48 protein-coding genes and 2 riboswitches (1 of these 50 only partly in view) are annotated in these 46044 nt (G+C 66.9%); of the genes, 36 read left to right on the top strand and 12 right to left on the bottom strand.

What is annotated here, in order from left to right:
* Together MY55_RS09185 and MY55_RS09190 are read right to left on the bottom strand one after the other, a co-directional pair.
* Nucleotides 1-64, bottom strand: the 5' portion of a protein-coding gene (locus tag MY55_RS09185; protein WP_065202286.1) for a dihydrolipoyl dehydrogenase. Its footprint begins 1340 nt before the window's first position; only the first 64 of its 1404 coding nucleotides appear in the window; the start codon lies at nt 62-64; its stop codon lies off the left edge, out of view.
* A gap of 141 nt (nt 65-205) precedes the next feature.
* A complete protein-coding gene (locus tag MY55_RS09190) occupies nt 206-937 on the bottom strand; it encodes a redoxin family protein (protein ID WP_047237117.1) in 732 nt (243 codons plus the stop codon).
* Between the two features lie 189 nt (nt 938-1126).
* Between MY55_RS09190 and gloA2 the strand changes: the two genes are divergently transcribed.
* From gloA2 to MY55_RS09310, 24 genes are all read left to right on the top strand, one after another.
* The gene (gloA2, locus tag MY55_RS09195) at nt 1127-1534 is read left to right on the top strand and encodes an SMU1112c/YaeR family gloxylase I-like metalloprotein (protein WP_047237116.1); all 408 of its coding nucleotides are present in this window, start codon (nt 1127-1129) and stop codon (nt 1532-1534) included.
* Nucleotides 1535-1648: 114 nt separating this feature from the next.
* Complete coding sequence (locus MY55_RS09200) at nt 1649-3538, top strand: lytic transglycosylase domain-containing protein (RefSeq protein ID WP_043572417.1); 1890 nt, start codon at nt 1649-1651, stop codon at nt 3536-3538.
* A 16-nt stretch (nt 3539-3554) separates the two neighbouring features.
* Nucleotides 3555-4514 carry a complex I NDUFA9 subunit family protein gene (locus tag MY55_RS09205; protein WP_047237115.1) on the top strand — a complete coding sequence of 320 codons (960 nt, stop codon included), beginning with the start codon at nt 3555-3557 and terminating at the stop codon, nt 4512-4514.
* A 1-nt stretch (nt 4515) separates the two neighbouring features.
* Nucleotides 4516-5739 (top strand): multifunctional CCA addition/repair protein, encoded by a 1224-nt coding sequence (locus MY55_RS09210; RefSeq protein ID WP_043572422.1) that lies wholly within the window; start codon nt 4516-4518, stop codon nt 5737-5739.
* A complete protein-coding gene (locus tag MY55_RS09215) occupies nt 5739-6851 on the top strand; it encodes a PrpF domain-containing protein (protein WP_043572424.1) in 1113 nt (370 codons plus the stop codon). Before MY55_RS09210 ends, MY55_RS09215 begins: the two co-directional genes overlap by 1 nt.
* A 229-nt stretch (nt 6852-7080) precedes the next feature.
* Nucleotides 7081-7758 carry a beta-ketoacyl synthase chain length factor gene (locus MY55_RS09220; RefSeq protein ID WP_052257916.1) on the top strand — a complete coding sequence of 226 codons (678 nt, stop codon included), beginning with the start codon at nt 7081-7083 and terminating at the stop codon, nt 7756-7758.
* Entirely contained in the window at nt 7751-8533 is a 783-nt protein-coding gene (locus MY55_RS09225; protein ID WP_043572426.1) for a lysophospholipid acyltransferase family protein, read from the top strand. Before MY55_RS09220 ends, MY55_RS09225 begins: the two co-directional genes overlap by 8 nt.
* The gene (locus MY55_RS09230; RefSeq protein WP_043572429.1) at nt 8514-8774 is read left to right on the top strand and encodes a phosphopantetheine-binding protein; all 261 of its coding nucleotides are present in this window, start codon (nt 8514-8516) and stop codon (nt 8772-8774) included. The genes MY55_RS09225 and MY55_RS09230 overlap by 20 nt, the downstream gene beginning before the upstream one ends.
* A gap of 20 nt (nt 8775-8794) precedes the next feature.
* Nucleotides 8795-9046: an acyl carrier protein gene (locus tag MY55_RS09235; protein ID WP_043572432.1), complete on the top strand. Its 252-nt coding sequence runs from the start codon at nt 8795-8797 to the stop codon at nt 9044-9046.
* A gap of 3 nt (nt 9047-9049) precedes the next feature.
* Nucleotides 9050-9598 (top strand): COG4648 family protein, encoded by a 549-nt coding sequence (locus MY55_RS09240; protein WP_043572434.1) that lies wholly within the window; start codon nt 9050-9052, stop codon nt 9596-9598.
* Nucleotides 9591-11258, top strand: coding sequence for an ApeI family dehydratase (locus MY55_RS09245; protein ID WP_065202287.1), 1668 nt, complete (start codon nt 9591-9593; stop codon nt 11256-11258). Before MY55_RS09240 ends, MY55_RS09245 begins: the two co-directional genes overlap by 8 nt.
* Complete coding sequence (locus MY55_RS09250; protein WP_047237111.1) at nt 11252-11986, top strand: glycosyltransferase family 2 protein; 735 nt, start codon at nt 11252-11254, stop codon at nt 11984-11986. Before MY55_RS09245 ends, MY55_RS09250 begins: the two co-directional genes overlap by 7 nt.
* Nucleotides 11983-12915: an LpxL/LpxP family acyltransferase gene (locus MY55_RS09255; RefSeq protein ID WP_065202288.1), complete on the top strand. Its 933-nt coding sequence runs from the start codon at nt 11983-11985 to the stop codon at nt 12913-12915. The genes MY55_RS09250 and MY55_RS09255 overlap by 4 nt, the downstream gene beginning before the upstream one ends.
* On the top strand, nt 12912-14453 hold the full coding sequence (locus tag MY55_RS09260; protein ID WP_047237109.1) for an HAL/PAL/TAL family ammonia-lyase: 1542 nt from the start codon (nt 12912-12914) through the stop codon (nt 14451-14453). Before MY55_RS09255 ends, MY55_RS09260 begins: the two co-directional genes overlap by 4 nt.
* Nucleotides 14446-14862 carry an acyl-CoA thioesterase gene (locus MY55_RS09265; protein WP_043572443.1) on the top strand — a complete coding sequence of 139 codons (417 nt, stop codon included), beginning with the start codon at nt 14446-14448 and terminating at the stop codon, nt 14860-14862. Before MY55_RS09260 ends, MY55_RS09265 begins: the two co-directional genes overlap by 8 nt.
* Nucleotides 14859-15464: an outer membrane lipoprotein carrier protein LolA gene (locus MY55_RS09270; RefSeq protein ID WP_052877927.1), complete on the top strand. Its 606-nt coding sequence runs from the start codon at nt 14859-14861 to the stop codon at nt 15462-15464. Before MY55_RS09265 ends, MY55_RS09270 begins: the two co-directional genes overlap by 4 nt.
* Nucleotides 15457-17790 carry an MMPL family transporter gene (locus tag MY55_RS09275; RefSeq protein ID WP_065202289.1) on the top strand — a complete coding sequence of 778 codons (2334 nt, stop codon included), beginning with the start codon at nt 15457-15459 and terminating at the stop codon, nt 17788-17790. The genes MY55_RS09270 and MY55_RS09275 overlap by 8 nt, the downstream gene beginning before the upstream one ends.
* 18 nt (nt 17791-17808) lie before the next feature.
* On the top strand, nt 17809-18903 hold the full coding sequence (locus MY55_RS09280) for a class I SAM-dependent methyltransferase (RefSeq protein WP_043572449.1): 1095 nt from the start codon (nt 17809-17811) through the stop codon (nt 18901-18903).
* Nucleotides 18900-19469: a DUF3261 domain-containing protein gene (locus MY55_RS09285; protein ID WP_047237254.1), complete on the top strand. Its 570-nt coding sequence runs from the start codon at nt 18900-18902 to the stop codon at nt 19467-19469. The genes MY55_RS09280 and MY55_RS09285 overlap by 4 nt, the downstream gene beginning before the upstream one ends.
* A 10-nt stretch (nt 19470-19479) precedes the next feature.
* Nucleotides 19480-20667: a beta-ketoacyl-ACP synthase gene (locus tag MY55_RS09290; RefSeq protein WP_065202290.1), complete on the top strand. Its 1188-nt coding sequence runs from the start codon at nt 19480-19482 to the stop codon at nt 20665-20667.
* Entirely contained in the window at nt 20664-21122 is a 459-nt protein-coding gene (locus MY55_RS09295; RefSeq protein WP_043572453.1) for a hotdog family protein, read from the top strand. Before MY55_RS09290 ends, MY55_RS09295 begins: the two co-directional genes overlap by 4 nt.
* Nucleotides 21119-21850 carry a 3-oxoacyl-ACP reductase FabG gene (gene fabG / locus MY55_RS09300; RefSeq protein WP_043572455.1) on the top strand — a complete coding sequence of 244 codons (732 nt, stop codon included), beginning with the start codon at nt 21119-21121 and terminating at the stop codon, nt 21848-21850. The genes MY55_RS09295 and fabG overlap by 4 nt, the downstream gene beginning before the upstream one ends.
* Nucleotides 21847-23079 carry a beta-ketoacyl-ACP synthase gene (locus MY55_RS09305; RefSeq protein WP_043572457.1) on the top strand — a complete coding sequence of 411 codons (1233 nt, stop codon included), beginning with the start codon at nt 21847-21849 and terminating at the stop codon, nt 23077-23079. The genes fabG and MY55_RS09305 overlap by 4 nt, the downstream gene beginning before the upstream one ends.
* A 56-nt stretch (nt 23080-23135) precedes the next feature.
* Entirely contained in the window at nt 23136-23570 is a 435-nt protein-coding gene (locus tag MY55_RS09310; protein WP_043572460.1) for a hypothetical protein, read from the top strand.
* A gap of 58 nt (nt 23571-23628) precedes the next feature.
* On the opposite strand, the gene MY55_RS09315 is transcribed toward MY55_RS09310, so the two are convergent.
* The 9 genes from MY55_RS09315 to ald all read right to left on the bottom strand — a co-directional run bounded on the left by MY55_RS09315 (nt 23629) and on the right by ald (nt 33366).
* A complete protein-coding gene (locus MY55_RS09315; protein WP_043572463.1) occupies nt 23629-24420 on the bottom strand; it encodes a TrmH family RNA methyltransferase in 792 nt (263 codons plus the stop codon).
* 65 nt (nt 24421-24485) lie between these two features.
* A complete protein-coding gene (locus tag MY55_RS09320) occupies nt 24486-25811 on the bottom strand; it encodes an HDOD domain-containing protein (protein ID WP_043572467.1) in 1326 nt (441 codons plus the stop codon).
* Entirely contained in the window at nt 25798-26538 is a 741-nt protein-coding gene (locus MY55_RS09325; RefSeq protein ID WP_047243212.1) for a class I SAM-dependent methyltransferase, read from the bottom strand. Before MY55_RS09325 ends, MY55_RS09320 begins: the two co-directional genes overlap by 14 nt.
* A gap of 13 nt (nt 26539-26551) precedes the next feature.
* Nucleotides 26552-27466, bottom strand: a complete 915-nt coding sequence (motB, locus tag MY55_RS09330; RefSeq protein ID WP_043572471.1) for a flagellar motor protein MotB — start codon at nt 27464-27466, stop codon at nt 26552-26554.
* Between the two features lie 18 nt (nt 27467-27484).
* Nucleotides 27485-28342, bottom strand: a complete 858-nt coding sequence (gene motA, locus MY55_RS09335; RefSeq protein WP_043572474.1) for a flagellar motor stator protein MotA — start codon at nt 28340-28342, stop codon at nt 27485-27487.
* Between the two features lie 174 nt (nt 28343-28516).
* The gene (locus MY55_RS09340) at nt 28517-29896 is read right to left on the bottom strand and encodes an aspartate aminotransferase family protein (RefSeq protein WP_043572477.1); all 1380 of its coding nucleotides are present in this window, start codon (nt 29894-29896) and stop codon (nt 28517-28519) included.
* 124 nt (nt 29897-30020) lie between these two features.
* Nucleotides 30021-31355, bottom strand: a complete 1335-nt coding sequence (locus tag MY55_RS09345; RefSeq protein ID WP_043572479.1) for a glutamine synthetase family protein — start codon at nt 31353-31355, stop codon at nt 30021-30023.
* A 114-nt stretch (nt 31356-31469) separates the two neighbouring features.
* A complete protein-coding gene (locus MY55_RS09350; RefSeq protein WP_047249453.1) occupies nt 31470-32222 on the bottom strand; it encodes a gamma-glutamyl-gamma-aminobutyrate hydrolase family protein in 753 nt (250 codons plus the stop codon).
* Between the two features lie 19 nt (nt 32223-32241).
* Nucleotides 32242-33366, bottom strand: coding sequence for an alanine dehydrogenase (gene ald / locus MY55_RS09355; protein WP_043572483.1), 1125 nt, complete (start codon nt 33364-33366; stop codon nt 32242-32244).
* Between the two features lie 212 nt (nt 33367-33578).
* Between ald and MY55_RS09360 the strand changes: the two genes are divergently transcribed.
* From MY55_RS09360 to MY55_RS09385, 6 genes are all read left to right on the top strand, one after another.
* Nucleotides 33579-34124: a cupin domain-containing protein gene (locus MY55_RS09360; RefSeq protein ID WP_043572485.1), complete on the top strand. Its 546-nt coding sequence runs from the start codon at nt 33579-33581 to the stop codon at nt 34122-34124.
* Between the two features lie 25 nt (nt 34125-34149).
* Nucleotides 34150-34542: a VOC family protein gene (locus tag MY55_RS09365; protein ID WP_065202291.1), complete on the top strand. Its 393-nt coding sequence runs from the start codon at nt 34150-34152 to the stop codon at nt 34540-34542.
* Between the two features lie 47 nt (nt 34543-34589).
* Nucleotides 34590-36080 (top strand): aldehyde dehydrogenase, encoded by a 1491-nt coding sequence (locus MY55_RS09370; protein WP_065202292.1) that lies wholly within the window; start codon nt 34590-34592, stop codon nt 36078-36080.
* 203 nt (nt 36081-36283) lie between these two features.
* The gene (locus tag MY55_RS09375; protein WP_157889282.1) at nt 36284-37090 is read left to right on the top strand and encodes a substrate-binding periplasmic protein; all 807 of its coding nucleotides are present in this window, start codon (nt 36284-36286) and stop codon (nt 37088-37090) included.
* Nucleotides 37091-37198: 108 nt separating this feature from the next.
* On the top strand, nt 37199-37996 hold the full coding sequence (locus tag MY55_RS09380; protein WP_043572498.1) for a substrate-binding periplasmic protein: 798 nt from the start codon (nt 37199-37201) through the stop codon (nt 37994-37996).
* Between the two features lie 40 nt (nt 37997-38036).
* A complete protein-coding gene (locus MY55_RS09385; RefSeq protein ID WP_080509638.1) occupies nt 38037-38831 on the top strand; it encodes a substrate-binding periplasmic protein in 795 nt (264 codons plus the stop codon).
* A 70-nt stretch (nt 38832-38901) separates the two neighbouring features.
* Here the strand turns inward: MY55_RS09385 and MY55_RS09390 are convergent, their stop codons facing one another.
* The gene (locus MY55_RS09390) at nt 38902-39510 is read right to left on the bottom strand and encodes an FMN-dependent NADH-azoreductase (RefSeq protein ID WP_043572505.1); all 609 of its coding nucleotides are present in this window, start codon (nt 39508-39510) and stop codon (nt 38902-38904) included.
* 108 nt (nt 39511-39618) lie between these two features.
* On the opposite strand from MY55_RS09390, the gene MY55_RS09395 reads away from it, so the two are divergent.
* The 6 genes from MY55_RS09395 to MY55_RS09420 form a co-directional block, all read left to right on the top strand.
* A complete protein-coding gene (locus MY55_RS09395) occupies nt 39619-40560 on the top strand; it encodes a LysR substrate-binding domain-containing protein (RefSeq protein ID WP_047237259.1) in 942 nt (313 codons plus the stop codon).
* A 43-nt stretch (nt 40561-40603) separates the two neighbouring features.
* Nucleotides 40604-41149 carry a GNAT family N-acetyltransferase gene (locus MY55_RS09400; protein ID WP_099049628.1) on the top strand — a complete coding sequence of 182 codons (546 nt, stop codon included), beginning with the start codon at nt 40604-40606 and terminating at the stop codon, nt 41147-41149.
* A 135-nt stretch (nt 41150-41284) separates the two neighbouring features.
* Entirely contained in the window at nt 41285-43756 is a 2472-nt protein-coding gene (locus MY55_RS09405) for a DUF3141 domain-containing protein (protein WP_065202295.1), read from the top strand.
* Nucleotides 43757-43825: 69 nt separating this feature from the next.
* Nucleotides 43826-43912, top strand: a riboswitch (glycine riboswitch).
* Nucleotides 43913-43916: 4 nt separating this feature from the next.
* Nucleotides 43917-44014: riboswitch (glycine riboswitch) on the top strand.
* Nucleotides 44015-44171: 157 nt separating this feature from the next.
* Nucleotides 44172-44786, top strand: coding sequence for a trimeric intracellular cation channel family protein (locus tag MY55_RS09410; protein ID WP_047243218.1), 615 nt, complete (start codon nt 44172-44174; stop codon nt 44784-44786).
* 152 nt (nt 44787-44938) lie between these two features.
* Nucleotides 44939-45619 carry a TIGR02117 family protein gene (locus MY55_RS09415; RefSeq protein ID WP_065202296.1) on the top strand — a complete coding sequence of 227 codons (681 nt, stop codon included), beginning with the start codon at nt 44939-44941 and terminating at the stop codon, nt 45617-45619.
* Nucleotides 45620-45792: 173 nt separating this feature from the next.
* The coding region (locus MY55_RS09420) for a hypothetical protein (protein ID WP_157889283.1) at nt 45793-46044 on the top strand (252 nt) is incomplete at its 3' end.

The raw sequence follows: 46044 nt of genomic DNA on the forward strand, positions 1-46044 counted from the left end.
GGTAGGCGGCGAGGCCGGCGGTGCCGGCGCCGATGACGGCTACGTCGATATGGATGGTTTTCATGGTTTTATCCTTGTATCTGGCAGGGATGCGGCACGCCACGCACGCATGGCGTCCCGCATCCCGGCAAAAAAGGCGGCCGGCAGGAGTACCGGCCCAAAAGAACCGGCGGCGTCAGGGCCCGAGCCGCCGGAAACGAACACCTTACTTGGCGAAGCGCTTTTCCACTTCGTCTGCCGAGCCGATCAGTTCGCCGTTGATGAACACTTGCGGAGCGGTCATCTTGCCGGACACCGCGCCCAGCGCCTTGCCGCGGATCTTGTTGTCCAGCGGCACTTCGACGAAGTCGTAGCCGTTTTCGGCCAACACGGCCTTGGCGCGGGCGCAGTGCGGGCAGCCCACCTTGGTGAACACCACGACCTGGTCGGGCTTCTTGGCGTTGGGGTTGATGTAATTCAGCATGGTGTCGGCGTCGGACACCTTGAACGGATCGCCCGGCTCTTGCGGCTCGATGAACATCTTCTGCACCACGCCGTCCTTCACCAGCATCGCGTAGCGCCAGCTGCGCTTGCCGAAGCCCAGATCGGCCTTGTCCACCAGCATGCCCATGCCTTCGGTGAAATCGCCGTTGCCATCGGGTATCATCACGATGTTGGCGGCTTCCTGATCCTTGGCCCACTCGTTCATCACGAAGGTGTCGTTGACCGACACGCACAGGATGGCGTCGACGCCGTTGGCGTAGAATGCCGGCGCCAGTTCGTTGAAGCGCGGCAGGTGGGTGGACGAGCAAGTCGGGGTGAAAGCGCCCGGCAGCGAGAACAGGGCGATGGTCTTGCCGTCGAACAGTTCGGCGGTGCTCACGTTTTTCCACTCGTTGTTTTCGCGGATGCGGAAAGTGACGTTCGGTACGCGTTGGCCTTCACGATTTTGCAGCATGGTCAGCTCCTTGTGGGGTGTTGGTTGTTTGCTATCGATGAATGCATTCTGATAGCCAGCACCAAAAAGGTCTAATTGATTGTTGCAAGATTTTTGATTGTCTTTTTCAATGACTCCGCCCCGCGCTGGGCAGCCCGCCGCCCGCGACGTTAAAATGCCGGCATCCGGCAACTGCCTCGTTCAACGACCATGCATATCAGCGGCCTGCATCATCTCGCCATCATCGCCTCCGACTATGCGCGCTCGCGCGACTTCTACCACCGCGTTCTCGCCCTGCCCATCGTGGCGGAGAACTGGCGCGCCGACCGGCAGTCGTGGAAACTGGACCTGGCCCTGCCCGACGGCAGCCAGATCGAACTGTTCAGCTTCCCGCAAACGCCGGCGCGCCCCACCCGGCCCGAGGCCTGCGGGCTGCGCCACCTGGCTTTCGCCTGCCCGGACATAGACGCGGCCCGCGCGCACTTGCTGGCCCAGGGGGTAGAGGCGGAAGCGATCCGCCTGGACGAATACACCGGCTCGCGTTTCTTCTTTTGCGCCGACCCGGACCGCTTGCCGATAGAGTTTTACCAGGCGGCGCATGCCGACCGCCCGACATGACCAACATGCCGGGCGCGCCCGCCTTCATATTTCGCCATTGGCTGTCATAGTGAATTATCGAACCGCCGGCGCCAGCGCCGCGCCGGCGGCAATCCACCCGAAAACGGAATGCTTATGAATATCTCTAACACGCCTGCCCTCCTGGCAGGCTTGCTGGTCGCCCTCGGCACCGCGGCCTCCGCGCACGCGGGCGCCGACGACACCCTGCTGGCGGCCCGCGACGCCTTCCGCGCCAATGAACTGGGCAGGCTGGCCAGCCTGGGCGGCAGCCTGCCGGACAGCTATCCGCTGAAGGATTACCCTTCCTACTGGCTGGCCTGGAAGGCGCTGGAAAAAAACGACGACGCCCAGGTGACGCGCTTTCTCGAACAGGTGCCGGAAGGCCTGATGCCGGAGCGGATACGCAACGAATGGGTGAAGAAGCTGGGGATGCGCGAAAACTGGACCGCTTTCGCCGCCGAATGGAAAAAGCTGCCGGAGGAAGGCCGCGACGAGGAGTCCAGCTGTTATGGCCAACTGATGGGGCTGTACCAGGGGCAGAAGCCCGACAACCTCGACCGCTTCCTGGAGGGCAAGCCGGTCCCGGACGGCTGCAACCGCCTGATCGAAGGCGCGTACGCCCGCGGACTGATCAACCAGGACTGGCTGTGGCGCCGCGCCCGCCTGCTGCTGGCCGGCAACTTCGTCAGCCAGGCGCGCCAGTTGGCCGCCGACACCCAGCTGCCGCTGGACAACGCCGCGCTCAACAAGCCGGCCAACGCCAATTTGTCCACTCCGGGCGGCCAGGAAGCCGCGCTGCTGGAAATCGAGCGCAAAGCGAAAACCGACTTGGACGGCGCCGCCGCCAGCCTGTCCCGTCTGGAAGGCAATATCGACGCCGACCGCAGCGGCTTCGGCTGGGGGCAGTTGGCGCTGCTGTCGGCGCGCAAGCAGCTGTCCGCCCAGGCGCTGCAATGGTTCGACAAGGCCGATCCGCGCCAGCTCACCGCCGACCAATGGGAATGGTGGGCGCGCTCGGCGCTGCGCCTGGAGCAATGGACGCAGCTGGACGGCATCATCCGCCGGATGCCGGCGGCGGTCGCGGCGCGCCCGGCATGGCGCTACTGGCTGGGACGCTCGCTGCAGCAGCAGGGCAAGCCGGCGCTGGCCGCGCCGCTGTTCAGCCAGGCCAGCGTCGGCCATAACTACTACGCGCTGCTGTCGCTGGAGGAACTGGGCAATTCGCTGTCCGCCTCCACCAATAAAACCATGCCCAGCGCCGACGATGTCGCGCGGATGAAGCAGGACCCCGCCATTCGCCGCTCGCTGGCCTTGCTGTCGGTGGCCGAAATCTACACCAAGCCCGAATTCCGCACCGACGCGCAGCGCGAATGGCGCTGGGCAATGCGCGGCCGCAACGATATGGAACTGCTGGCCGCGGCGGAAATCGCCCGCAAGGAAGGCTTTTACGACATGGCCATCTACAGCGCCGAGCGCACCAAGGAAGAGCATGACTTCTCGCTGCGCTACCTGACGCCCTACCGCGACATCACCCAGAAGTACGCGCGCCAGCTCGACATCGACGACGCCTGGGTCTACGGCCTGATCCGCCAGGAAAGCCGCTTCATCACCATGGCGCGCTCCGGCGTCGGCGCCTCCGGCCTGATGCAGCTGATGCCGGCCACCGCCAAGTGGGCGGCCAAGAAAATCGGCCTCACCCATTTCGCCGTCAACGACATCGACACAAATGTCCAGCTGGGCACCTGGTATCTGCGCTACGTGCTGGACAACCTGTCCGGCAATCAGGTGATGGCCACCGCCGCCTACAACGCTGGCCCCAGCCGCGCCCGCAACTGGCAGACCAACCGCGCGCTGGACGGCACCATCTATGCCGAAACCATACCGTTCAGCGAAACCCGCGATTACGTGCAAAAAGTGATGGCCAGCGCCGCCTACTACTCCAGCACCTTCGGCCACGCCAATATCTCGCTGAAAAACCGCATGGGCATGATCCCTCCGCGCTGAACCGGAACCAACCGTGATGAACCAGACAATTGCCCCACTCCCGCAAAAGATCTGCCTGATAGGCGGCAGCGGATTCATTGGCCGCCATCTGGCGGCGCGGCTGGCCGGGGACGGCCACCGCATCACCGTGGCCAGCCGCAAAACCGCGCTGCCTGAATTCCTGGTGCTGCCGTCGGCGCGGCTGGTGAACGCCGACATTCACGACCCCGCGCAGCTGGAGGCGCTGATCTCCGGCCACGACGCGGTAGTCAGCATGGTCGGCATCCTGCACGGCAGCCGCGCCCAGTTCGAAAAAAACCACGCGCGCCTGCCCGAAGCCATAGTCGAAGCCTGCCGCCGCCAGCGCGTGCCGCGCCTGGTGCATGTCAGCGCGCTGGGCGCGGCCCAGGACGCTCCAAGCGATTACCTGCAGACCAAGGCATTGGGCGAGCTGGCGGTGGAAGGCAGCGGGCTGGACTGGACCATTCTGCGCCCCTCGGTAGTGTTCGGCCGCGACGACGCCTTCCTCAATCTGTTCGCCGCGCTGCAGAAACGGTTGCCCTTGCTGCCGCTGGCCGGCGCCGCCAGCAAGATGGCGCCAGTATGGGTGGAAGACGTGGCGCGGGCGGTGTGCGCCAGCCTCGGCCGGCCGCAAACCCTGCGCCGCAAGCTGGACCTGGCCGGACCCGAGATTTACACGCTGGCAGAGCTGGCCAGACTGGCCGGCCGCTGCAGCGGCCATTCCCGTCCGGTCATCGGGCTGCCTGACAGCCTGGCCATGCTGCAGGCCGGCCTGATGGAACGGCTGCCCGGCCCCACGCTGATGAGCCGCGACAATGTCCGTTCGCTGCGTTGGGACAATATCAGCGAGCATCCCTTTCCGTCCGGGCCGCTGGGCTTCGCGCCCACCCCGCTGTCGGCGCTGGCGCCCGCCTGGCTATCAGGCCGCGACGGCAATCATATCGTCTCCCGCTACCGGGAAAAGGCTGCGCGTTAAGATGGACATTTATATCGTCGGCGGCGCGGTCCGCGACCGCCTGCTGGGCCTGCCGGTCAAGGACCGCGACTGGGTGGTGGTGGGCGCCACGCCGCAGCAGATGCTGGACCAGGGTTTCCGCCCGGTCGGCAAGGACTTTCCGGTATTCCTGCACCCGCAAACGCAGGAGGAGTACGCGCTGGCCCGCACCGAGCGCAAGATAGCCAAGGGCTACCACGGCTTCGTATTTCACACCGATAGCGGCGTGACGCTGGAGCAAGACCTGGCGCGGCGCGACCTCACCATCAACGCCATCGCCGAAGCCGGCGACGGCAGCCTGATCGATCCCTATGACGGCCAGGCCGATCTGAAGGCCGGCATTCTGCGCCACGTCAGCGACGCCTTCGCCGAGGACCCGGTGCGCATTTTGCGGCTGGCGCGCTTCGCCGCCCGCTTCGATTTCGCCGTCGCGCCGGAAACCATGGCGCTGATGCGGCAAATGGTGGACAGCGGCGAAGCCGATGCCCTGGTGGCCGAGCGGGTATGGCAGGAACTGGCCAAGGGCTTGATGGAAGACAAGCCTTCGCGGATGCTGCTGACGCTGCGAGAATGCGGCGCGCTCGCGCGCGTGCTGCCGGAAGTGGATGCCCTGTTCGGCGTGCCGCAGCGCGCCGACTACCACCCGGAAATCGATTGCGGCGACCACACCATGCGGGTGCTCGATTACGCGGCCGCCGCCGGCTACCCGCTGGCGGTGCGCTTCGCCGCGCTCGGCCACGACCTGGGCAAGGCGCTGACGCCGCCCGAGGTGCTGCCGCGGCATATCGGCCACGAGATCAACGGCACCCGGCCGCTGGCCGAACTGTGCCGCCGCCTGCGCGTGCCCAGCGACTGCCGCGACCTCGCCCACATCACCATGGTCAACCACACCAAGGTGCATCAGGCGCAGGAGTTGCGGCCCGCCACCGTGCTGCGGCTGTTCAAGGACAGCGACGCCCTGCGCCGGCCCGACCGCTTCCGCCAGATGCTGGACGCCTGCCTCGCCGACGCGCGCGGCAGGCTGCATTTCGAAACCGCGGCCTACCCGCAAAAGGACTACCTCGAGAGACTGCTGGCTGCTACGCTGCAAATTGATGCCGGCGCCATAGCCGCCGGCTGCAGCGACAAGGCCGCGATTCCCGCCACGCTGGATGCGGCCCGCACCGCCGTCATCGCCGACTGCAAGGAGCAATGGGAGGACCGCTGATGGATGCGCTTTACCGCCTGCCGGCCATGCTGATGCGCGGCGGCACCAGCAAGGGGCTGTTCATCCGCGCCGACTCGCTGCCGGAAGACACCGAGCAATGGGAAGCCATGCTGCTGCGCGCCCTCGGCAGCCCCGATCCCTACGGCCTGCAGATGGATGGGCTGGGCACCGGGCTGGCCAGCAGCAGCAAGGTGATGATACTCAGCCCCTCGCGCCGCGACGATTGCGACATCGACTGCCTGTTCGGCCACGCCTCCATCGCCGACGCGCGCATCGACTGGTCCGGCAACTGCGGCAACCTCAGCGCCGCCGCGCCGCTGTTCGCCATGCTGGAAAACATGGCGCGTCCCGCGGACGGCGTCGCCACCATCGCCATCTGGCAAGCCAATGTCGGCAAGCGCATCCTGGCCGAGCTGGAAGTCTTCGACGGCCAGCCGGTGTGGCAGGGCGACTTCTTCATCGACGGCGTGTCCTTCCCCGGCGCGCCGATCCGGCTGCGCTTCCTCGACCCCTGCGGCGTCAGCTCGGGCGAGCTGTTCCCGTCCGGCCGGCTGATGGACGAGCTCAAACTGCCCGACGGCAGCCACATCGAGGCCACGCTGGTGGACGCCGGCAACCCTACCGTGTTCGTGCGGGCGCGCGACTTCGGCCTGAGCGGGCGCGAGCCGGCCGGACCGATGCCGCTGGCCACGCTGCGCCGGCTGGAGCTGGCCCGCGCCACCGCCGCAGTGGCGATGGGGCTGGCCGAAGACATCTTCGCCGCCGAACGCGAGCGGCCGGCCTTTCCCAGAATCAGCTTCCTGTCCGCCGCCGCCGATGCCGAATGCCAGCTCAACGCGCGGCTATTGTCGATGGACAGGGTGCATCATGCCTATTCCGGCACCGGCGCCATCGCGCTGGCCTGCGCCTGCGCGGTCGACGGCACCCTGCCGGCGGAGCTGGCCGGCGGCGCGGTGCGAGGCATGCCGCTCACTTTCAGCCACGCCAGCGGCAAGCAGACGCTGGAAGCGGTGCTGGGCCGCGCGGAGTTGGGGTGGTCGGTCAGCGAGGTGGTGATGACGCGCACCGCCAGGCCGCTGATGCGCGGCGAGGTCTACATCCCGCCAGCCTGAGTCCATGCCATTGACGTGAATTGACCATTTCCGCCACGCCAGGCGGGATGCTCTCTTGCCTGAAAGCCCCCGAAAATCAAGCCCCCTCCCCCGCCGCCCGGCGGGACAAAGAAATAAGCCCGCAGTTCCTGTTCATTTTTTTATTTAAAATTGTAAAATTTCGGCCCTAACTATCATCTATGCAACAAAATCGGCTGCCGCGCAGTCCGAATGGAAAACCGAACGCCCGATGTCATCCGCTTTGCATTTCACAATCGACAGCCTGATCAGCTGGCCTCCGGCCCCGGATGTCGACGGCCAGACCAGCCACCCGCCGCTGGAGCCGGTCCCCGCCATGCAGCGGCGGCGCATGAGCCCGCTGTGCAAGGCTGCCATGCATGGCGCGTTCGGCCTGGGCGACGGCGGCGACGACATTCCCTTGGTATTCGCATCGCGCTTCGGCGACATGTCCCGCTCCATCGAACTGTTGCAGCAACTCAGCCAGGGCGAGTCGCTCTCCCCCACCCAGTTCAGCCTGTCGGTGCACAACGCCATCGGCGCGCTGCACGGCATATTGTCCGGCCATGCCGGACAGTACACGGCGATCGCCGCCGCCGAAGAAACCGTGGAGGCGGCCTGCTGCGAAGCATTGGCCATGCTGGTCGACGGCGCGCCGGCTGTGCGGCTGGTGGTTTACGACGCCCCGCTTCCCGCGCCATACCAAGACGCCGCGCCGGCTCAGCCGCCGCTCATCGCCTGGGCATGCCGGCTGCGCCTGGCCGACAGCGGCCCGCGCTTCAGCCTGGAAAGCGCGCCTGCCAGCGGCGACGCCGACAGCCAAGGGCTGTGGCCGTTCCTGAACAGCGCTGCCCGGCAGCATACCCACCATTGCGGCCAACGCGACTGGCATTGGGCCCGACATGGCTGAACGCTGCAATTATTTGTGGCGCCTGATGGCCACCGCCATCGCCTTCTCCGTGTTCGGACTGGGCGGCGTGCTGTTCTCGCTGATCGTCTTTCCGCTGCTGATGCTGCTGGTGCGCCGCCCGGCGCGCCGCATCGCCTTGTCGCGGCGCGTGGTCCAGATAAGCTTCGCGGCCTTCATTCAATTGATGCGCGCGCTGGGCATTCTCCGCTACCGCATCGTCGGCGCCGAAAAACTGCGGCGCCCCGGCCTGCTGATCCTGGCCAACCACCCCACGCTGATAGACGTGGTATTCCTCATTTCGCTGCTACCAAATGCCGACTGCATCGTCAAGTCGTCGCTGGCGCGCAATCCGTTCACCCGCGGCCCGGTGCGCGCCTCCGGCTACATTTGCAACGATTCCAGCGAAGGGCTGATCGAGGACTGCATTCACTCCGTCCACGACGGCAACAATCTGGTGATCTTCCCGGAAGGCACCCGCACGCCGCTGGACGGCCGCTTCACATTGCAGCGCGGCGCCGCCAATATCGCCGTCCGCGGCCGCCGCGCCATCACCCCCGTGTCCATCCGCTGCGAACCGCGCAGCCTGGCCAAGGGCGTGCCCTGGTGGCGGATTCCGCCGCGGCCGATGCATTTCACCATCGAGGTGCTGGACGACCTGCCGGTCGCGCCGTTTCTCGAGGGGCAGAGCGAAGCCATGGCTGCCCGCAAACTGACCCGTTTCCTGCACGACTTTTACCTTACGACATCGAGCCTTCATGCAAACCCTGGAACTTGAGATCAAAAACCTGTTGATCACCTCCTTGAATCTGGAAGACATCACCCCCGACGACATCGTCGCCGACGCCCCGCTGTTCGGCGACGGCCTGGGCCTGGACTCCATCGACGCGCTGGAGCTGGGCCTCGCGCTGCAGAAGCGCTACGGCATCACCCTGTCCCCGGACGGCGAGGAAACCCGCCGCCATTTCGCCAGCATCGCCAGCCTGGCCGGCTTCGTCGCCAGCGCGCGCAAGCTGTAACCCCACTTCCGGAGACCGCCATGACCAAAGACGAACTCTTCGCGCGCCTGAGCGCTGTGCTGCAGGACACTTTTGAAATCGAAGCCGACGCCATCCACCCGGAAGCGCGCCTGCGCGAAGACCTGGACATCGACAGCATCGACGCCGTGGACCTGATCGTCCAGTTCCGTCCGCTGGTGGGCAAACGCCTGCAGCCGGACGTGTTCAAGTCGGTGCGCACGCTGCAAGACGTAGTGGACGCCCTCCACGGCCTGATGCAGGAAAACGACTGAGCGATGCCCGCCACCGCGCTGGCCAGCCTGCTGACCCTGAGCTACCCCTTCCTGATCTATTTCGGCCAGGGACGGGTGGAGCCGCGCCTGCTGGCGGGCGTGCTGGTCGGCATCGCCCTGCTGCGCGCGCTCAGCACGCGCCAGGCGGTCTGGTACTGGGCCGCCGCCGCCACGCTGCTGCTGGCGGCGTTCAGCATGCTGGGCAACGGTTTGCTGCCGCTGAAGCTCTACCCCTTGCTGGTCAATGCCGTCCTGCTGGCGATGTTCGCCGGCAGCCTGCGCTTCGGCCCGCCGCTGATCGAACGGCTGGCGCGGCTGACCGAGCCGGAGCTGGACGCGCGCGCCATACGCTACACCCGCGCCGTCACCCAGGTCTGGTGCGGCTTTTTCATCGTCAACGGCAGCCTGTCGCTGGCTACCGCGCTCTGGGCCGACAACGCCGTCTGGACCGCCTACAACGGTTGCATTTCCTATCTGCTGATGGGCGCGCTGTTCGGCGGCGAATGGCTGGTGCGCCAGCGCGTCAAATCCCGCAATACCACTCATGGCTGATTTCATTCCCCTTTCGCGACTGCTGGCCGTCGGCCGCGGCGCAGGCCACCCCGTCGCCCGCGACGGCCAGCGGCATTACAGCTTCGCCGATTTCCGCCAACGCGCCGCGCGCTGGCGCGCCGGCCTGCTGCGCACGCGCCAGCACGTAGTGGCCATCCATCTGGACGACAGCTTCGAGTTCGCCGCCGCCCTGTTTGGCGCCTGGCACGCGGGCAAAACCGTCTGCCTGCCCGCCGACGACCTGCCGGCCACCCGCGCCGCGCTGGCCGAACGCGGCATGCTGCTGGATGCGCAGCCGGCCGACGCGGACGACTACGCCGATTTCGGCGAGCTGTCCGAAGACGGCTGCCGGCTGCAGCTGTTCACCTCCGGCTCCACCGGCGAGCCGCAGGCGATAGACAAAGGCCTGCGCCAGCTGGCGGCGGAAACCGCCATCTTGTCGCGGCTGTGGGACGACGCGCTGCCCGCCGGCTGCCTGGTGGAAGCCACCGTTTCCCATCAGCACATCTACGGCCTGCTGTTCCGCGTGCTGTGGCCGCTGGCCGTCGGCCGCCCCTTCGCCTGCCGGCGCCAGACCTTCCCGGAAAACCTGCTGCAGGCGCTGGCAAACGAGCCCTGCCTGCTGGTCAGCAGCCCGGCCCACCTGAAACGCCTGCCGGCCAGCCTCGACTGGACAAGCGCAGCCGGCAAGCTGGCCGCCGCGTTTTCCTCCGGCGGGCCGCTGGACGACGCCGCGCTGGCCAACAGCCTGGCGACGCTGGGACAGGCGCCGTGCGAAATCTTCGGCAGCACCGAGACCGGCGGCATCGCCTGGCGCCGCCGCCAGACCGACGCCGCCCAGCCGTGGCAGCCGCTGCCCGGCGTGCAAGTGCGCCTGGACGACGGCCTGCTGGCCATCCGCTCGCCCCATCTGGACGATGACGGCTGGCATCAGACCCGCGACAAGGCGGCGCCGCAGGGCGAGGGCTTTGTCCTGCTCGGCCGCGCCGACCGCATCATCAAGCTGGAAGAGAAGCGCGTGTCGCTGGACAGCGTGGAGGCCGCTCTGTTGGCCAGCGGCCTGTTCGACGCCGTGCGCCTGGTGCTGCTGCCCGGCTCCCGCGACACGCTGGGCGTGGCCGCGGTACCCAACGCCGCGGGCTGGGAGCGACTGGCCGCGCTCGGCCGGCGCGAATTCGCCGCCCGCCTGATCACCGAACTGAAGCGCAGCGTGATCCCGGAAGGCCTGCCGCGGCGCTGGCGCTACGGCTTCCGCCTGCCGGTCAACGCGCAGGGCAAGACCACCCAGGCGCAGCTGTTGTCTTGGTTCGAGGCCCGCCGCCCCCACATCACGCTGCTGCGACGCGACGCCGGCTACGCGCTGCTGTCGATAGAAGCCGCCGCCGCGCTGCCGGACTTCGCCGGCCACTTCCCCGGCTTCCCGCTGCTGCCCGGCGTCACCCAGCTGGACTGGAGCGTGCGCCTCGCCCGCGAGCTGTTCGACCTGACCGGCTTCAGCGGCATGGACAATCTGAAATTCCAGCGCATCATCGCGCCGGACAGCACGGTGCGGCTGGAGCTGCGCTACGACAGCGACAAGCGCAGCGTCAGCTTCGCCTACGATTCCGACGGCGAGCCCCACGCCAGCGGCAAGCTGCGCTTCGGAGCCCCGGCATGCTGATCTGCGCGGTAGTGCCGGTATACAACCACGGCGGCGCGGTGGGCAGCGTGGTGGCCTCCTTGCGCGCGCAAGCGCTGCCTTGCGTGCTGGTGGATGACGGCAGCGACGCCGACTGCGCCGCGGTGCTGGACGCGCTGGCCGCCGCCGACGAACACGTGCGGCTGGTGCGGCTGCCGGAAAACCGCGGCAAGGGCGGCGCCATGATCGCCGGGCTGCGCGCCGCGCGCGAGCTGGGCTACAGCCACGCGCTGCAGATAGACGCCGACGGCCAGCACGACAGCCGCGACATCCCGCGCTTCCTGGAGTTGGCCCGCGCCCAGCCGCAAGCCTTGATCTGCGGCTGCCCGCTGTACGACGAAAACGCGCCCAAAAGCCGCCGCTACGGCCGCTACGCCACCCATGTCTGGGTATGGATCAACACGCTGTCGCTGCAGATCGCCGACGCGATGTGCGGCTTCCGCGTCTACCCGCTGGCGGCGACGGTGCCGCTGTTCGACCAGGCGCGGCTGGGCCTGCGGATGGATTTCGACGTGGAAGTGCTGGTCCGGCTGAGCTGGCGCGGCATGCGCATCGTCAACCTGCCCACCCGCGTCAGCTACCCGCTGGACGGCGTGTCGCACTTCCAGCTGTGGCGCGACAATCTGCGCATCAGCCGCATGCACGCCAAGCTGTTCTTCGGCATGCTGCCGCGGCTGCCCCTGCTGCTGGCCCGCAAGGCGGCGCGATGAAGCCGGCCCGCCATTGGGCCGGCATCGGCGAAAACACTTTCGTCGCCGGCATCGTGCTGCTGTTCTGGGTTCACCGCCTGCTGGGGCGCCGCCTGTTCCGCCTGTGCCTGCTGCCGGTGGTGGCCTGCTACTGGCTGGCATGCGCGCCGGCGCGCGCGGCCTCGCTGCAATACCTGCGCCGGCTGGAGCGGCACTGCGGCACGCTGGGCCGCCAGCCCGGCGCGCGCGACACCTTCCGCCATCTGCTGCGCTTCGCCGACACCATGCTGGACAAGCTGCTTGCCACCGCCGGCCACTACCCGGCCGACCGGGTGGCGATCAGCGGCGCCGACGTCATCATCGACGGCCTGCGCCAGCGGCGCGGCGTCTTGATCGTCACCGCCCATCTCGGCTGCCTGGAACTGTGCCGCGCGCTGGCCGACCGCTCGCCCGACGTGGTGGTCAACGTGCTGGTGCACACCCGCCACGCCCAGCGTTTCAACGCGCTGCTCGACCGGCTCAATCCGCAGCAGTCGGTGCGGCTGCTGGAGGTGACCGAGGTCAACGCCGCCACCGCCGTGCTGCTGGAACAGAGAATCGCCGCCGGCGAGGTGGTGGCCATCGCCGGCGACCGCGTGCCGGTCAGCGGCGACCGCACGGTGAGCGTGCCGTTTCTGGGCGAACCGGCGCCGTTCCCCTGCGGCCCCTATCTGCTGGCCCACCTGCTGCGCTGCCCGCTCTACCTGATGGCTTGCCTGCGCCAGGGCGCGGGCTACCACTTGCAATTCGTGCCGCTGGCCGAGTCCATCCGCCTGCCGCGGCAAAACCGCGAAGCGGCGATCGGCGAATACGCCGCGCGTTTTTCCGGCGAACTGGCCCGCCTGCTGGCCGCCTCGCCCTACGACTGGTTCAATTTTTTCCCGTTCTGGGATCAGAAATCCAAATCATGACCCCCAAGCATCAAGATTCTGTAATATTCGATGGCTCCTGGCTGTCGCTGGACGACATCCACGCCATCGCCATCGGCGCCAAGCAGGCGCGGCTGTCCGATGACCCGGCGTTCTGCGAGCGCATCGAAAAAGGCAGCCGCTTCATCGACCAGCTGCTGGCCGAAGACGGCGTGGTCTACGGCGTCACCACCGGCTACGGCGACTCCTGCACCGTGGAGATTCCGCCCGCCCTGGTGCAAGAACTGCCGCACCACCTGTACACCTACCACGGCTGCGGCGCCGGCCGCTTTCTCGACGCGGTCGAAACCCGCGCGGTGCTGGCGACCCGGCTGGCCTCGCTGTGCCGCGGCGTCTCCGGCGTCAGCCTGGCGCTGCTGCGCCAGCTGGCCGCGCTGCTCAAGCACGACATCCTGCCGCTGATTCCAGCCGAAGGCTCGGTCGGCGCCAGCGGCGACCTGACCCCGCTGTCCTACGTCGCCGCCGCGCTGTGCGGCGAGCGCGAAGTGACGCACCGCGGCGAGCGCTGCGCCGCCGCCGACGCGCTGAAGGCCGCCGGCCTCGCGCCGCTGCGGCTGCGCCCCAAGGAAGGCCTGGCCATCATGAACGGCACCGCGGTGATGACCGCGCTGGCCTGCCTCGCCTGGCCGCGCGCCGACTACGCCTCGCGCCTGTGCTCGCGCCTGACCGCGATGAACGTGGCCGCCGCCGCCGGCAACGCCCACCATTTCGACGAAGCGCTGTTCGCCGTCAAACCCCACCCCGGCCAGCAACGCATCGCCGCGCGCATCCGCGCCGACCTGGAAGCCCCGCGCCCCAGCCGCAACGACAGCCGGCTGCAGGACCGCTACTCGCTGCGCTGCGCGCCCCATGTGATCGGCGTGCTGGAAGACGCGCTGCCCTTCCTGCGCGGCCTGATCGAAAACGAGCTGAACAGCGCCAACGACAACCCCATCATCGACGCCGACGAAGAGCGCGTGCTGCACGGCGGCCACTTCTACGGCGGCCACATCGCCTTCGCGATGGACAGCCTGAAAAACGCGGTGGCCAATCTGGCCGACCTGATGGACCGCCAGATGGCGCTGCTGGTGGACACCCGCTACAACAACGGCCTGCCGCGCAACCTCAGCGGCGCCAGCCCGGAGCGCGCGCCTATCAACCACGGCCTGAAGGCGCTGCAGATCAGCGTATCGGCCTGGACCGCCGAAGCGCTGAAGCAGACCATGCCGGCGTCGGTGTTCTCGCGCTCCACCGAATGCCACAACCAGGACAAGGTCAGCATGGGCACCATTGCCGCCCGCGACGCGCTGCGCGTGCTGGAGCTGACCGAACAGGTGCTGGCTGCCTTGCTGATCACCGCGCGCCAGGGCGTGGAGCTGCGCGGCGAAATCGCCGAGCTGTCGCTGAGCCCCGCGCTGGAGCGGATGCAGCGGGACCTGGCCGCGCGCATTCCGCGCATCGCCGAAGACCGCGCGCTGGACCGCGAGCTGCAGCAATTGCTCGCCGCCATCCGCGCGCAAGCCTGGAGCCTGTATGCCTGATCTGTCGCACGCCATAGCGCTGGACCCGGCCTTCCACGACCTCGACCCGATGGACGTGGTCTGGCACGGCAACTACGTCAAATACCTGGAAATCGCCCGCTGCGCGCTGCTGGAGAAATACGGCTACAACTACCCGCAGATGCGCGACTCCGGCTATATCTGGCCCATCGTCGACATGCGGCTCAAATATGTGCAATCCATCCGCTTCGGCCAAAAGGTCAGCATCGAGGCCCGCATCGTCGAATGGGAGTGCCGGCTGAAGATCGAATACCTGATCCGCGACGCCGCCACCGGCCACAAGATCAACAAGGCCTACACCGTGCAGGTGGCGGTGGACATCGCCAGCCAGGAAATGCTCTACCTGTGCCCGCCGGTGCTGTGGGAAAAACTGGGAGTGCCCGCGCCGTGAAGAAACTCGTCCTGCTGGCCGGCCTCGCGCTGCTGCCGCTGACCGCCGCCGCCGGCGATCTGATCGCCGACATCACCCGCAAGCTGGCGCAGCCGGCCGTGCTGCGCGGCGCGTTCGAGCAAAGCAAGGAGATCGCCGGCTTCGCCAAGCCGCTGCGCTCCAGCGGCGCTTTCCTGGTGTCGCGCGAGAAAGGCGTGCTGTGGGATACCCGCCAGCCCTTCGCCAGCAAGCTCAGGCTGACCCGCGGCGAGATCGTCGCCACCCAGAACGGCTCAGTGTCATTTCAGCTGAGCGCGGCCAAAGAGCCCACCGTGCGCACCATCAACGAGCTGATGTTCGCGTTGCTGGGCGGCAACCTGAAAGCGCTGGACGGCTATTTCCGCATCGACGGCAAGCTGTCCGGCCGCGCCTGGCAGCTGACGCTGACGCCGCGCCAGAGCGCGCTCGCCCGCGTGATGCAAAAAGTGGAGCTGTCCGGCGACCAATACGTGCGCGCCATCCGCATGGACGAAGCCAACGGCGACGTCACCCGCATCGTGTTCAGCGGCCAGAACCCCATGCCCGCCAAGCTGAGCGGCGAGGAAGAGGCGCGCTTTGACTGAGCATCTGGGATCCAGCCGTCCGCAACGCTGGCTGGCCGCCGTCTGGCTGGCCATCCTGCTGGCCGTGGCCGGCCATAACGGCTGGCTGTGGCTGGGCGGCCACGCGCGGCTGGAAACCGACATCCTGGCGATGCTGCCGCAAAACCGCCAGGACCAGGCGGCCCAGGACGCCACCCGCCAGCTGGCCGACGCCGCCGCGCGCCGCGTGGTGGTGCTGGTGGGCGCGCGTGACTGGGCCGACGCCCGCCGCGCCGGCGACGCCTACGCCGCCGCCATCCGCGCATCCGGCCAGCCGCTGGCGCCGCGCTACCGGGTGGGCGCGCAGGAAAGCGACAACTGGCTGGACTTCTACGCCGCCTACCGCGGCCAGCTGCTCGGCGACGATACCCGCCGGCAACTGCGGCAAACCGCGCCCGCCGCGCTGGCGGAACAGGCCGCCGCCGCCTTGTTCCAGCCAGTGGGCATGCCCAGGCTGGGACGCTGGCAGGACGATCCGCTGAATGTCTACGGCCAATGGCTGGGCGAGCGCGCCGCGCAAAGCCGGGTGCGGGTGCGGGACGAGCGCTTGTCGCTGTCCGGCGCCGACATGCAGTACGCGCTGATCATGCTGGAGCAGCAAGGCCCGGCGTTCTCGGTGGCGGCGCAGCAGGCGATGCTGCCGGCGCTGCGCCAAGCCGAGGCCGCCGCCCGCCAGGCGGTCCCGCATGCCCAGATCATCCAGGGCGGCGTGCCGCTGTTCGCCGCCTTCGCCGCCAGCGCCGCCGAGCGCGAAGTCCACACCATAGGACTGGGTTCCTTGCTGGGCATTCTGCTGCTGACGGTGCTGGCCTTCAGCGGCATTCGCCCGCGCATCCTGGTGACGCTGTCCATCGCCGCCGGCCTAGGCTGCGCCATTTCGCTCACCTCGCTGCTATTCGGCAAGCTGCACCTGATCACCCTGGTGTTCGGCGCCAGCCTGATCGGCGTGGCGGAAAACTACGGCAACAATTACTACGCCTATCGGCTGGGCAAGCCGGCCGGCGAGCGCTGGGCGATGCTGCGCGGCCAGCGCGCCACCATGTGGCTGGCCTTCGCCACCACCGCCATCGGCTACGCGCTGCTGGCGCTGGCTCCCTTCCCCGGGCTACGGCAGATGGCGGTGTTTTCCGTGACCGGCCTGTTCGGCGCCTTCGTCACCACGCTGTGCTGCCTGCCCTTCGCCGACCGCGGCGAGATGCCGTTCAACCGCTTCGCCCGCGCGCTGGGCGGCTGGCGCCGGCGCTGGCCGCGCTGGGGACGCAACCGCTTCAGCCTGCTGCTGGGCCTGGCGATGGCCGCCGCGCTGCTGGCCGGCTTCGCCGTCCTGAAAACCAATGACGACATCCGCGCGCTGCAAAACGCGCCGCAAAGCCTGCTGCAGGACCAGCGCCGCATCGGCGAACTGATGGAAATGGCCGGCCCGGCGCAATTCTACCTGGTGAGCGGCGACAGCCCGGAGCAGGTGCTGCGCCGCGAAGAAGCGCTGAAAACCCGGCTGGCGCCGCTGATCGCCGCCGGCCAGCTCAAGGGCGTGCAGGCGATTTCCGACTGGGCGCCGTCGCAGGCGCGCCAACTGGCAGACCGGCGATTGCTGCAACAAACGGTGTTCGCGCCCGGCGGCGTGCTGGCGCTGGCCTCCGCCCGCCTGGGCCAGCCTGCCGCCGCCGCGCCGCCGCCCGCCGCCTTCCAGCCGCTGACGCTGCAGGCCTGGCTGGCCGCGCCGGTGTCCGAACCCTTGCGCGCGCAATGGCTGGGCCGCTTCGGCCAGGGCTACGCCAGCGTGGTGATGCTGCGCGGCCTGGCCGGCCCGTCCATACTGCCCTTGCTGGCGCGGCAGGCCGAACCCGCCGCCGGCGTCCGCTTCATCGACAAGGCCGGCGAGGTGTCCGGCCTGATGCGGCACTACCGCCAGTTGATGAGCTGGGTGATCGCCGCCAGCTACCTGCTGGTGCTGGCCATGCTGTGGCGGCGCTTCGGCCGCCAGGCCTGGCGCGCGCTGCTGCCCACGCTGCTGGCCAGCCTGCTGACCGTGGCGCTGTCGGCGCTGCTGGGGCAGCCGCTGCAGCTGTTCACCATCCTGGCCCTGCTGCTGATTCTGGGCATGGGGGTTGATTACGGCGTGTTCCTGCTGGCCGACGACGATCCGCGCGCCTTTCTGTCGGTGACGCTGGCCGCGGCCGGCACCCTGCTCTCATTCGGCCTGCTGGCGCTGTCGTCCACCCCGGCGCTCACCGCCTTCGGCCTGACCATGCTGCTGGGCATCAGCCTGTGCTGGCTGCTCAACCCCCTATTCACCCCAAAAACATAAAAGAAATAAAGCGAAGACATGGAAACTGGCTCTCAAACCCTGCAAGACAAAAGCTTCTCTCCCGCGCGCCAAAGCGTGATGGACGCGCGTTTCGAAGCGCAAAAGATCGCCTTCGGCCCGGTCGTGTTCCAATGTGTGCGCATCGCCTGGAAGCGCGGCATCCTGAAAGCCCTGGCCGAAGCCGGCGAGAAGGGCCTGTCCATCGCCGAGCTGGCCGCCGCCGGCGACTTCACCGTCTACACGCTGAAGCTGGTGCTGGAAACCTGCCTGTCCGCCGGCGTGGTGGAGTTGCGCCAGGGCCGCTACGCGCTGGACAAGACCGGCTTCTGCCTGCTGTCCGACCCCATCACCCAGATCAACCTCGACTTCATCCATGACGTCTGCTACCAGGGCCTGTTCGAGCTGGAGCGTTCGCTGGACGAGGAAAAACCGCACGGCCTGGCCGCGCTGGGCCAGTGGGACACCATCTACCAGGGCCTCGCCACGCTGCCGGAGCCGGCGCGCGAAAGCTGGCTGCGCTTCGACCACTTCTACTCCGACACCTCGTTCCCGGCCATCCTGCCCGACGTGTTCGCCACGCGCCCGCGCAAGCTGATGGACATCGGCGCCAATACCGGCAAGTTCACGCTGGCCGCGCTGGCGCACGACGCCGAGGTGGAGATGCACCTGGTCGACCTGCCGGGGCAGCTGGCAGTGATCGAAAAGACGCTGGCGGAAAAAGGCCTGAGCGCGCGCGCCAACCTGCACCCGATAGACATGCTGAACCCGGCGCTGGACTTCCCCGCCGGCATGGACGTGATCTGGATGAGCCAGTTCCTGTCCTGCTTCAGCGAGGAGGCGATCGCCAGCATCCTGCGCCGCGCCGCCGCCGCGCTGGCCGACGGCGGCCGGGTGATGATCCTGGACACGTTGTGGGACCGCCAGCAGCACGACATCGCCGCCTACTGCCTGATCAACACCTCGCCCTACTTCACCGCGATGGCCAGCGGCAACAGCAAGGTATACCGCGCCGACGACTACATCCGCCTGTGCGAAGCCGCCGGCCTGAAACTGGTGCAAGAGCGCGACGGCATCGGCTATTGCCACTCTCTGCTGCAGTTCGCCCGCGCATGATCCGCCTGCGCCGCCTCCTGCCCCTGTGCCTGTGCCTGGTTCTGCTGGCCGGCTGCCAGAGCGCGCCCGCGCCGCAGCCGCGCCTGCCGGCCATCGCCCTGTCGCCGGCCAGCCTGGGCCTCAGCCTGAGCCTGGCCCAGCGCCTGAGCGCGGCGCCGCTGGACCCGCGCGACGGCACGCCCTCGCCGGCGCTGGACGTGCAGCTGGAAATCGACGGCGACCGGCTGCAATTGGCCGGCCTGGCGCTGGGACAGCGCATCCTGCGGCTGAGTTGGGACGGCAAGACGCTGCAAAGCCAGCGCAGCCCCTTGCTGCCCGCCAGCGTCGACGAAGCGCGCATCGTGCGCGACATCCAGCTGGCCTACTGGCCGCTGCCGGCCTTGCGCGCGGCGCTGCCGGAAGGCTGGACGCTGGAGCAGCGCGGCGCGACGCGCGTGCTCAGCCAGCAGGGGGAGGAAGCGGTGCGGATAGACAGCCAGGCCGACCCGGCCTGGACCGGCCACAGCGAATTGATCAATCGGCGCGAAGGCTATCGCCTGAGCATAGACTCCGCGCCACTGCAGTAAAGATGACGCCATGACGAACGCCGTCTATCTCAACCACCTGGGAGCCCTGTGCAGCGCCGGCCGCGGCCACGCCGCGCTGCGCGAGGCATTGTTCGCGCCGCCGGCGCCTATTCGGCGGCCCGGCCTCGCGCTGCCCGATGGCCGCGTCTGGCCTAGCGCGCCCTATCAGCAGGCGCTGCCGGACGTGGACTGGCTGCCGCTGCCGCTGCGCAGCCGCAACAACGCGCTGCTGCTGGCCGCGCTGGAGGATATCCGCGCCGAAGTGGACGCGGCCATCGCCCGCTTCGGCCCCGACCGGGTGGGCGTGGTGCTGGGCACCAGCACCTCCGGCATAGGCGAGAGCGAAGCCGCCTTCGCCGCGCTGCGGCGCGACGGGCGCTTTCCCGCCGGCTTCCATCCGCTGCAGCAGGAACTGGGCTCTCCCGCCGCCCTGCTGCGCCACGCGCTGGGCATAGGCGGCCCGGCGCTGGTGATCTCCACCGCCTGCTCGTCCGGCGCCAAGGCCCTGGCCAGCGCGGCGCGCCTGTTGCGTTCCGGCCAGTGCGACGCAGTGATCGCCGGCGGCGCCGATTCGTTGTGCCAATTCACCGTGGCGGGCTTCGCCGCGCTGGATTCGGTCAGCGCCACCGGCTGCAACCCCTTCAGCCGCAACCGCGACGGCATCCACATCGGCGAGGCCGCGGCGCTGTTCCTGATGAGCCGCGAACGCGGCCCGGTGCGGCTGGCCGGCTGGGGAGAAAGCGCCGACGCGCACCATATCTCGGCGCCCGATCCCAGCGGCCGCGGCGCCGCGGCGGCCATGCGCCAGGCGCTGGAACGCGCCGGCCTCGCGCCGGCCGACATCGACTACATCAATCTGCACGGCACCGCCACCCAGCAGAACGACGCGATGGAAAGCCTGGCGGTCAGCCAGCTGTTCGGCGCCGCCGTGCCGGCCAGTTCGACCAAGGGCCTGACCGGCCATACGCTGGGCGCCGCCGGCGCGCTGGAAGCCGCCTTCGCCTGGCTGACCCTGCACGGCAATCCGGCGGCGCGGCTGCCGGTCCATGTCTGGGACGGCGCGCCCGACGCGGCCCTGCCGCCCCTCAACCTGGTCCGCCCCGGCCAGGCGGCCGCCACGCCGCCGCGCCGCGCGCTGAGCAATTCTTTCGCCTTTGGCGGCAGCAATGCCTGCCTGATCCTGGAGGCCGCGCAATGAGCGACGAGCTGTACGAAATCGACTCCCTGGTGCCGCACGCCGGCGACATGTCGCTGCTGGACCGCGTATTGTCCGCCGACGCCGACAGCGTGGTGGCCGAAGTCACGCCGCGGCTGGACCAGCTGTTTTGCCGCGACGGCGAAATCGGCAGCTGGGTGGGCATCGAATACATGGCGCAGACCATAGGCGTCTGGGCCGGTTTGCGCGCCAAAGCCCAAGGCCGGCCGCCCAAGGTGGGCTTCCTGCTGGGCACCCGCCGCTACACCGCCGAGGTATCGTCCTTCGCGCCCGACGTGCCGCTGCAGGTGAGCGTGACCCAGCAATTCATTTCCGACAACGGCCTGTGCCAGTTCGACTGTCATATCGACAGCCAGGGCCGGCGCCTGGCCACGGCCCAGCTCAAGGTGTTCGAGCCGGCCGATATCGATCATTTCATCAAGGAATCCTCGCAATGACAGACCATGCCATTCTGGTCACCGGCTCCAGCCGGGGCATAGGCCGCGCGATCGCCCTGCGTCTGGCCCGCGACGGCCATGACGTGGTGGTGCATTGCCGCAGCCGCCGCGAAGAAGCGGACGCCGTCGCCGCCGAAATCGCCGCGCTGGGCCGCCAGGCCCGCGTGCTGCAGTTCGATGTGACCGACCGCCAAGCCGCCGCCGCCGCGCTGCTGGCCGACATCGAAGCCCACGGCTGCTACTACGGCGTGGTATGCAACGCCGGCCTGGCCCGCGACAACACCTTCGCCGCCATGCCGCCGGAAGACTGGGACCTGGTGGTCAACACCGATCTCGGCAGCTTCTACAACGTGCTGCAGCCGCTGACCATGCCGCTGGTGCGCCGCCGCAAGCCGGGCCGCATCGTCACGCTGGCTTCGGTATCCGCACTGATGGGCAACCGCGGCCAAGTCAACTACAGCGCCGCCAAGGCCGGCGTGATCGGCGCCACCAAGGCGCTGGCGGTGGAGCTGGCCAGCCGCGCCATCACCGTCAACTGCGTCGCGCCCGGCCTGATCGACACCGAAATGGTGGAAGCGCACGTGCTGGATGAAGCGATGAAGATCATCCCGGCGCGCCGCATGGGCAAGCCGGAGGAAGTGGCCGCGACGGTGAGCTTCCTGATGAGCGAGGACGCCGCCTACATCACGCGTCAGGTGATTTCGGTAAACGGGGGGATGATGGGATGAAGCGAGTCGTGATTACCGGCGTGGGCGCCCTCAGCCCGCTGGGCCATGATTGGCAAAGCGTGTACGCCCGGCTGCAAGCCGGCCGCAACGTGGTGCAGGTGATGGAGCCCTGGGGCGAGTACGAAGGCCTGGGCACCCAGGTCGGCGCGCCGGTGCAGCCGTTCGAGCTGCCCGCCCACTACAATCGCAAAACCACCCGCAGCATGGGCCGGGTGGCGCTGATGGCCACCCGCGCCACCGAAATGGCGCTGGAACAGGCCGGCCTGCTGAACGACCCGCTGCTGGGCAGCGGCCGCATGGGCATTTCCTACGGATCGTCGTCCGGCTGCCCGGCCAATATGGGCGATTTCGGCCGCATGCTGGTCAGCAAGAACATCGAAGGCATCAACGCCAACACCTACATCCGCATGATGGCGCACACCGCGCCGGTGAACATCGGCGTGTTCTTCGGCATCACCGGCCGCGTCATCACCACCTCCAGCGCCTGCACCTCGGGCAGCCAGGGCATAGGCTACGCCTTCGAGGCAATCCAGAGCGGCCGCCAGGTGGCGATGATAGCCGGCGGCGCCGAAGAGCTGGACCCGACCCAGGCGGCGGTGTTCGACACCCTGTTCGCCACCAGCGTCGCCCACAACGACCAGCCCTCGCTGACGCCGCGCCCGTTCGACGCCGCCCGCGACGGCCTGGTGCTGGGCGAAGGCGCCTGCAGCCTGGTGCTGGAGGAGCTGGAGCACGCCAAGGCGCGGGGCGCCAACATCCTGGCCGAAATCCTGTCCTTCGGCACCAATAGCGACGGCAAGCACGTCACCCATCCGCAATCCGCCACCATGGCCGGCGCCATCCGCATGGCGCTGGACGGCGCCCAGCTCGCGCCGTCGGACATTCCCTACGTCAACGCGCACGGCACCGCCACCGATCAGGGGGACGTGGCCGAGTCGCACGCCACCCGCGACGTGTTCGGCGAAAAAGTCGCCATCTCTTCGCTGAAGAGCTATATGGGCCACACGCTGGGCGCTTGCGGCGCGCTGGAAGCATGGATGTCGATAGAAATGATGCGCGAGGGCTGGTTCGCGCCCACGCTCAACCTCACCGAGGTGGACCCGAACTGCGCGCAGCTGGACTACATCGCAGGCGACGGACGCCGGCTGCAAACCGAGCTGGTGATGAGCAACAACTTCGCCTTCGGCGGCATCAACACCTCGTTGATCTTCCGCCGCTGGCGCGACTGAACCTTCCCGCCGGCCCCGCGGCCGGCACCACCCTTGACTACTAGGAGCATTAGAAGATGAAATTCGCCGCCCCGCTGCTGGCGCTGGCCCTGGTCGCCGGCCCCGCCATGGCCCGCGACACCGTCGTGCAGATCCCGCTGGCCGACGTGCTGTCCATGCCGGAAGCGCAGGAAAAACTGGATGGTTCGGTCAAGTTCTACCTCGCCGGCCAGCATACCCCCGCCATCCAGACAAAAATGGGCTCCGATGTATCCAACCAGAAGACCAACGCGCTGAACAAGTCCGACGAGCAAGCCTGCCGCTGGGCCATTCTGTCCACGCTGATCTCGTTCCAGGAATCCGCCAAGAAGCGCCACGCCAACGCGGTGGTCGACATCGTCAGCTATTACAAGAAGGAAGAGCGCCGCGATAAAGAAACCATCGAATGCCACTCCGGCACGATGATCGCCGGCGCCGCGATCAAGGGCAGCTACGCCAAGATCGGCCGCTGAGGCCATGCCGCCGGCCGGCGGCGCGAAGCCGGCAAGGCCGCCCGGAACGGGCGGCTGCTTATTGCTCCAGCTGCCGCACTCGCTCGAACAGGCAAACGGTGGCCGCCATCGCCACGTTCAAGGACTCCGCGTGTCCCGGCATCGGGATGCGGATGCGGGCATCCGCCAGGGCCAGCAGCTCGTCGCTGACGCCCGCCCCCTCGTTGCCGAACACGAAAGCCACCGCCCCGCTCAGATCATGGCCGTACAGCGAGCTGGAACCCTCCAGATGCGTGACCAGCTTGCGCCCGCCAAAGCCGGCCAATTCGGCGGCTAGGTCGGCGTGCTCGTGGATGCGGAGCGCGAAGTGCGCGCCCATCCCGGCGCGCAGCACCTTGGGCGAAAACACGTCCACGCAGCCCTTGGACAAAAACACCTCGTAAACGCCCGCCGCCGCGGCGGTGCGCAGAATGGTGCCCAGATTGCCCGGATCCTGAATATCCTCCAGCAGCACTCTGGCGGCGGACGCCTGCGGCGCGGGCGGCCGCGGCCGTTCGCACAGCGCCAGCAACTCGCCGGCGCTGGCCATGGCCGTCACCTTGGCCATCACCGCCGCCGGCAGCGTCGCCACCGCGCAACCAGCCGGCAGCCGCGCCAACAAAGCCTGAACCTCGGGATGGCCCTGAGCCTCCTCGTTGACATACAGCCGCGTCAGCGCGCCGCCAGCTTGCAGGCAGGATTCAGCCAGGTGGATGCCTTCCAGCACCATCACGCCCTCCTTGCGGCGGTCGCGGCTGTGCTGCGCCAGCCTGGCCAGCGCCTTGACTTCGTCGTTATGGGGTGAGGTGATGGTCTTGGAGATGTAATGCATGGTCGATTCTTGTGGCGGAGCGAAGGCGAAGGGGCAGAGTGTACCCGTCCCCCCGCCTTCTTGCATCAATGCTGCATCTGCGTCAGCCGGGTGACCAGATCCTTGAAGCGGTGGTAGGTGGCGTCGTCTATCCCGCGGCCGCTGCGGGCATTGTCGACATAGAACACGCCGCTGAGCTTGTGGCCGCCGAACAGCGTCATCAAGGCGAATTCGTGATCGCCGACATGCTGGAAAAATTCGTCCTCGTAACGCCTGGTCAGCTGCGACCTGACATCGGCCGGCGCGTGAAAGCTTTGCGGCTTGCTGGTGAACACGCCGAAGAAGCTGCCCGGCTCCAGATCCAGCGGCAGCTTGCGCAGCGGGCTGTCGCCGGCCACGCCCACCTGATAGCGCAGCTTGAGGTTATGGCCGTCGTGCTCGTAATGGTAGTACAGCACCCGCTCGAACTTCAGGTCGTTGGCCAGGAAGCGGATGGATTCGCGGATCGCGTGCTCCAGCTGGTCTTCGCCGGACAGCGCCGCCGCCTTCTTCATCTCGCCCTTGCGCGGCCCCGGCGGCAGCAGCAGCAAGGCCCGCGCCGGGAAGGTGTAGCCGATCACATGCGGGTGGCGCGCCACGTTCAACACCGCGTGAACCACCGCCATATAGGCCAGCTCCGGCATCACATTGATCATCTTGGCCGCAGTGTCCACGCCCACCAGCCAGGTGCTGCGCTCCACGCCCTGCTCCAGCGAGTTGGCGGTGGCGATGGCCAGCTTCAGCAACTGGCGGCGCTTGGTCGGCGCGCCCGCGCCTATCAGCGCCTTGAAGCCGCCCGGCAGCGGCATGTGCTTGACGAAAGCCTCCAGCACTTGGCCGTAGTCGGCGTCGAAAGCCTCCGACACTTCCTGCAGCAGCGGCTTGTCCGGCAGCTGGTTGCGCTGGATCATGTAGATGCAGGCCGGCAGGTTGTACAGCAGCGCGGCGACGAAACAGTCCTCGACCTTCAATTCGCCCATGATAGACAGCCACTCCTTGACCAGCAGCGCCGCCACGCGGCTGCGGCCCAGCCAGTCCCCCACCGCCTCGTAGACCTCAGGGTCGAGCACGCCTGGAGACGGCTCCAGCGGAACGATCTTGCCGAAGCGGTTGACCACCGCCTCCAGCCCCATCAGCATCAGCGTCTGCTCCACCGACGGGATGCTCTCGTTGCGCTGCAGCGCGCGCGAATTGCCCACCACCCGGAACAGGTCCAGCAGCAGGAAAGGGTCGGACAGGCACAGATTGGCCAGATCGGTGAAGTTGATCAGGTCGCTGTGGCGCGCGCAGGCGTCGGTCAGCTGATTCAGGGTATCGGGCAATATCGGCCAGCGTTTTTCGCCGATGGACTTGGCCCAGTCATTGAGATCCATTTGGATGGCGCCAGATCAATAATTCTTTTTGCAAGGGTCCGCCAAGCGGAATGCGCTCGTCGGGCTGAATGTCCGGCACTTCGAAAGTATTGCTGATGAGCAGGCTGCCCGGCCGCCCTTCGGACAGGAACTTGCGCCATACCTTAGGCATGGGCTCGGGCGAAAGAAACACGTAGATTGCGTCATAGCTCCCCCAGTCTTCCTTCCAGAAACTGCGGCAACCCACCGCCAGCCGCGCCGGCCGGCCGGCGCGCAGCCAGCGCAGCCAGGCCAGCAGCCAGCTGCCGACGGCGTTTTCCAGCGCGCGCAGCCGCAGATCGGGCCGCAGCCGCGCCAGCTGCAGCGCCAGCCGGCCGTCGCCGCAGCCCGCCTCCAGCAATGCGGCATCCGCAGCCAACAGGCTGGCCAATCTGTCGGCCACCCGCCGGCCGGAACGGTAAAGCGGCACCCGCTCGACCAGCGCGTTGCGCCCCAGCGCCAGCGTCAGCAGCAGCGCCAGCAGATACCAGCCGGGCGGTATGCCGGCCTGGCGCATCGCCACCGCCGCGGGGACGAACAAGCCGTGGGCCAGCCGCTGCCAGCCCGGCTGGCGCAAAACGATGGCCAGCAAAGCCGCCAGCAGCCCCTGCAGCACTGCCCAGGCGGCGAGATGCTGCGCCGGCGCGATGAACACCCAGGCGCCGACGCAGGCCAAGAGCTGCAACAGCAGGTGGCGCAGCCGGCTCATGTCCGCGCCGGCGTCACGGATTGCCGGCCGGCGCGGCGTCCTGGCCGCCGCCTGGGCCGCCGATCACTTCCTGGTTCATCTGCGGCTTGAAGCCGTCGTTGAGGATGGACTGCTCGGCATCCTTGTTCAGCACCAGAATGGTGATGCGGCGGTTTTCCGGACTGAACACATCGCTCTTGATCAGCGGGTTGGCCGACGACAGCCCCACCACCCGCAAAATCTTGCTTTCGCTCAGGCCGCCGGCGATCAGCTCGCGGCGGGCTGTGTTGGCGCGGTCGGCCGACAGTTCCCAATTGCTATAGCCGCCCTGGCCGCCGGCGAAGGGCTTGGCGTCGGTATGGCCGGAGATGCTGATGCGGTTGGGCAACTGGTTCAAGTCGGGCGCCAGCTGCTGCAGCAGCACGCGGGTGTGCGGCAGCATGCGCGAGCTGCCGGAATCGAACATCGGCCGGTTCTGCTCGTCGACGATCTGGATTTTCAGGCCCTCCGGCGTCATTTCCAGCTTCAACTGGCTCTTGTACTGGTTCAGCAGCTCGCTGTGCTCGATGTTCTGCTGGATCTTCTGCTGCAGCTGGTCAAGCTTGGCCTGCTCCTGCTGCTTCTGCATGACGTCTTCCTTGCGCGCGCCGGCCTTGTTCACCTGGCCGGCCTGCTTGGTCAGGTCGTTGCCGCCGCCCTTGACCACCGAGGTGGCGTCGCCGGCGCCGGCGCCGCCGCTCAGCGCCACCTTCAGCGGGGTCTTGAAGTATTCGGAGATGCCGTTCAGCGTGCCTGCCGAGGCAGAGCCCAGCAGCCACATCAGCAGGAAGAATGCCATCATCGCCGTCACGAAGTCGGCATAGGCGATCTTCCAGGCGCCGCCATGATGGCCGTGGCCGCCTTTCTTGATGCGTTTGACGATAATGGGGCGTTGCGATTCGTCAGCCATGGTGATCTCCCGTCCGCCTTATTTCTTGGCCTGCTTGACGTGGTCTTCCAGTTCCTTGAACGAAGGACGGTCCATCGACGACAGCGCCTTGCGGCCGAACTCCACCGCCACCTGCGGCGCGTAGCCGTTCAGGCTGGCCAGCAGCGTCACCTTGATGGTCTGGTAGACCCGGGTGCCCTCGCCCAGCTTGTGCTCCAGAATGGTGCCCAGCGGGCCGACAAAACCATAGGCCAGCAAAATACCAAGGAAGGTGCCCACCAGCGCGTGGGCGATCAGCATGCCCAGCTCCGACGGCGGCGCGCCCACCGACTCCATGGTGTGCACCACGCCCATCACCGCGGCCACGATACCGAAGGCCGGCAGGCCGTCCGCCAGACCCTTCACCGCGCTGACCGGCACTTCGCCCTCATGGTGGTGGGTCTCGATTTCCACGTCCATCAGGTTTTCGATCTCGAAGGCGTTGAGGTTGCCGCCCACCATCAGCCGCAGATAGTCGCAAATGAATTCGACCACATGGTGGTCGTGCATCACCGACGGATATTTGGAGAACACCGGGCTGGCTTCCGGATTTTCGACGTCGGCCTCGATCGACATCAGGCCTTCCTTGCGCACCTTGGTCAGGATCTCGAACAGCAGCGAGAAAAGATCCATGTAGAAGGCCTTGCCGTACGGGCTGCCCTTGAATACCGTGGGCAGCGTCTTCATGGTGGCTTTCAGCGGCGCGCCGCCGTTGGCGACGACAAAGGCGCCGATGGCGGCGCCCGCGATCATCACCACTTCCAACGGTTGCATCAGGGCCGCGACATGCCCCCCTGCTGCGATGAAGCCCCCTAGCACCGAGCCTAGGATGATGAGATACCCGATTCCGACGAACATGCGTCAAGTCCTGTTTTGATGTTGCCCTATGCCGTTACTTGTATTACAGCATGCCTTTTTGCAATTCATTATAGAAATAATAGAAAAAGCGGGTGGAATTGTACCAACCCGCTTCATCAGCTGTAAAACTTGCTGAGGAGACAAAATTACCGCCTCCCCAGCCAGCATAGCCGCTTACACCAAGCCGCGCGCCTTGATCGTCTGCTCGAACTCCTCCAGGCAGCGCGACGCCACCGCCAGCATCTCGTCCACCTCGGACCGGCTGATCACCAGCGGCGGCGCCGACACGATATGGTCGCCGCAGGCGCGCATGATCAGGTTGTTGCGGAAGAAGATGTCGCGGCACAGCGTGCCGACCTCGCCGAAATCGGAGAACAGTTCGCGCGTGGCCTTGTTCTTCACCAGCGTGAAGGCCTGGATCAGGCCGACGCCGCGCACGTCGTCGACATGCTCGAAGCGGCTGAAGGTTTCGCGCCAGCGCTGCTGCATGTAAGGACCGATGTCGTCCTTGACGCGCTGGACGATGCCTTCGTCGCGCAGCGCCGTGACGTTGGCGTGCGCCACCGCCGCGCACACCGGGTGGCCTGAATAGGTGAAGCCGTGGTTGAAGTCGCCGCCCTCGATCAGCCCCTCCGCCACGCGCTGGCCGATGAACACCGCGCCTATCGGCAGATAGCCGGAAGACAGGCCCTTGGCGGTGGTGAAGATGTCGGGCTGAAAACCCAGCTGCTGATGGCCGAACCACTCGCCGGTGCGGCCGAAGCCGCAGATCACTTCGTCCGCCACCAGCAGCACGTCGTGCTTGCGGCAGATTCGCTCGATCTCCGGCCAGTAGGTGGCCGGCGGGATGATGACGCCGCCGGCGCCTTGGATCGGCTCGCCGACGAAGGCGGCGACCTTGTCGGCGCCGATTTCCAGGATTTTCTCCTCCAGCCAGCGCGCCGCCACCAGACCGAATTCGTCCGGCGTCATGTCCTTGCCGTGCTTGTACCACCACGGCTGCTCGATGTGCGCCATGCCGGGAATCGGCAGGTCGCCCTGCTCGTGCATGTATTTCATGCCGCCCAGGCTGGCGCCGCCGATGGTGGAGCCATGGTAGCCGTTCCAGCGGCCGATCAGCGTCTTCTTCTGCGGTTTGCCCTTCACGTCCCAGTAGCGGCGCACCATGCGTATCATGGTGTCCACCGATTCGGAGCCTGAGTTGGTGTAGAACACGCGCTCGAAGCCGGCAGGAGTCACCTCCGCCAGCAGGCTGGACAGCTCCACCACCGCCGGGTGGGTGGTCTTGAAGAAGGTATTGTAGAAAGGCAGCTCTTCCATCTGGCGGCGCGCCGCCTCGGCAAAATCATGGCGGCCATAGCCGACGTTGACACACCACAGGCCGGCCATGCCGTCGATGATCTTGTTGCCGTCCGAATCCCACAGGTACACCCCCTCGCCGCGCGTCATCACGCGCGCGCCCTGCTGGTTCAGCGATGCGGTATCGGTAAACGGATGCAGATGGTGGGCGGCATCCAGTTCGCGCCATTGGCTGGTGGTACGTTGCTTCTGCATAACACTTCCTTCCAGTTTTCTCCGACGGAGCGGGCCGCTGCCCGCCCCTCCTGCGCCTGCGGCGTCGATTTATTCGAATGTCCTGTCTGTCTCGGCGATTCTACCCGCGCGCGCGCTTCGCGCACTAGACGTGCAACAGCAGGAACTTGCGCTCCCACGGGCTGATCACGCGGAAATACTCGGAAAACTCTTTTTCCTTCATCGCCACGTACATCTTGACGAAGCGCGGCCCCAGCACTTCGGCGATCTCCTTGCAGCCGGCCAGTCGCTGCAGCGACTCCTCCGAACTATTGGGAAACTGGTAAGGCAGTTCGTAGGCGTCGGTCTGGCGCGGTTCGCTGGGCTGCAGCTTGTTCACCATGCCCAGGTAGCCGCAGGCCAGCGTGGCGGCCATCGCGATGTAGGGATTGACGTCCACGCCCGGCACCCGGTTTTCCACCCGGCGCGCGGCCGGCGACGAGTGCGGCACGCGCAGGCCGACGGTTCGGTTGTCGTAACCCCATTCGACGTTGGTCGGCGCCGCGGTGTAGCGAGACAAACGACGGAATGAGTTCACATAGGGGGCGAACAGCGGCATGGTCTGCGGAATGTATTTCTGCAGGCCGGCGATGAAGCCGAAAAAGATCTCAGACGGACTGCCGTCCTCGTTGGTGAACACGTTGCGGCCGGTGTTCTTGTCCACCAGGCTCTGGTGGATGTGCATGGCGCTGCCCGGTTCGTTTTCCATAGGCTTGGCCATGAAGGTGGCGTACATATTGTGGCGGAACGCCGCCTCGCGCACGGTGCGCTTGAACAGGAACACCTGGTCGGCCAGCTCCAGCGGATTGCCGTGCAGGAAGTTGATCTCCATCTGCGCGGTGCCGATTTCGTGGATCAGCGTGTCCACTTCCAGGTTCTGCGCGTGGCAGTAGTCGTAGATGTCCTCGAACAGAGGATCGAACTCGTTGACCGCGTCGATGGAATAGGAGCGGCGGCCGAATTCGGCCCGGCCGGTGCGGCCCACCGGCGCCGCCAGCGGAATGTCCGGGTCGGGATTGGGCGACAGCAGGTAGAACTCCATCTCCGGCGCCAGCACCGGCTCCAGGCCCATGTCGTCGAACAGCCGCAGCACGCGCTTGAGCACATTGCGCGGCGCCACGTCCACCGGCGTGCCGTCGGCGCGGCAGCAGTCGTAGATCAACTGCGCCGTAGGGTCCACCGCCCACGGCACGTAGCGCAGCGTGTTCGGATCGGGCTCCAGCACCATGTCCGGGTCGGTCAGGTCCAGCAGGCTGTCGTCGGGATAGTCGCCGGTGACGGTCTGGATCAGCACCGCCTCGGGCAGCCGCATTTCCGGGTCGGAGACGAACTTGTCCTTCGGCACGATCTTGCCGCGCGCCACGCCGGTCATGTCCGGCACGATGCACTCCACTTCGGTGATGCGATGCTCTCGCAGCCATTCATTGATCTGGTGATTCATAACGCTTCCTCAGTTGACTCCCCGGCCGCTGGATACGGCTCTGGATCGGGAGGTGCTTCTTTATGAGTCATCAAAACGCGCGCCGGGTTCACCGGCCGGCGCGCGGCACTGCCATCATCCCCGGGCAGCCCTCCTCGCGCGGCAGGCGTCGCCAAAGGCGCTGAAGATCGCCTGCGACAACGGATTTTCCCAATAGCGCCACTCCGGATGCCATTGCACCGCGAAGGCGAAAGCCCGCGCCTCGCGGATGCGATAGGCCTCCACCAGGCCGTCTTCGGCATGCGCTTCGGCGTCCAGCCCCGGCGCCAGCCGCTTGATGCCCTGCTGGTGCAGCGAGTTGACCCGCGCCTCGCGCTGGCCGGTCCAGCCCGCCAGCAGGCCGCCTTCGACGAAGCTGACGGCGTGCGAGGGCGCGTACATCTCGGCGACCTCCTCGCTGTCGGCCTCGCGATGGTCGTTCAGGCCGGGCTGCTCCTGCACGTGCTGGTGCAGTTCGCCGCCCAACGCCACGTTGATCTCCTGGAAGCCGCGGCAGATCCCCAGCAACGGCACGCCCTCCTCCAGCAGCAGCCGGATCAGCGGCAGCGTGGTGGCGTCGCGCTGCGGATCGTGCAACGTGCCCTGCCGGCTGGCCGGCCCGCCATAATGATGCGGCTCCACATTGGACGGCGAACCCGGCAGCAATACGCCGTCGAGCAGCGCCACCGTGGCGCGCAGCAGCTTCTCGTCGCCCAGCGACGGAATCAGCAGCGGCAGGCCGCCCGCGCCGCCGGCCGCCGCGGCGATGTATTTGTCGCCCACCGCGTGAAACGGCAGCTTGCCTATCATTTTCACGTCGCTGGGTATGCCGATGATCGCTTGCTGCATGGTGTGCTGCGCTCCTCTTTCAGCTGGCGGCCTTGATGGCCTCGATGGGGTCGACATAGGCGTAGCCCAGATCCTTCGCCACCGCCTGGTGGGTGACGCGGCCGCGGCAGATGTTCAGGCCGTTGCGCAAGTGGGCGTTGTCCAACAGGGCCTGGCGCCAGCCCTTGTTGGCCAGCTCCAGCATGTACGGCAGCGTGGCGTTGGTCAGCGCCTGGGTGGAAGTGCGCGCCACGCCGCCCGGCATATTGGCCACGCAATAATGGACGATGCCGTCGACGGTGTAGATCGGGTCCTGGTGGGTGGTCGGCCGGCTGGTCTCGAAACAGCCGCCCTGATCTATCGCCACATCCACCAGCACCGCGCCCGGCTTCATGGTTTTCAGCATCGCGCGCGTCACCAGCTTGGGCGCCGCCGCGCCGGGAATCAGCACCGCGCCTATCACCAGGTCGGCCTCGCGTATGCTTTCGTCGATATTGGCGCTGTTGGACATCAGCGTCTTGATGCGGCCGCCGAACACCATGTCTATCTCTTTCAGACGGGTCAGCGACTTATCCAGGATGGTGATGTCTGCGCCGGCGCCCATCGCCATCCGCGCGGCGTTCAGGCCCACCACGCCGCCGCCTATCACCACCACCTTGGCCGGGGCCACGCCCGGCACGCCGCCCAACAGCACGCCGCGGCCGCCCTGCGCCTTCTCCAGCGCGTGGGCGCCGGCCTGGATCGCCATGCGGCCGGCCACTTCCGACATCGGCGCCAACAGCGGCAGGCCGCCGCGCTCGTCGGTGACGGTTTCATAGGCGACGGCGATGGCGTCGGACTCGGCCAGCAGCTTGGTCTGCTCCGGATCCGGCGCCAGGTGCAGATAGGTGAACAGCACCTGGCCGGGGCGCAGCAGCCGGCACTCCACCGGCTGCGGCTCCTTCACCTTGACTATCATCTCGGCCCGCTCGAACACTTCTTCCGCATTGGAGGCGATGGACGCCCCCGCCTGGATGTACTGCTCGTCGGTAAAGCCTATGGCCAGGCCGGCCTGGGTCTGCACCAGTACCTTGTGTCCGTTCGCCACCAGCTCGCGGACGCCGGACGGGGTCAGGCCCACCCGGTACTCGTGGTTTTTGATCTCCTTCGGAACGCCGATCAGCATAGTCGCCTCCATCTGGTTCTGTTCATGGGCAAGCAAACAACATGCGTTTAAGAAAATTCACATTGCGCTTGCTCCTTCCAGCTGATTCTGACTATAAACCCTCATCCTTGCAAAGATAATCGATTTTGCGACGCAGCAAGCACAATGACGCTTCCACGCGGTACAATGCCTCAAATGTCTAAAATTATTAACATATTGATGGAGCAGGAAGAATGGACGTCGGCGCACGGTTGAGAATGGTCAGGACACGGTTCGGCTTGTCGCAAAGAGAGCTGGCCAAGCGCGCGGGCGTCACCAACGGCACCATCTCGCTGATCGAGCAGAACCGGGTAAGCCCTTCGGTCAGTTCCCTCAAGAAAGTGCTGGAAGGGCTGCCGATCACGCTGGCAGAATTCTTCACTTTCGACGCCGAGCCGTCGCAGCCGCGGGTGTTCTACCAGGCGGACGAGCTGCCCAATCTCGGCAACGAGGACATCAACCTGATGCTGGTGGGCACCAGCCACGACAAGCGCGACATCGCCATCCTGCGCGAACGCTACCTGCCCGGCGCCGATACCGGCCCGGACATGCTGGTGCACGATGGCCAGGAAGGCGGCGTCATCATCCGCGGCAGCATAGAGGTGACAGTGGGCAATGAAAGCCGCGTGCTGGGGCCGGGCGACGCCTATTACTTCGACAGCAAGTTGCCGCACCGCTTCCGCAACGTCGGCGACGACATCTGCGAAATGGTGAGCGCCAGCTCGCCGCCCACATTCTGATGCGCAGCAATCAACGGAGAGCTCCATGAAGCTGGGTTACACCATCGTTTACGTGCCGGATGTCGCCGCCTCGCTGCGTTTCTTCGCCCAGGCTTTCGGCTTGAAGCAGAAATGCCTGCACGAATCCGGCGCTTACGGCGAGCTCGACACCGGAGACACTGTCCTGTCCTTCGCCAGCCACGAACTGGCGGCGATGAATCTTCCCGCCGGCCACGTGCGCGCCAGCGATTCGACGCAGCCGCTGGGCATGGAAATCGGCCTGGTCACCGAACAGGTGGAGGCCGCGCACCGGCGGGCGCTGGAATGCGGCGCGCAGGAATTGGCAGCCCCGGCGCGCAAGCCGTGGGGGCAGACGGTGTCCTACTTGCGCAGCCCGGACGGCGCGCTGATCGAACTGTGCAGTCCCCTTTCCGCCTGAAATCCGCACCGCAACCGCAAAGCAGCACCACACAAGAGGAGAAAACCATGTCCCGCAGTACGCATGCCGACTGGAAACAACTTGCTGCAGAACTGAAAATCGAGGGCCGCGCCTTCATCGACGGCGCCTACCGGCATGCCGACGACGAACGCCGCTTCGATTGCGTCAACCCGGCCACCGGCGCCAAGCTGGCCGACATCGCCCACTGCGGCGAAGCCGACGTCAACAAAGCGGTCAAGGCCGCGCGCCGGGCGTTCGAATCCGGCGTCTGGTCCGGCCTGCCGCCGATCAAGCGCGGCGGCATTCTCAAGCGCTTCGCCGCGCTGATCCGCGAACACGCCGACGAACTGGCGCTGCTGGAAACGCTGGACGCCGGCAAACCGATCGGCGACACCACCAGCGTCGACGTGCCGGCCGCCGCCCATTGCGTGGAATGGTATGCCGAATCGATAGACAAGATAGGCGGCGAAGTGGCGCCGGTCGATCCCAAGCTCGTTGGCCTGGTGACGCGCGAGCCGGTAGGCGTGGTGGCCGCGGTGGTGCCGTGGAACTTCCCCATTCTGATGGCCAGCTGGAAATTCGGCCCGGCGCTGGCCGCCGGCAACGCGGTCATCGTCAAGCCGTCGGAAAAGTCGCCGCTCACCGCCATCCGCGTGGCGGCGCTGGCCAAGGAGGCCGGCATTCCCGACGGCATCTTCCAGGTATTGCCCGGCCCCGGCGAAGTCGGCAAGGCGCTGGCCCTGCACATGGGCGTCGATTGCGTCGCCTTCACCGGCTCCACCGCGGTAGGCAAGCTGATCGCCGGCTACGCCGCCCAGTCCAACCTGAAGCGCGTATGGCTGGAATTGGGCGGCAAGTCGCCCAACATCATCTTGTCCGACTGCCCGGATCTCGCGCAGGCGGCCCGCAGCGCGGCCGGCGCCATCTTCTACAATATGGGCGAAGTCTGCACCGCCGGTTCGCGCGTGCTGGTCCACAGCGCCATCAAGGAACGCTTCCTCGCCGAACTGCAGGCCGCCGCCGCCCGCTACTATCCGGGCGACCCGCTCGACCCGGCCACCAGCATGGGAGCCATCGTCGACGGCATCCAGCACAAGAAAGTACTCGGTTATATCGACAAAGGCGTGAGCGAAGGCGCCAGCCTGCTATTGGGCGGCAAGGCCGCGCATGCCGACAAGGGCCTGTTCATCGAGCCGACCGTGTTCGACTGCCCGCGCCCCGATCTCGCCATCTGCCGCGAGGAAATCTTCGGGCCGGTGCTGTCGGTGATCACCTTCGACGATGTCGAGGAAGCCATCCGCATCGCCAACGACACCGAATACGGCCTGGCCGCCGCCGTGTGGACCGCCAATGTCAGCACCGCCCATCAGGTTTCGCGCCGGCTGCGCGCCGGCACCGTCTGGGTGAACTGCTATGACGAAGGCGGCGACATGAACTTCCCCTTCGGCGGCTACAAGCAATCGGGCAACGGCCGCGACAAGTCCTTGCACGCTCTGGAGAAATACACCGAGCTGAAAAGCACGCTGATCAAGCTGTAAACCCTCTGCGCCGGCCTGGCACCGCCTGGGCCGGCGCGTTTCCCCTCCGCCTCCCCCTCCGCCGCGCATTCTGAACTCACCCACCCAGCCTGTCTTTGCCCTCTTCGCCCGCAAAGCCGCCGCGCGCCGCGCGCCAGCCGGAGCTAGCAGCCGCCGACAGCCCGGCTATGATTGAAATCAAAGACTTCCGGATATTTCCCCGCATGCAGCGAATCTACCGACTTGCCGTAGTCGGCCTGCTTTGGCTCACCCCCCTTGCCCAGGCAGCTGACAGCAGCCCCGCCTGCCCTTCCGGGCCGCTCAGAGTGGGATTTTACGAGTATGGCTTGGCTTACCGCGCCGGACGCGGCTACGACGTTGACCTGATACGCGAATTGGCGCGCCGCCTGCATTGCCCCATCGCCAGCGAGAGCGTGTTTCCCTGGATCCGCACCCTCAAGATGCTGGAAATCGGCGAAGTGGACATCGCCACCTCCGCCACCCCCACTCCGGACCGTCTGCAATACGCGTGGATCTACACCTACAAGCACAGCAAGAGCATGGTATTGCTGCGCACCGAGGTTCAAGCCCGCACCCTGGCGGCCCTGCCGGACGACCCCAAGCTGCGCTGGGGCGTGATCCGCGGCTGGAAGTTCAGCCCGATGCAGGACCAGTTGCTGGCTGACCTGGCCAAACGCAACAAGATCGTGCCGGCCGTCGATGAGGACGATTTGTACAAGATGCTGGCCGACGGCGTGATCACCGGCGCGCTAGCCCACCCGACCAGCTACGACGACTGGCTCAGAAACCCGCGCATCCGCAACCAGGTGGTCGTGCTGGATCTGTTTCCGGATGTCGAGGCGACCGCGGGCGGCGTGGCGCTCAGCAAAAAGCGCTTCCCGGAAGCGTCGGCCGAACTATGGCATGCGGAGTTGAAAAAGATGTCCCGCGACGGGACCTTGCGCGACATCTTCCGCCGCTTCCTCAGCGAGGAAACCGCGGACTACCTGCTGCGTTCGCCCGTTCCCTGACGCAGCGTGCCGCGCGGCGCAACAAACGCGCGCGCCGCCAAGGGGTGGAAACGGCTTCCGCGCCGACGGAACATGAGATGAATCCACGAGAGGGAGGAAATACACCAAATGCGGCGAAACATCTGCCTCGCGCTTGCCCTGCTCTTCGCCACCGTCTGCCAGGCCGCGCCCAATCCAGCCTGTCCCAACGGGCCGCTGCGAGTCGGGTTTTACAAATTCGGCGCGGCTTACCGCATGGGCCAGGGCTACGACGTGGACATGGTGCGCGAACTGGCGCGCCGGCTGCATTGCCAGATCGCCTCGGAGACCGAGCTGCCGCGGCTGCGCGCGCTGAAAATGCTGGCCAGCGGCCAGATAGACATCGGCACCTCCACCCTGGCCACGCCGGACCGGCTGGCTTACGCCTGGATCTACCCCTACAACCACACCAAGAACATGGTGCTGCTGCACCCCTCCCTCAAGGAACGCACGCTGCCCGACCTGCTGAACGATCCGGCTCTGCGCTGGGGCATGGTGCGCGGCTATCGCCACAGTCCGGAGCAGGACCAATTCCTGGGGCAGCTGGACGCGCAGCGCCGGCTGGTAGTGGCCGACGACGAAGACGATCTGTACCGGATGCTGAACGACGGAATCGTGACCGCGGCCTTCGCCCTGCCGGGCAGCTATGGCCGCTGGCTGCGCGACCCGCTGCTCGCCAAGCGCATCGCCGTGCTGGACCTGTTCCCGGCCAGCACGCCCATCGCCAGCGGCATGGCGCTGAGCAAGGTGCGTTTCAGCCGGCAAGCGGCCGAGCGCTGGCATCAGGAACTGCTGAAAATGGACCAGGACGGCAGCCTGCTCGGCATATTGCGGCGCTACATCAGCGACGGCGCCGCCAAGCAAATGATGCAGTTGCCGCTAGACTGAATGCAGCGGCCCCAGCGGCCATCGATTGCGGAGTGCGCAGATGAAATGGTTGGCAGCCTGCCTATTGGCGCTTTGCCTGGCGGCCGCGCGGGCGGCGCCCAACCCGGCCTGCCCGCAAGGCGCGCTCGCCATCGCCTATTACGACTTCGGCATCGCCTACCGCCAGGGCAAGGGCTACGACCCCGAAATCATCCATGAGCTGGCCAGGCGGCTGAACTGCCCGATCCAGAGCGAAACCGACTACCCCAGGCTGCGCGTGCTCAAGCTGCTGGAAATCGGCCAGGCCGATATCGGCACGTCCACGCTGATCACCCCGGAGCGCCAGCGCTATCTATGGCTGCTCCCCTACCACCACAGCAAGAACATGGTGCTGCTGCACCGCGGCGTGCAGGCCAACTCCCTGGCCGAGCTGCTGAAGCTGCCCGACCTGCGCTGGGGCATGGTGCGCGGCTACCGGCACAGTCCGGCGCAGCAGAAAATGCTGGACGAGCTGACGCTGCAGCACAAAGTGGTCGTCGCGGAGAACGAGGACGACCTGTACAAAATGGTATGCAACGGCGTCGTTTCCGCGGCCTTCGGCCACACCGTCAGCTACGACCCGTGGCTGCAAAACCATCAGGCCCAGCAGCAGGTGACGGTGCATGACTTCTTCCCGGACAGCGAGATCATCGCCGGCGGCATCGCGCTGAGCAAGGCCCGCTTCAGCCAGGGCGCCGCCGAGCTGTGGAGCGAGGAAGTGCGCCGCATGCTGCGCGACGGCTCGATGCGCGCGATCATGCGCCGCCACCTGAGCCCCGCCGCCGTCGAGCAACTGTTCAAACAGCCGCTGGAATAGCCAACGCCGGATGGCCGCGAAAAAGCCCGGCAGCGCGCCGGGCTTTTCATTCATCCGAGCTGGGCGGGAATCACAGCGCCAGCTTGGCGATGGCTTCCTTGGCCAGGTGGATTGAGGTGGCGCGCTTGTCCGGGCCCATGCCGATCGCTTCGGCGCGGACGATTTCCACGTCGGTCACACCCAGGAAGCCCAGCACCTTCACCAGGAAGTCTTCCTGGAAATCCATCAGGCTGCCTTGCTCGCCGCTGTGCACGCCGCCGCGGCCGGAAACCACTACCACTTTCTTGTTCGGCACCAGGCCGACCGGGCCGTTTTCGGTGTACTTGAAGGTGCGGCCGGCCGCGGCTACGCGGTCGATCCAGCTCTTCAACTGCGTCGGGATAGAGAAGTTGTACATCGGCGCGCCGATCACCAGCACGTCGGCGGCGAAGAATTCTTCAATCAGCTGGTCGGTCAGCGCCGCTTCGCTGCGCTGCAGCTCGGTCCAATCAGCTTCGGCGGTGAAGCGGGCGCCGACGATTTCACCGGACAGGTGGGCGATCGGGTTGGCCGCCAGGTCGCGGTAGGTGGTTTCCACCTTGTCATGGCGCTGGCGCAGGGTGTTGGCCACCACGGCGGACAGTTCGCGGGTGACGGAATTGTCGGCCAGGATGCTGGAATCGAGATGGAGCAGTTTCATTTGGAGGTCTTTCCGTGTCGGGTGGGAATGAGTGCATGATAGGCATGCGCAACAATCCGCACTAGACTGCTAAAATTGGAAACATTGTTCCACCAATGAGACAATCCCATGCATGATCTGAACGACCTCATGTACTTCGCCAAGGTGGTGGAGCATGGCGGCTTCATGGCCGCCGGCCGCGCGCTGGGCATCCCCAAGTCGCGGCTGTCGCGGCGGGTGGCCGAACTGGAACAGCGGCTGGGCGCGCGCCTGCTGCAGCGCACCACCCGCCGGCTGGCGCTGACCGAGATCGGCAGCCAGTACTATCAGCACTGCCAGGCCATGCTGGCCGAGGCCGAAGCCGCCCATGAGGCCATCCTGCAAAGCAGCGCCGAGCCGCGCGGGCTGATACGGGTAAGCTGCCCGGAGTTGCTGGCCAAAACCATGCTCAGCGCGGTGCTGCCGCGCTTTCTGGCGCTGCATCCGCAGGTGCGGGTGGCGCTGGACTCCACCAACCGCCGGGTAGACCTGATAGAAGAAAGCGTGGATGTCGCGCTGCGGGTGCGCAACGTGATAGACGACAGCGCCAGCCTAGTGGTGCGCCGGCTGGGCAAGAGCCGCTTCATCCTGGTGGCCAGCCCGGACTTCATCCGCCAGCATGGCGAGCCGCAGGCCCCGGAGCGGCTGGCGGCGCTGCCGGCGCTGAGCATGAGCCGGCCCGACGGCCGCGGCCAATGGACGCTGCTGGACAACATCGGCCAGAGCTACACCATCCACCTGGATACGCCCCGGCTGATGACCGACGACATGATAGTCCTGCTGGAGGCCGCCATCGCCGGCGTCGGCGTCGCCGCGCTGCCGGCCAACGTCTGCCACCAGGCGCTGGCGGACGGCAGACTCAGGCACATCCTGCCGCAATACGACTTTCCCTGGGGCATCCTGCACGCCGCCTTTCCCACCCGCCGCGGCCTGTCGCCGGCGGTGCGCGCCTTTCTCGACTTCATCGCCCAGGAGCTGATCAGCGACGAGATGGCGGGCGACTGGGGGCGCAGCGACATTCGCCCGGCATGACTATTGCTTTGGCAGAATGGTGTTCATTCCATTCCGCTCCGCCATGTTCACCATCCGTCCACTGACCGAAACCGACTCCATCGACGCCCTCACCGCCCTGCTGCACCGCGCCTACGCGCAGTTGGGCGCGATGGGACTGTCCTATACCGCGGTGAGCCAGAGCGCCGAGGTGACCCGCCGCCGCATCGCCGGCGGCCACTGCCTGCTGGCCTGGCACCGCGACGAGCTGATAGGCACCGTCACGGTGCATCATCCGCTGCCGGCTTCGTCCTGCCCGCAGTTTCGCCAGCCGGATGGCGCGGTGCTGGTGCAGCTGGCGGTGGCGCCGGACTGCCAAGGACTGGGCCTGGGCGAGCGGCTGATCGCCGCCGCCGAAGCCTGGGCGCAAGCGCAGGGCTATCGCGCCATCCGGCTGGATACCGCCGTGGAAGCCCACCACCTGGTCAGCCGTTATCTCAGGCGCGGCTACCGCATGGAAGCGCCGTTGCAATGGCCGGACAAGCCCTACCGCAGCGTGGTGATGGAAAAACGCCTGGAACCGATGGCCGGCGCGGACACTCCTAACCGCTATTGCACTGCAACAGAATGATGGCCGCGCGCCACAAGTGTCCGCCCCCGCCATCCGCTTTTATTGCATTGCAGCAACAAGCGAGTACAGTGGCGTCCATGGCTCAGTCATGGGCCGCCGCGTCCGTCTCCATCTTTTCCAAAGCAAGGGGTTGCAATGTGGTCAGCTACTGCAGTTCAAGGCGGGACACTCCCGTTCGCACAACCGCTGTTTGATTACTGGCTCGATGCCTGCCAGCGCGGCGTCCTGTACTGGGACACGCTGTACCGGCGCGGCGCCACCTATCTGGAGCATTGCGAAAGCGGCAAGCCGCCGGTGCTGGTGTTCGATTACCGCATCATCCTGGACGGGCGCGAATTGCCCGACCCGGCCAATTACGCGCTGGCCGCCATCGAGCCGCCGCCCAGCTGTCCGCCCACCGACCCCGCCAAGCGCCCCTTCGTCGTGATAGACCCGCGCGCCGGCCATGGCCCGGGCATAGGCGGCTTCAAGATGGACAGCGAAATCGGCATAGCCCTGCAACAGGGCCACCCCTGCTACTTCGTGATGTTCTTCCCGCAGCCGGTGCCCGGCCAGACCATAGAAAGCGTCAGCAAGGCCGAAGGCGTCTTCCTCAAGCGCGTCAACGAGCTGCACCCCGATAGCGACGGCAAGCCCTTCGTCATCGGCAACTGCCAGGGCGGCTGGGCGCTGGCCATGCTGGCGTCGGTGGCGCCGGACCTGGTCGGCCCCATCCTGCTGGCCGGATCGCCCTTATCCTACTGGGCCGGCGTGCGCGGCAAGAACCCGATGCGCTACGCCGGCGGGCTGAACGGCGGCACCTGGACCGCATCGCTGGCCGGCGACCTCGGCAACGGCCGCTTCGACGGCGCGCATCTGGTCAGCAACTTCGAGAAGCTGGACCCAGCCAATACCTTATGGAAGAAGTCCTACAACCTCTATTCCAAAGTGGACACCGAACCGCAGCGCTACCTGGATTTCGAGCGCTGGTGGGGCGGCCATTACCTGCTGAACAAGGCGGAAATGGAATGGATCACCCAGAAGCTGTTCGTCGGCAACGATCTGGTGCACGGCAAAATCGCCAGCCATGACGGCAAGCTGCGGGTGGACATGCGCAACATCCGCTCTCCCATCGTGGTGTTCGCCTCCTGGGGCGACAACATCACGCCGCCGCAGCAGGCGCTGAACTGGGTGGCCGACCTCTACGACAACGTGGAAGACATCCGCAACAACGAACAGACAATCGTCTACTGCCTGCACAACAAGGTGGGCCACCTCGGCATCTTCGTCTCCGCCGGCGTCGCCAACAAGGAGCACAGCGAATTCGCCAGCGCGCTGGACCTGATAGACGTGCTGGCGCCGGGCCTGTACGAAGCCGTCATCGAAGACATCGCGCCCGACGCGCCGGGACAGGAATACATCGAAGGCCGCTACATCATCCGCTTCGAAGCGCGCGACGTATCCGACATCCTGGCGCTGGACGACGGCCGCGACGACGAGCACGCCTTCGAAGTGGTGAAGCGGGTATCGGAAATCAACCAGGGCCTGTATGACCGCTTCGCCTCGCCGCTGCTGCGCGCCGCCGGCAACGAAGCCGGCGCCCGCCTGCTGCGCGAGTTGCACCCCGCCCGCCTGGAACGCACGCTGATCTCGCCGAAAAACCCCTGGCTGTGGTGGCTGCCCGGCCTCGCCGCCCAGGTGCGCGAACAGCGCCGCCCGGCGCCCCTGGACAATCCGCTGTGGCAATGGCAGGAACAGCTGTCCGGCTTCATCGGCCAATCGCTGGATCATTACCGCGACCTGCGCGACGCCGCCCAGGAACAGCTGTTCCGCGCCATCTACGAATCGCCGCAGCTGGCGACGCTGGTCGGCGTGCAGCCGGCAAGCGAGCCGCGCCGGCATGCGCTTGCCTGGGAAAGCCGCGAACTGGCGCGCCTGAAGCGCGAGGCGCTGGCCCCCAGCTTCGAGCAAGGCACGCTGGCCGACGGCTTTGTGCGGCTGTTGCTCTATGTCAGCATCGGCATGGGCGTGGTGGATGAGCGGCCGTTCAACGCCATCCGCCGCGTGATGCGCGACGTCAGGCACGAATACCCGCTGACGCTGATGCAGTTGAAGGACATCGTCCGCCACCAGGTGGCGCTGGTGCGGCTGGACGCGCCGCGCGCGCTGAACGGCCTGGCGGCGCTGCTGCCCGACGCGCATCGCCGCCGCCAAGCCTGGACGCTGGCGCGCGACCTGCTGACACTCAACGGCCCGATCCCGGCCGAGCACCAGGCGCGGCTGGACGAAGTGGCCAGGACGCTGCAATTGGACATGCCCGCCGCCCCTGGCCATCCGACTGCGCCGTCCATTCTGCCCCAACTGGAAACGGCAGCCGCGCCGGCGGAAATCAAGGCCGAGAAAGCCAGCGCCTCCGCGTTGCAGCCCAAACCGGCGCCCGCGCGCAAACCCGCGGCAAAACCCGCCGCGGAAGCCGCCCCGGCCGCCAAACCCGCCCAGGCCGAGGCAAAACCCGCCGCCGCGCGCGCGCGCAAATCTCCCGCCAAAGCCAACGGCCAAGCCCCCGCCGCCGCGCCGGCCAAAACCGCCAAGACAGCCACGCCGGCCAAGCGCCCAGGCAAGGCCTGATCCGGCAACCGGGGCGCGAAAGCGCCCCGGTTCTGACATTGACTATTCCAATAGCAAAAGCTAATATTGCGTCTCTCTGCGGGAGAGAGGGGCCATGCCCCCGCCGAAGACGCAAGCTCCCATAATCGCTCAGGCAAGCCGTACCGCAGTGTTTCATTGATTCAAGCCGATTGGAGAGAGGCTGCCCCGAGCAGCCCACCGAAGGGGCAAGTGGCCGCAAGCCACGCAACTCTCAGGTAAAAGGACAAGGGGAGAGGCTGTTCCGTAGCCCGGAATCCACCCAGGAGTCTGCCTTGTCCCGCTCTCAGTCCAGCGGCGCCCCCGGCGTTTGCCGATGGCCCGCCCGCACGTCATCCCCCATTCCTCCGTTGCCGGCTCGTCCGGCGTTATTGCCGCAACCTCGCAAGACACCATCATGCTGACCCTGATCTACCTGATCGCCATCACCGCCGAGGCGATGACCGGCGCGCTGGCGGCCGGCCGCCGCCACATGGACATTTTTGGCGTAAGCGTCATCGCCTTCCTCACCGCCCTGGGCGGCGGCACCGTGCGCGACATCGTGCTGGGCCGCTACCCGATAGGCTGGACCCAGCACCCGGAATACGTGTTGCTGGTGGTGGCCGGCGGCATCGCCGCGGTGCTGGCCGCGCGCTTCATGCGCCATCTGAACCGCCTGTTCCTGGTGCTGGACGCGCTGGGCCTGGTGGCCTTCACCATCATCGGCTGCGATGTGGCGCTGGGCATGCACTACCATCCGGTGATAGTGGCGATGGCCGGCATGATCACCGGCATCGCCGGCGGCATCCTGCGCGACGTGCTGTGCAACCGCGTGCCCATCGTGTTTCGCCGCGAGCTGTACGCCAGCGTGTCGCTGCTGGTGGCCATGCTCTACATGGGCCTCAACCAGCTGAACCTGCCGCACGACTATAATATCGCCGCCAGCTTCGCCTTCGGCCTGGCCTTGCGCCTGACCGCGCTGTGGCGCGAATGGCAGCTGCCGGTATTCGCCTACCGGCACGATCACCACTAAGCCGCCGACGCCCCGCTGCCGCGGGGCGTTTCGCTTGATCGGCGCGCCTCATGCTTGAAGCCACCCCGCCGGGATGCCATGATCAGCCCCTTTGCTGACTCGCCGGCCCAGACCCCGCCTCCCACATGCGTCCACCCCCACTCCGCCCAACCATGCCCCTCCGCCGCCTCGCCATCCGCGCGCTGGCCGGACTATTGGCCCTGCCCGCCGCATACCTTCTGGCAGCCCTGCTGGCCGGCCTGCTGCCAGTCAACAAGGGCTGGCAAGCGCCGGCAGACGGCATCGCCGTGTATCTGCAGGACAGCAATGGCGTGCATACCAGCCTGGCGCTGCCGGTACAGACGCCGCAACAAGACTGGAACGCGCTATTCTCTCCGCGCCAAACTCAGCGGCCCGAGCTGTCCGCCGCGCAGCCGTACCTCGCCATCGGCTGGGGCAGCCGCACCTTTTTCCTGCGCACCCGCAGCTGGGCCGACCTGACTGCCGGCAATGCCATCGCCGCGCTGGCCTCGGACGCCAGCGTGCTGCACGTCGAATATCTGCCCAAGCCGGCAGAGGACGCCGATACCCGGAAAATCCTGCTCACGCCCGGCCAGTACGCGAAACTGGCGGCATTCATCCGGCAAAGCGCCGCGGCCGGCGCCGATGGCAAACCGCTTTGGCTGACGAATGAGCGCTATGATGGCAACGATGCCTTCTATCAGGCCCATGGCCGCTACACCCCGTTCGTCACCTGCAACCAGTGGACCCGCAACGCGCTGGCCGCCGCCGGCGTGCGCACTGCCTTATGGTCGCCGTTCACCCGGCCCTTGTTCTGGCGCCTTCATGGCTGAGCCAATCCCATCCGCACAGGAAAAATGGCAACCACCTGTCCTTTTGTTCAGGTGAAACCGCCATTCTCCTACCCTCGGTTGCAACACAAGCTCCCCACCCTTTAAAATGCCGGCTTCCGCTTAATAGCCAATCCATACCCTCTTCCGAGGGTATTTTTGCGTTTGTCATCGCCATGAACCTTAGCGCCCTCCTCGCCAGCTTCGCCTCCGCCTTCACCCAGGACCGCCGCCAGCTCACCCTGCAACTGGGCGACGGCCATGTCGCGGCCGAGCAGCTGCTGCCGCAAAGCCTGGACGGCGAGGAAGGCGTGTCCCGGCCCTATCGCTTCACCCTGACCTGCCTGTCGCCCGACGGCGCCATCGAACTCAAGACCCTGCTCGGCCAATCCGCCCGCCTCGGCATCGCCGACGCCGCCGGCGGCGAA

Origin of the sequence: Chromobacterium subtsugae, from assembly GCF_001676875.1 — a bacterium.
Lineage (GTDB): Bacteria > Pseudomonadota > Gammaproteobacteria > Burkholderiales > Chromobacteriaceae > Chromobacterium > Chromobacterium subtsugae.

Bases quoted from the DNA above. Each gene is read 5' to 3' on its own strand.
- MY55_RS09365 (WP_065202291.1), top strand. From the start codon at position 34,150: ATGAAGCTGGGTTACACCATCGTTTACGTGCCGGATGTCGCCGCCTCG.
- MY55_RS09220 (WP_052257916.1), top strand. From the start codon at position 7,081: ATGTCATCCGCTTTGCATTTCACAATCGACAGCCTGATCAGCTGGCCT.
- MY55_RS09240 (WP_043572434.1), top strand. From the start codon at position 9,050: ATGCCCGCCACCGCGCTGGCCAGCCTGCTGACCCTGAGCTACCCCTTC.
- MY55_RS09395 (WP_047237259.1), top strand. From the start codon at position 39,619: ATGCATGATCTGAACGACCTCATGTACTTCGCCAAGGTGGTGGAGCAT.
- MY55_RS09345 (WP_043572479.1), bottom strand. From the start codon at position 31,355: ATGAATCACCAGATCAATGAATGGCTGCGAGAGCATCGCATCACCGAA.
- MY55_RS09310 (WP_043572460.1), top strand. From the start codon at position 23,136: ATGAAATTCGCCGCCCCGCTGCTGGCGCTGGCCCTGGTCGCCGGCCCC.
- motB (WP_043572471.1), bottom strand. From the start codon at position 27,466: ATGGCTGACGAATCGCAACGCCCCATTATCGTCAAACGCATCAAGAAA.
- MY55_RS09265 (WP_043572443.1), top strand. From the start codon at position 14,446: ATGCCTGATCTGTCGCACGCCATAGCGCTGGACCCGGCCTTCCACGAC.
- MY55_RS09225 (WP_043572426.1), top strand. From the start codon at position 7,751: ATGGCTGAACGCTGCAATTATTTGTGGCGCCTGATGGCCACCGCCATC.
- MY55_RS09375 (WP_157889282.1), top strand. From the start codon at position 36,284: ATGCAGCGAATCTACCGACTTGCCGTAGTCGGCCTGCTTTGGCTCACC.
- MY55_RS09400 (WP_099049628.1), top strand. From the start codon at position 40,604: ATGTTCACCATCCGTCCACTGACCGAAACCGACTCCATCGACGCCCTC.
- gloA2 (WP_047237116.1), top strand. From the start codon at position 1,127: ATGCATATCAGCGGCCTGCATCATCTCGCCATCATCGCCTCCGACTAT.
- fabG (WP_043572455.1), top strand. From the start codon at position 21,119: ATGACAGACCATGCCATTCTGGTCACCGGCTCCAGCCGGGGCATAGGC.
- ald (WP_043572483.1), bottom strand. From the start codon at position 33,366: ATGCTGATCGGCGTTCCGAAGGAGATCAAAAACCACGAGTACCGGGTG.
- MY55_RS09235 (WP_043572432.1), top strand. From the start codon at position 8,795: ATGACCAAAGACGAACTCTTCGCGCGCCTGAGCGCTGTGCTGCAGGAC.
- MY55_RS09200 (WP_043572417.1), top strand. From the start codon at position 1,649: ATGAATATCTCTAACACGCCTGCCCTCCTGGCAGGCTTGCTGGTCGCC.
- MY55_RS09405 (WP_065202295.1), top strand. From the start codon at position 41,285: ATGTGGTCAGCTACTGCAGTTCAAGGCGGGACACTCCCGTTCGCACAA.
- MY55_RS09215 (WP_043572424.1), top strand. From the start codon at position 5,739: ATGGATGCGCTTTACCGCCTGCCGGCCATGCTGATGCGCGGCGGCACC.
- MY55_RS09295 (WP_043572453.1), top strand. From the start codon at position 20,664: ATGAGCGACGAGCTGTACGAAATCGACTCCCTGGTGCCGCACGCCGGC.
- MY55_RS09250 (WP_047237111.1), top strand. From the start codon at position 11,252: ATGCTGATCTGCGCGGTAGTGCCGGTATACAACCACGGCGGCGCGGTG.
- MY55_RS09285 (WP_047237254.1), top strand. From the start codon at position 18,900: ATGATCCGCCTGCGCCGCCTCCTGCCCCTGTGCCTGTGCCTGGTTCTG.
- MY55_RS09360 (WP_043572485.1), top strand. From the start codon at position 33,579: ATGGACGTCGGCGCACGGTTGAGAATGGTCAGGACACGGTTCGGCTTG.
- MY55_RS09210 (WP_043572422.1), top strand. From the start codon at position 4,516: ATGGACATTTATATCGTCGGCGGCGCGGTCCGCGACCGCCTGCTGGGC.
- MY55_RS09350 (WP_047249453.1), bottom strand. From the start codon at position 32,222: ATGCAGCAAGCGATCATCGGCATACCCAGCGACGTGAAAATGATAGGC.
- MY55_RS09385 (WP_080509638.1), top strand. From the start codon at position 38,037: ATGAAATGGTTGGCAGCCTGCCTATTGGCGCTTTGCCTGGCGGCCGCG.
- MY55_RS09280 (WP_043572449.1), top strand. From the start codon at position 17,809: ATGGAAACTGGCTCTCAAACCCTGCAAGACAAAAGCTTCTCTCCCGCG.
- MY55_RS09305 (WP_043572457.1), top strand. From the start codon at position 21,847: ATGAAGCGAGTCGTGATTACCGGCGTGGGCGCCCTCAGCCCGCTGGGC.
- MY55_RS09315 (WP_043572463.1), bottom strand. From the start codon at position 24,420: ATGCATTACATCTCCAAGACCATCACCTCACCCCATAACGACGAAGTC.
- MY55_RS09390 (WP_043572505.1), bottom strand. From the start codon at position 39,510: ATGAAACTGCTCCATCTCGATTCCAGCATCCTGGCCGACAATTCCGTC.
- MY55_RS09320 (WP_043572467.1), bottom strand. From the start codon at position 25,811: ATGGATCTCAATGACTGGGCCAAGTCCATCGGCGAAAAACGCTGGCCG.
- MY55_RS09410 (WP_047243218.1), top strand. From the start codon at position 44,172: ATGCTGACCCTGATCTACCTGATCGCCATCACCGCCGAGGCGATGACC.
- MY55_RS09290 (WP_065202290.1), top strand. From the start codon at position 19,480: ATGACGAACGCCGTCTATCTCAACCACCTGGGAGCCCTGTGCAGCGCC.
- MY55_RS09205 (WP_047237115.1), top strand. From the start codon at position 3,555: ATGAACCAGACAATTGCCCCACTCCCGCAAAAGATCTGCCTGATAGGC.
- MY55_RS09255 (WP_065202288.1), top strand. From the start codon at position 11,983: ATGAAGCCGGCCCGCCATTGGGCCGGCATCGGCGAAAACACTTTCGTC.
- MY55_RS09370 (WP_065202292.1), top strand. From the start codon at position 34,590: ATGTCCCGCAGTACGCATGCCGACTGGAAACAACTTGCTGCAGAACTG.
- MY55_RS09190 (WP_047237117.1), bottom strand. From the start codon at position 937: ATGCTGCAAAATCGTGAAGGCCAACGCGTACCGAACGTCACTTTCCGC.
- MY55_RS09245 (WP_065202287.1), top strand. From the start codon at position 9,591: ATGGCTGATTTCATTCCCCTTTCGCGACTGCTGGCCGTCGGCCGCGGC.
- MY55_RS09340 (WP_043572477.1), bottom strand. From the start codon at position 29,896: ATGCAGAAGCAACGTACCACCAGCCAATGGCGCGAACTGGATGCCGCC.
- MY55_RS09325 (WP_047243212.1), bottom strand. From the start codon at position 26,538: ATGAGCCGGCTGCGCCACCTGCTGTTGCAGCTCTTGGCCTGCGTCGGC.
- MY55_RS09260 (WP_047237109.1), top strand. From the start codon at position 12,912: ATGACCCCCAAGCATCAAGATTCTGTAATATTCGATGGCTCCTGGCTG.
- MY55_RS09230 (WP_043572429.1), top strand. From the start codon at position 8,514: ATGCAAACCCTGGAACTTGAGATCAAAAACCTGTTGATCACCTCCTTG.
- MY55_RS09380 (WP_043572498.1), top strand. From the start codon at position 37,199: ATGCGGCGAAACATCTGCCTCGCGCTTGCCCTGCTCTTCGCCACCGTC.
- motA (WP_043572474.1), bottom strand. From the start codon at position 28,342: ATGTTCGTCGGAATCGGGTATCTCATCATCCTAGGCTCGGTGCTAGGG.
- MY55_RS09415 (WP_065202296.1), top strand. From the start codon at position 44,939: ATGCCCCTCCGCCGCCTCGCCATCCGCGCGCTGGCCGGACTATTGGCC.